Source organism: Xenorhabdus beddingii (assembly GCF_002127545.1).
Lineage (GTDB): Bacteria > Pseudomonadota > Gammaproteobacteria > Enterobacterales > Enterobacteriaceae > Xenorhabdus > Xenorhabdus beddingii.
On record NZ_MUBK01000001.1, the window covers coordinates 173,015 to 230,685 of the forward strand.

Sequence of the window (57,671 nt, forward strand, 5' to 3'; positions counted from 1 at the left end):
TCATTTATCTCATACCGCTATTACGAGTTGAAGAAACTCATCGTCCTCAGTGGGGTCAGTATTATTGAACCGTTATCCATCGCCAGCGAAGTTGGCATCAATTTGGATAATCGCCAGCGAGTCAAGTCGTTGATAAACAGTCTGCATCGCCGGAACTCTGACATCGTCAGGGCGATCGCGGTTTTTGATAAGAACCATAAGTTATTCGATATTTCCAATAACCGATGTGATGTCAATCGCTTGAAACTCGCCCCCGATGCCCCGATTCCAACGACGTTATCCATGACGGATTACGGCAATAGTATCATCCTGAAGATGCCGATTATTGCAGAAACGCCGACTTCACATCAGTGGCAAAATTCGGCCAACGAGGCGATGATCATTGGCTACATTGCCATTGATCTGGATTTACGCGCAGCCCATTTTCAACAATGCAAGGAAATTGCGACTTCAATCATCCTGTTGATTTTGTGTCTGGGGGGAACGGCCTTGTTTGCCCATGTTCTGGTACGTAAAGTCACACAGCCGCTGGACTGCATGGTCAAAGCCGTGAACCGCATCCGGCAGGGACAACTGAACAGCCGTGTCACCGGCGCCATGCCGGGAGAACTGGCGGCTCTCCAGAACGGCATCAATACCGTGGCGGAATCGCTCTCAAAGTACAAGGATGAAATGCAGCTCCATATTGATCAGGCTACGTCTGATCTACAAATTACCATGGAACAGTTGGAAATCCAGAATGTTGAACTGACCATCGCCAAGAAACGGGCGCAGGAAGCGGTCAGGATCAAAACGGAATTTCTGGCCAATATGTCCCATGAATTGCGCACTCCGCTTAACGGGGTCATTGGTTTTACCCGCCAGATGTTGAAAACCCCCATTACCGCCCAACAAACGGAGTATCTTCATGTCATTGATCGCTCTGCCAATAATCTACTGAAAATCATCAATGACATTCTGGACTTCTCACGGCTGGAATCCAACAAGCTGGTGCTGGATCAAGTGCCGTTCCTGTTGCGGGATACTGTCAATGACGTTATTGAGCTGCTCACTCCCGCTGCCAGTGTCAAAAACCTGCCTCTCCATCATCATATTGATGAAAATTTGCCTAACCTGATGATTGGTGATCCCATTCGCTTGCAGCAAATACTCACCAATCTCATTGGCAATGCGATTAAATTCACGGACAAAGGCAGTGTGACACTGGATATTCAATTACGCCAACAGCAACACCATCTCGTACAACTTGACTTTACCGTGACCGATACCGGTATTGGCATCAGACCTGAATATCGTCCGATTCTGTTCCAAGCCTTCAATCAGGCCGATGCCAGTATTACCCGTCATTACGGAGGAACCGGATTGGGGCTGAGCATCACCAAAAGGCTGGTCAATGAAATGAAAGGAGACATTGATTTCACCAGTGAGCTTGCCAAAGGTACGGTGTTTTATTTCGATATCTGGCTGGAGAAAGACGAATTTTTATCCGGTTCATCCCCCGCGCTTTTGCCCGTTTCTCCGGGAGTACCGCGTTTAGCCATGACGGTGATGGCCGTGGATGATAATCCCGCTAACTTAAAGTTGATTGGTGCCCTGTTAAGTGAATTGGTTGAAAATACTTTGCTGTGCAGCAATGGCATGGAAGCGCTGGAGATGGCGGAAAAACAGGCGCTGGATCTTATTCTGATGGATATCCAGATGGCAGATATGGACGGTATCCAAACGTCTGAACGCATCCATCAAATCCCCCTGCATAAAGAGACGCCGATTGTCGCTGTTACCGCTTATGCTTGCCATGAAGCCAACAAAACCCCGTTTACGGGCTATCTTTCCAAACCTTTGGATGAAAATCGGCTAAAAGCATTGCTGAATCAGTACAGCCTACAGAAACAACCACAGGCTATTGATTGGAATATGGCCTTAAAGCAAACCGCCGGCAAAGAATCACTGGCACGGGAGATGCTGGAAATGCTGGTGCAATCGTTGCCAGCAATGCAGAACATGATCGAACACGCCTTAAGCGCAGAGGGTGAGGCAACCCGCAAACACTTTCAGCATCATGTCCACCAATTACACGGGAGTTGCTGCTATAACGGTGTACCCAAGCTGAAAGCCATTTGCGAATTCGTCGAAAAACAACTCCAACAAGGGACTGCACTTGCCGATCTGGAACCGGAGCTACTGGAGTTTATGGATGAGATCAACCACGTCATCTCAACCGCTCCCGATGTACTTAGCATGGCTTGTACTTAAGTAAAAAAAGAATTCGGTTTAAACCGTCACTAAGCACTCTTCTTCCAAATAGCAAACATTCAGTGACGGTTTCTTCCATTTAAGACAGTAATCAATGAGCCTACCTCAATCTGTCAACAAAAATCCTTTACGCCCGTCATTCTGCACCTAATTTCCCATTTAAAAAGACGTGCTCTTCATCCTGTTTTTAGCACTTGTTTCATTGATGAGATTGACGGTGGCCGCAAGTTTTGATCTATTACTTCTATTTACCGAAAAATCAACATACCTACGCCTGACCTCGTCATCAAACTCCTTGATCACCTTGGCCTTATTGCGGCTTTTTGCCATGAAATCGAGTTACCCCGTATTATTGATGCCATGATACCCAAATATTTCAACCATGCCGTCTCCCATGGTGAGGATTTCATAGCCGAACGCTTCGCATGTTTTCTTTTTTTCAAGCACAAACTGCTTGACCGTTTAATCGGCTCGGGCGTCGAAGCTGAACACCTGAATGATAATGCCCTTGGCCGTACACTGGATGCTTTGTATGATGCCGGGGGTTTCTGAGGTTTATTAGGCTCTGGCAGAGCAAGTGATTGATAAGTTCAGCATAAAATCCGATTCCGTTCATTTGGATATCACTAGTTTCCATATCAATGGTGATGACTTGCTGTTTAATGGTGTATGCCGCGTTGGAGCATAAGGTGCGTACCGGACTGAAGTAAAGTCACTCCTTTATTCCCTGATATGAAGAATAAACCGACACAATCGCCCACCACCCGTTAGGTCTTTCTAACCTTTGAAGGCATCAATACTTTGTAATTTCAATAGCATGGAATGGTTACCAGAATACAATCATACCACCATGAACTGCTGGATATATTGGGAGCATTATATAAGACGGCTTATTCCTGAATGAAGTGTGGCATGACGGGTAAGACGTTGAACGACTGACTTTCATCACGCGACATAACTGGCTAATGGAAAATTAGTTGCGCAAAAATCAATACCCTATCTCCACTTATACTTTCTTTGTTAATACGACAGAACCCGTTTTGGCGTCACGAAACGATATATTACACATAATGAAAAAACCCCATTGTTTTCAACAGGGTTTGTCAACAGTTGCAATAAATTTCAACCTAATTCAAGTGAAGCCTGCGCATTATTTCCTTGTTCATAATCTATCCGTGGTGTTCCACGATACATCTTGCAGGTATGAAAAAGAGTCTGGAATCCAAATGAATCTAAGAGATTAATAGTTGTTTGTGCATATTCAGGAACATCTAGTGTCACAAGAGCGTCTTCCGGTATTTCCCTAATAGCCGTCAGAAAAAGAGCCTTTATATGCTCCTTATCCTTTGCGTAAAACGGTCCGATCCTATACCCATCATTAGATTGACGCAATCCGATCAGCCCCTTTATATTCTGATTCTCTGAGAAGATAAAGCCTTTGCGATTATTACCAAAAAACCAAGAAGTGAGTAACCTGTCGCGAGGATATCCAATAATACTTGTATCAAACTCTATCACTGATTGGATGGAGCTTTGGTCAACAATATTAATATTTGGTGTGTTTACTTTGTTAATTGAGTTACTTGATGCTCGTCCTTGAATCCTAAGTGTATGATAATGAGTTTTAAATCCCCATTTAGAATAGTTTTTTTCCTGTTCTGGCACAGCATCTAAAGCAATGATGCGTTCTCCAGCATGTTTAATGGCAAACTTCCAGAGGGCAAGACCGATACCTTTACCGCGAAATTCAGGTTTAACAATATAATATCCGATACTCGCATAATTTTCATTAAAATTCACGACAGCCATAGAAGCAATTGGCTGTCCTTGCAAATAACTGATAAAAAAACCTTTATTATCAATGTTAAAAAAGAGATATTCATCTCCAAATCCCGGATTCCATTTTTCCTGACGGGCCATCTCGACTACATCCAACCATTCAGTCAGTGTGGCAGTTTTTATCTGAATTTCTTCCTTAGATCTTTCTGCAACAGCATTCATAAAGTATCTCCGATACAAAGTCTATATTTTATAGCCTCATCATAGAGAGAATCTTTAGCTATAACCGTTTATTTTAGATAAAAATCTTCATTTATAATCAAATAATCATTTCAAAAAACCATCAAAAACAATGTCACCTTTTATTATTAGGTATATTCATGCATTCAACATATTGATTGATTTCAAATAATAATAAAAAAGTTATATGAACACCAATCCAATGCATATAAATAAAATTTACCAATAGAGTAATGGAATACAGCCATATATCGTAGAGCCATAGGATCTGTGGAGACCCACTAAGGGTCTTCACATAGTATTTTAGATTTTACGCTGCAATGAATTATTCATAGCGAAGACCGTGCTTAACAAAGAGATAATGAGGAGAACAATCACTACCCATGCAAAGGATATTACACCTGCCCGATCAAGCAAAATACCACCTATGATACCGCCACCAGCAACTGCGGTATTCCAACCTGTCGTATAAATGGATTGTGCAACATCAACTGAATTACCCGCGAAACGAGCCAATGCCGTCTGAGTAATAGTGGCAAATCCACCGAAAGCAAGACCCCAGATAGCCATACACAGATAGACTATCTGGGGAATGTCACCCCAAAGACCGAGCAACAGGGCAGTAAAAGCAAAGATCGCGATACTCGCTACGGCAAGGAATTGCAATCGTCGATCGACCATCATACCGACAAACCATAGACCAACTATCGAGCCAAGCCCAAAGATGAGCAGAATAATATCCACATTCTTGGATAAACCTGAAGACTCAAGGAAAGGTTCGATATAAATATAGAGAATGTTATGGGCGATAACGAAAGTAAAGACAACAAATAATACGGCACGAATACCTATTTTCATAAATACGCTAACAAGAGACTGTCGCTGTTCCTTAACTTGGCCAGGAAAATCTGGAACGATGGCGATCACCCACACAATGAGCAACAGTGCTAAGACAGACATCAGTCCAAAAGCGCCTTGCCAACCGATGAATTGGCCGAGTAACGAACCGAGCGGTACACCGAGTACCAAAGCGATGGTCGCGCCTGTACCAGATATTGCAATCGCTCTCCCGCTGAGATGAGAGGGGGACATACGCACCGCATAACCAGCCAACAGTGACCAGACGATGCCACCAAAAACACCGGCGAAAAAACGTGCTACCAGTGAAACATTATAGTCACTGGAAAGCGCAGTGATAAAATTAACAACAGCAAAACCGAAGATCGCTATCAATAGTAAAGGACGTCGCCGCATACCTTGTGTAAGAGCTGTCACGGGAATGGCAGCAACCAACGCTCCTATAGCATAAGCAGTGATAAACTGACCTGCTAGGCTTTCTGATACCTTTAAGCCTTCTGCAATAGAAGAAAGCAATCCGGCTGGCATGATTTCGGTCAGCAGCGTGATAAAGGCTGCCATCGCCAAAGCAAGCAGTGCTGCTATAGGCAAACGTTCAATTTCCTTGTATTGAGCAGACACAGTCGTTTTATTCATCAATTAGATTCCTCAAGTCAAGTAGCTCCAGCCCCAACAGAGCATAACTTTGATATGGTGCACACTCACATAAAGAAGAAAAATAGGCTATAATGAACAACATATATGACATATTCGTCATATATGTTATTGAAAAAAAGAAGCCTTAACGGTTCTGTCGCATTAACAAAAAGTACAAGTTAAGAAACACTGCTGGTGAAATCGGACATTCTTCCTTTTGCAGGTATTGTCCTTTGATTTTGATATAGGTTTCATCCATTCGCCACCGACGCCCAATGGAGGCCTTGCTCCGCCAATGACGTTTGACAACCATCATTTCCTCCAGATTACACAGGCTCAGAACGTAAGCCAGAATACCAGCGGACACACTGAGCGAAATGCAGACGTTTGAACGCATTTCGGATAAGGGACATCATCAAGGCTCTTTATCAAAATAACGACATCATATCCGATGAGGATTTAATGCGACTGAATCTAAATAAGAAACCAAGAACCTTCAATGACGACGAGTATAATATAAATTCAAAAAGGAACTTCTTTAATCACGCATTGTAAGACTCCTATTTTTCACAGAGAAGGAACATGCTTAGCAATGAGCGACACAAGATTATTAACGCCAGGTTCCATCAAGAAGTCAAAATGAGCGACATTGAGTTTTATAATTTCCCGTCCTCCCCGGAAACAATCTATATTCTTCTCAAAAACAGAAAATTCATCGTTAAGTGCACTAAAAATGTATGTCGGGGTAGTTATAGATTTTTGTGTTTCACGATTGCGTTCGCGTGAAATTCGCCGCGACTCGATTACCACTTTAGAGATTCGCTTAACTAGCTCAGGATTGGAGATTGAATATTTCTGGCAAACGAACTTAACAAAACTGGTTTCATCACAGGATGTTTCCAAACACTCGTGCAAATCAGGATCATCCACATTACGTGAAAAAACCGTAAAGAGTAACGTAATTAACTCCTTATTATCATATTCGTCAGATAGATTCGTTGTGGGTAATCCTTTCAGCATACCGGGGGCAAGCAAAACAATTTGCTTAACTTTCTCTCCCATTTCCTCGAGTTGAAATGCTGCTTCAAAAGCTAAATTGCATCCAAATGAATACCCCAAAAAATAGTATGGCCCCTCTTTCTGAATCTTACGTATTTCTGCAATATCGGCAGAAACCATTTCTTCGAGTGAACTATAAGGTATCTCATCTTCATTGATTCCGAATGCCTGAATTCCATAAAATGGCCGTTCGCTTGTCATTTTTTCGGCCAACACTTTTAAGTTGATGGGGTATCCTCCCAACCCTGGCCAGCAAAATATCGGAGGCTTCGTTCCTGAAGGTTGCAAACAAACCAATCGAGAGGATTTTTCGGTAAGTCCTCTGTCAATAATCCCTGCAATTTTCTCAATTTTTGGGGCAGTAAAAATAATATGAAGTGGCAACTTAGTATTGAAACGCGCATTGATTGATAAGATCATATCAACAGCACTCAACGAATCACCACCTAGATTGAAGAAATCATCTGTAACAGAAATTGCTTCAATCCCTAAAGCGCTCTCCCATATTTCAAGAATGGCTTCCTCGGTTGAGTTCCTGGGGGCGATCAACTCTTCGACATTACGTTCATCTATGAGCGTTTTTATTTTTCGCATGTCAATTTTTCCATTAACTGTATGCGGCATTGAATCAACAAAAACGAAAACACTTGGAACCATATAGTCTGGAATCAGCTCGCTCAGTTTTTGCTTAAAAAATGAAACTAGTTCGTCTCTATTGATTTTTTCCTGAAATATATTCTTATTGGGGTTAATTTGTATGCAAACCGCCAAAGACTTACGCCCGTATCGCCCTTCATTAACCAAAACTGCTGCGCTTTCTACCACATCGAGACTTTCCAGAACAACTTTGATTTCTTCAAGCTCGACCCTCATTCCTTTGATTTTTACTTGGGTATCACTCCTTCCAGCAAAATGATAGACACCTTCACTGCCTAAATATGCAAGATCACCCGTTCTATATACCCTGATAGGTTCAAAATTATCTCCAATCGGATACTCGATAAAATGCTCACTAGTTAAGTCCCCCTGATTAAGGTATCCGCGAGCGATCTGCACGCCTGAGACGCATATTTCCCCAATGTTTCCGTCAGAAACAGGTAAGCCAGAATCATCTAAGATGTAAAACTTGGTATTATCAACCGGGATGCCAATAGGTACTCCGACATTTTCACCAACGTGCAAGTTTGCTTGAGTAACTTCATAAAAAGAAGCATTGCATGTACATTCTGCTGGCCCATATAAGTTAACCAGCATACAATTTGTCAATATATCGAGACACTGCTGTACAAGTTTCTTGGTTAAGCTTTCCGCACCACATAGAATATGGGTCAAAGAGGTACATTCGGAAAATTGCTGCTTATTGACAAGCGCCTGCAAAAGAGTTGGCACACATTGTAGTAATGTCACTTTATTGGAGACAATTTTATTGATCAAATCGAATACGTTTTTATCAACCCCAAAGTTACTTACAACCAGTTTTGTGCCACTGCTAATTGACAACATTTCCCATTGCGCAGCATCAAAACCAATAGGTGTTTTATGAATTATTGTCTTATCTTCCCCCAAATATCCCGAGCTCATCAGCCAGAGAATTTGATTCACAACACTACGATGCTCAATCAGTACACCTTTGGGCTTTCCTGTGCTGCCAGAAGTATAAACAATATAGGCTAAATTTTCGGACTTAAGCTTAATTACTGTAGGTGTTGATGTCGTGTGATTTTGGGATATCGAAAAATCATACACATCCTCAAGTGTAATTATCTTGGTTTCTTCCGAAATTAGTTTTGCGAGTCCATTTTTTAACTTTTCTTGAGTGAAAACGGTTACTTCATATATTAAGTGCATTTGCTATATATTTGTCATTATTTAATAATAATCAACATTTCCATCTTGCCTGGAAGGTTAATTTATTTAAAAATAAAAACCTGGATTATTCTACCTTTTTTTCTGATGTTGTTCCCTTTGAGTTTCACGTTAACCTTGATGGCACTGCATTTGACTTATATGATTCTATATCAGTTGAGTATACCACAGTAAATAAAAACAAGACATTCACTAAAGATATAATATCCCGTTATCCTAACTTGAGATTGTCGGAATTTTTAAATCCTAAATTCATTTTTTGGATTGATGTTATTAATTATAAAAGTATTGAAAATAATCCAATAAACTTTGAAGCACACAAAGAAATAAATCCTTTTTTGACAATGCAAATAGAACCAACTAAAAGGGCTTTTCGTTGGGTATCTAATTCATCACTTTTTAGTAGTCTTGAATTGAAAGAAATGGCAGATGAAATAATCAATATAGATAAAATTCTTTTATCTCACCCCACGACCTCTTTGAGAAAATTATTTTACGGTGGATTCGACTAGATGGTGTCGTCATAAAATACTTAACCAAAGAGCGAGACAGCGGATCCGAACGGCAGCAAGAAATGAGGCACTCGTTTTAGCATAACGGGTTGCTATACCACGCCAACGTTTAAGATGGAGAAAAGCATTTTCAACTAAGTGCCTGAGCCGATAGCGTTCTCGGTCATATTCTCGTTTCACTTTGCGATTTTTGCGACTGGGAATTTGCGCTTTCATGCCTTGTTTTTCTGCTTGTTCAACAAGGGTATTGCTATCATAACCCCGATCCGCCAATAAATGTTCCGCATCGATTCCTTCAATCAAGACCTCAGCTTGTGAACAATCTGCTGTGGTACCGCTTGTAATAAGTGCTCTGACCGGTATACCATGCGCATCCACGGCCAGGTGTATCTTGGTATTGAGCCCCCTTTTGTACGCCCCATATCCTGATTACCACCTTCCGCTCCTGCTGCATGGGGGTGAACCTTAATGTGACTGGCATCAATCATTAGCCATTCGAAATCGGGTTCAGAGATGAGTTCTTCAAGCAATCCTTCCCATACGCCTTTGTCACGCCACCGACAAAAACGGCGATGTGTATTTTTCCAATCGCCATAATCGGGGGGTAAATCTCACCAGGGGACACCTGTCCGTAAAATCCAGAAGACCGCATTAATAAATAATCGATTATCATAAGCGACACGTCCCCAGGCTCCCTTACTTCCTGGTAGGTGTGGCTCAAGTAAATGCCAAACACGATCAGAGATATCATGGCGGCGGTGTGTGGGGGTACTTATGATTAAAGTCAGCCATTCATGACGACACTATCTAGGCAATATATTTTTCCGCCGGGTTAATAATATAGATGATATTTAATCATTCATGTAGTTGCCTTGCAAAATTGTTCCTATTGAGTAATAAAAGCCCAATAAAAATCATCGACATCGTAGAAAATTTCAACTAATTTATCTATCGCTTGTTCCGTCGAAAATTATTTTTTTCATTATTCTAAGACTCTAATCTTGGAATTGGCACTTAGTTTAATCTCTTATATATAATTCTGATTATTTAGTATAAAGTTATATATTACAGCGTATTATAACTAATAACAAATGTGACAATTATGTCATTGATAGGGAGAATAGTGGTGGATAACCTTAGCGTTCTCGAAATTTTTGTTCGTATAAGTGAGGCACGCAATTTTACTACAGTAGGTAACCAATTAGGTATATCATCTTCAGCTATCAGCAAAGCAATAGCTCGTCTTGAAGAAAAGTTACGGGTAAGACTTTTTCATCGTTCCACCCGTATAGTGACTTTAACACCGGAAGGTACTCTTTTTCTTAAACGTTGTCGTCGCATTCTTGACGAAATAGAGGCAGCGAAAAATGAACTTTCCGAATCACAATTATTGCCATATGGAAAATTAAAAGTAAGTATACCATCAATTGGGGTGTTATTTATGCCTCAATTCGTAAAATTCAGTCAACAGTATCCTGATATTGAATTAGAAATAGATAGCACTGATGGTTTGGTTGATTTAATTGAAGAAGGATTTGATGCTGTAATACGTATAGGAGAATTAACTGATTCACGATTAATGGCTCGTGTACTTGGATCTTACAAAAGGATCCTAGTTGCTTCCCCTGATTATTTATTGAAAGCTGGAACTCCTGAAAAACCAGAAGACCTTATTAAACATAGCTGTATAATGTATCGTTATAAGAGTACAGGAAAACTGGATATTTGGCCAACCAGTCAATACAGTCAAGTTTTACAGACGGAATGGCCTACTAGAATGGTGATTAACACACTTGAGCCACTAATTTCTTGTGCAGAAAATGGTCTTGGTATTGCATGTATTCCTGATTTAGCTGTTTATACTCGGCTAAACACAGGAAAACTTATCACTGTCTTAGATGACTTTAATCATGATGTAACAACATGTAGAGTACTGTGGCCTTCAGGAAAATACTTATCGCCCAAGCTAAGAGTATTTATCGATTTTATGGTTGAAAATTTATTTAAAAATTAGTGGAAGCTGCCGTACCGTTTCCGTAAAAATCCGGGTTCTGTCGCATTAAATCCTCATCGGATATGATGCTGTTATTTTGATAGAGATCTTTCATATACAGGATTTTAAGAATTAAATTTTTCAAAATACGCATTCAATATTTTGTTTTTACATGATTTTCTTTATGGTGTTTTGAAAGCGTGTTGGCATAAATACGCCTGAGTTTTTTCCAGCCAGAAACTGGTTTCCGACCATGCCCTTTGGAGAAATTTTTCGATTATTGGCCATAGCCAGATCTCGGTATTTTGAGCGGCCTTTGAGCAACGAAATCGCCGGAAATAATCTTCTTACCAGCGAGCGCCTGAGTAGCAGGGCCAATAAACTGAGCCAGATAAACCCCGTGGTTAACATAATACCACTCGCTTAAGCAAACCGAGATAAGTCATAATCGGCCTCAGATGATTGTCTGAGGCCGATTTTTACGTCTGAATTTTCTCGTGAACTCCAAGCCACTGCAGAATTGAATTACCCTGAATCCATGGATGCTTTCAGTAAAAATATTCCCATGGCATGGGTGACTAAAGCAGTCAAGGAAACAGGACGAGACACCGAATGGGAAAAAGAAGATACGACGTATTCTACGTGTGGCCTGAAAATATTATGTATGGATGTGAGATTAGCTACGCTCAACAACGGGTGGACTCAGCCCCCGAAAACACCCTGACGTTGTTTGACCTGCTGTTTAATGGTGTATGCCGCGTTGGAACATAAAATGCGTACCGGACTGAAGCAAAGGCACCCTTTTCCCCGGACATGAAGAATAAGCCGACACAATCGCCCAACCAAGATCATGGACACGGTAATTCAACAAAGCGAACCCACTTTGAAAAAAAAAGCGGCTGTTATTGCGTCATCTTACATCAATTGTGTACTTCTTCAGGGACGTGAAATACCCAGTATTATTGCTTCCTTAACAGGCTCACCTGAGCTCGAAAAAATCAAACTCGAATATGCAAGAATTTTTGTAGAAAAGTGTCGGGTAATATTAGCGTCCCACACCAAAAGCGGAAAAATCACAACCGCCAGCCTCTGGGCAATGCTGGGAGCCGCAGAAACTTTATCCTATGCGGCAGCTAACGGCGATATCACTGCAACCCAAGCGGAAACCGAACTTTACGCAATCATTATTGCGATGGTCGAAAGAAGTCTTTGATTGCCAAACTGACCACGCAGCTTATGCGGCTTGTCTGCCGACAATGGAATACAAAACAAAAACTGTTTTGTATTCCATCGTGCAGCGTCATGCACTATAAGTAACCAGAATGCTGGATAAGAGATTCAGGTTGGAATAACCGCGACTCAGGGCGACTCCGCCCTTATTTCGTGACCATAAACTTACGGTATTCTTCGTAAGCATAATGATCTGTCATGCCACTGATGTAATCCTGAATCAGACGCGCCCGATAATAAAATTCGAGGACATCTTTTTCTGCTTCATCAGTGGCAACAATGCCTTCCACCGCTTCACCATAAGCCAGACGATGCTTGGTGGAAAGTTTGTGCAGCAGGCGGGTTTCAATAAAGTATTTTTTGTGGAAATTATTCTGGTTCAGTTCCATGAAATCCTGTCGGGACAACACCAGCAGGGGGTTATAAACATCCAGTAATCCGGTAATGATTCGATACCCCTGCAACTCCAGTTCTTCCACTTCAGGGTGATTGAAAACGCGCTTTCGGGTGACATTTTTCAGGGTTTTCAATAAACGGTGTTCATCCCCATCGCCTTCCAGCAAGGCGTGGTTAAATGTCCCGGCATAAATTTCCGGCAGATGTTCGATAAACAGTTTGGCGGTATAAGGAACCAATTTCCCCGTGATAAACACGCGCAAATACATGAAAAATTGTTCGTGGATATTGCGACGGGCTTCATTATTGGCCGTTTTCTTATAGGCTTGTATCACCGTAGATTCAAACAAATCGCCTTTTCTGTGCCCGCCATTTTCTTCCCACTCTTTTTTCAGGTATTCCACCAACTGATCGACATTAAAAATGTCCTTTTCAACGGCATCGTCCAGATCCGCAATGCAATACGAAATATCATCGGCGGCCTCCATAATATAGGTCAGCGGAAACCGGCAGAAATCCCCCATTTGCAGCTCTTTCTTCAACTCACGGATAAAGTTGTCTTCTGACCAGTAATAGCCTTTTTTCTTCATCAGGTAACTGAATTCAGGGGGAGATTCTTCCAGACGATAAGCCGGACAGGTATATTTCAGGATGCAGCCAATTTGGGCATAAGTCAGATTCAGCCGAAGCAGGTTATGTGCCAGACGAATAGCCTGGGCATTGCCTTCAAACTGACATAAGTCTTTACGCAATTGCTGACGAAACAGATCCTTTTTCTCTTCACCGCTCAAACGCAGTGCCGCAACTTTACAGTTATCCTGCCGATCCTTCCTGTTTGGCAAATAGTCAGGGTCCAATCGACGGGAGAACCAATCCTTAATCGCTGCCTCACCAAAATGCCCGAACGGCGGATTTCCAATATCGTGCATCAGGCAGGCCATTTCAACCAGGCTTTCAAAAGCAAGTAAGCGGTCACTTAGCCCATATTTTTTGAGTAAGTCTTGCTTTGTCAGCTCCGCGATAATGGTTTTTGAGATATAGCGCCCGATTTGCTGTACTTCCAGTGAATGAGTCAATCGACTGCGCACCGCCGCATTGCGCTCAAGCGGGAATACCTGCGTTTTTTGCTGCAATCGCCGAATCGCGGCTGAGTTGATGATGCGCCCCCGATCACTCTCAAATTGGCGGGTGACGTGATCTTCATCATCGGGATCGATGGAAGATTTACTGAACTTACGTTGGTAATTCAACTTCTGTTTGAAATCAATTTTAGACATCAATCCTCCCATACCGAATGAAACGATTATTTAGAATTGGAATCTCCGGTAGATGGTGATTCAATGATACACTTGCCGACCAAATCAGCCTGTTAATATAGGCTCCAATCCATTAATGACTTAAGAGAGTATGACACAATGAAAGTAGGTGTAATAGGTGCAATGGAACAAGAAGTGACGTTATTGCGCGACCAGATCGAAGGCTTGCAAACATTGTCACGGGGCGGATGTGAAATCTATACCGGTAAGCTGAATGGCGTTGACATCGCCTTGCTGAAATCCGGTATTGGTAAAGTTGCTGCTGCCCTTGGCACCACCTTATTGATTGAACATTGCCAGCCGGATATCGTGATTAACACCGGTTCTGCGGGTGGCCTTGATGCCAAATTAAACGTAGGGGATATCGTCGTTTCCGAAGAAGTCCGTTATCACGATGCCGATGTCACTGCCTTTGGCTATGAACCCGGTCAAATGGCGCAATGTCCGCCGGCTTTTGTTGCTGATGAGCAATTAATCATCCTGGCTGAAAAATGTATTCAATCCCTCGATCTGAATGCCGTGCGCGGTCTGGTTTGCAGTGGTGATGCGTTTATCAATGGCTCAGAGCCACTGGCACGCATTCGCGCCACCTTCCCGAACGTGGCGGCGGTTGAGATGGAAGCGGCGGCGATTGGTCATGTTTGCCATCAATACCACCTACCGTTTGTGGTTGTTCGCGCCATTTCCGACGTTGCTGATCAAGAGTCCCATATCAGCTTTGACGAATTTTTAGTGGTCGCGGCACGTGAATCCACCCAGATGGTCAACGCCATGCTGACCGAACTCAGCAAACCGTAATCCATCCTGTAACGTGGAGCATCCGTAATGAAAGCATTTTCTAAAATTGCCCCTTATCGATCTGGCTGGATGGCATTTTCATTTCTTCTGTCTGGTTTTCTATCCGGCTTTCTATATAGTTTTTTAGGTGTTTTCAGTGCTCCACTTTATGCGGCCGCCTCCCGTGTGATTAGTCTTTCCCCATCAACCACCGAACTCGCCTATGCTGCCGGACTCGGTGACCAACTTGTCGCAGTGAGCGCTTACTCTGATTATCCTGAGGCCGCCAAAAAGCGGGAGCACGTCGCTGACTGGCAGGGCATCAATGTGGAACGCATCCTCGCCCTGAAACCTGACCTGATTCTGGCATGGCGTAGCGGTAATCCCCAACGCCCTCTGGAACAACTCGCCGCCTTAGGCATACCGATTTTTTATTCTGATGTGAAAAAAGTCGAAGATGTTGCGACAGAGCTGGAACGACTGGCGACCCACAGTCCACACCCTGATATAGCCAAAAAAGCAGCGGCGGATATTCGCCGGAAGTTCAACCAATTAAAACAGAATTATGCCAATCCACATCCCAAACCCGTATTCTTACAGTTTGGCATGAACCCGATTTTTACCGCCTCCCGTGACACCCTCCAAAGCGAAATTGTCTCCGTATGCGGCGGGAGAAATATTTTTGCCGATAGTCCCGTTCCGTGGCCACAAGTTAATCGTGAGCAAGTACTTACCCGCAAACCAGAAGTGATTGTCATGGGCGGCACGGAAGGGCAAAAACAGCGGGTGGCGGATTTTTGGCGGCCACAACTGGATAGCAGAATTATCAGCCTAAATGATGACTGGTTTAGCCGGGCAGGGCCGAGGATTATTTTGGCAACAGAGCAATTGTGTAAGCAGTTAAACGATTCCGGCAATCAAGCAGAACTCGCAAAATAGCCTCCTGAGAGGAGGCTAACGATTGCCATCATTCTGGATACATTCATTAAACACTAAAAGAAGAACCACAACCGCAGGTCGTTTTTGCATTCGGGTTGGTCACGATAAAACGGGAACCTTCCAGCCCTTCCGTATAATCCACACAACCCCCTACCAGATATTGCAGACTCATTGGGTCAATAACCAGCTCAACCCCTTGTTTCTGAATTGTCAGATCACCTTCATTCATTTGGTCATCGAAAGTGAAACCATACTGGAAACCGCTACAACCACCCCCTGTAATATAGACCCGCAGACGCAGGTTCGGGTTATCTTCATCAGCAACCAGCACTTTCACTTTATTGGCTGCGGCATCAGTAAACTGCAAAGGCAGTGCAGCATCATCGCTCATATTTTTACTCCGGTCGGTTTCCGGTAAAAGTGCCCGGAAAGTCGTTTTATGCGGTTTATCCCCATGCTACGGGGAGCACATTTTATATTTGTCTCATCAGTTAACGGCGATTATCCAATACCTGACTGATTCGTTCAAGTTTTGCCACACAAACGCAACAATTCAAATAATGCTTCCCTGCATGATGATAATTTGGCTTCCCCATTGGGGTGCTTTAGAATGGCATTCCCATATCTATACCGTTATCTTTCAGGAGCTTTTATTCATGAGCCAGTCCGAAACGCTTTACTCCCAGGCAAAACAGGTGATCCCCGGCGGTGTCAATTCACCGGTACGTGCTTTTAACGGTGTTGGCGGTACGCCTGTTTTTATCCAACGTGCTGATGGTGCCTATCTTTATGATGTCGATGACAATGCCTATATCGATTATGTCGGTTCATGGGGACCCATGGTTCTTGGGCATAACCATCCGGCCATCCGTCATGCCGTCATTGAAGCGGCTGAGTGTGGCCTGAGTTTCGGAGCGCCAACGGCTGCCGAAGTGGAAATGGCAAAACGGGTCACAAAACTGGTGCCTTCCATGGATATGGTTCGGATGGTGAACTCAGGTACAGAAGCCACCATGAGCGCCATCCGTCTGGCTCGCGGTTATACCCAACGCGATAAAATCATTAAATTCGAAGGCTGCTATCACGGCCACGCGGATTGTCTGTTGGTAAAAGCCGGTTCTGGCGCCCTGACGATGGGTCAACCAAATTCGCCGGGGGTTCCTGCTGACTTTGCCAAACACACCCTGACTTGCATTTACAATGATCTGGATTCCGTCCGCGAAGCCTTCGAAAAATACCCGCAAGATATCGCCTGTATCATTGTTGAACCGGTCGCGGGCAACATGAATTGCATTCCTCCACAACCAGAATTCCTGCCGGGTCTGCGTAAGCTGTGTGATGAATTTGGTGCCTTGCTGATCATTGATGAAGTAATGACGGGCTTCCGTGTCGCTCTGGGGGGGGCGCAGGAATATTACGATGTTAAGCCGGATTTGACCTCCCTTGGCAAAATCATCGGTGGCGGTATGCCTGTCGGCGCGTTTGGTGGCCGTCGGGAAATCATGGAAAAACTGGCCCCCACTGGCCCGGTTTATCAGGCGGGCACCCTTTCAGGCAACCCCATCGCGATGGCTGCGGGTCTGGCTTGTCTGAACGAAGTTGCCCAAGCGGGTGTTCATCAACGTCTGAGCGAATTGACCGACAAACTGGCGGTTGGCCTGAAAAATGCCGCATCAGCAGCGGGTATTCCTCTGGTTGTCAATCACGTCGGCGGCATGTTTGGTATTTTCTTTACCGAGGCGGAAAAGGTCACCTGCTATCAGGATGTGATGAAGTGTGATATAGAACGCTTCAAGCAGTTCTTCCACCTGATGCTGGATGAAGGCGTTTATCTGGCACCTTCTGCGTTTGAAGCGGGTTTTATGTCCATTGCCCATTCAGATGAAGATATCCAGCGCACCATTGACGCGGCAGCACGTTGTTTTGCTAAGTTAAAATAAGAGTGTGAATCCCCGGTCACATAGATAACGATGTGCTATGTGACCGGGGGTGAGTAACACCGATCTATTACATTCCATCTGCAATTTTCAACATTTCTATTGCACTCGCCATGGTCATGAATAATTTACTCTTTTCCCGGGGAAATTCCTGAAATCCCATATTCGTGTATAATTTTTTTGCTATATCGTTCTTAGCATTGACGATGATCATCGGGGTGGGTATAGATCTTGATGACTCGGTGGCTCTTCGGATTGCATCTATCAGCAAAATTTCCCCAAGTCCTTGGCGTTGCAGTGATTTACTTATAGCCAGACGACCAATCAGTGCACAATGTAGTGCCACAGGGTACTTTTTTGCTATTTTTTCTGGTAGTTCGTTGAGTTCTACCGTGCATAGCGCCAGAGAATAATAACCCTTTATTTGACATTCATTTTGGCTACTGGTGAGAACGAATGTCCGTGACAGATCTTTTTTATCGTGCTGTCCCGATACTGTTTTCAGATAGTTGTTTAACTCGGGTTCACCACAATCAAAATTATTTCTATCGTGCTTATTTTTATTTAGATTTTCTATCTGCACTTATTGTTTCCTTATGTCTACGAGCAGCACGCAGGAAACGCTCATTATTGATTGGTTCTTCATTTTCCAATGCATGAACAAACGCCAATGCATCTTCCTGACACAATCGAATACGCATGTCTTGCTCAATCAATCGTTTTGCTTCTGTAATAGCAGCATTTGCAATAAAACTATTCAAACTGGCATATCCCGATAATGAAAGTGCTTTTTCGAGCAGTTCTTTGGTTTCTGAACTCACTCTAGTCGTGATCCGTTCATTAACTAATGTGGCCATACACCTAACTCCTCCGCATTCTGCGGCGATTAATTCACTATAACTACCCGCCGCTCAATGACATTATTGAGAGCTAGCGGAGCCTATTTTTTGTTGAAATGCGAATTTCCCTTCGCTGTCTAATTTATCATCATTTTTTAACAAAAGTCAATATAGGTGCCAAAATGACACCATAATCTACCATCGACGATCCTGTGGCACCTGAGTGAAGACTCAAACCAAAGCCGGAATAAGGATAAAAAAACAGGTTTAAGTTATTATTCCTGAGCTCATATCGATATATTACGTTTAACCTAAACCCATTGATGAGATTGGGAGAGAAGATAATGTCGAAGCGGACTATTTTGTTAACCGGTGCCAGTGGGCGTATCGGACGAACTTTTTTTCTGTCCATGCAGGAACGTTATATTTTTACCCTCGTAGACCAAAAACAACCTGATTATCCCATTCCAACTCCGCATCGTTTTATTCTCGCTGATTTATCCGATCCCTCTGTCGCCGAACCATTAATGATAGATATCGAGAATATTGTCCATCTTGCCGGAATTCCCCATGCTGAGGCTGAATTTGAACATTTATTACCAGCCAATATCTTAACCACGACTTACCTTCTTCAAGCCGCCGCTCAGTCTAAATGCCGTCGTTTTGTTTTTGCCAGCAGCGCACAAACGATTGAGGGATACCCCGTCGATAAACAAATATCTGATGGAATAGCCGTCTCCCCCGCTAATTTACACGGTGTGACAAAATGTTATGGCGAAGCGCTTTGCGCTTATTTCGCGACTCAGAAAGGCTTGTCTTCCGTCGCACTGCGAATCGGCGCTTTTGAATTTAGGGATAGTCACGCATTGAAGAATGCCCGTGATCTGAGTGCCTGGCTCAGTCCGGAGGATGCAGTTCAGTTGATCACTTGCGCCATTGAAGCTGAAAATATCACGTTCTTTATCGCCCACGGTATTTCCAATAATCGGTTTAAACGTCTCGATCTCACCCAAACCAGAAAAATGTTGGGATATTCTCCTCAAGATGATGCTTTTCAGGCATTTGATCTACGATTATTTCATCGTTGATACCCCGCCATGCCTTAAACTCCCCACCCCGTTTGGATGGGGAGCCGCATTTTCTGACGGATCCAATGATTACTGACCAAACATCTCTCGCAACCAGCCCGGGGCTTCTTCTTCGCCCTCCTCTATCGGCTGTGGCGGCGACTGCTGGCATAAACCCTCCGGATTATCAGTCCAGGTCGGTAACACCCTGACGCCGTTACCCGCACAGTTGAAGCTGCCATCTTCATTGACTGACATCTCCACAATGCCTTCCGGCTGACGGTTATTCAGCGCCAGTGGCGTTTCGTTTTCCAGATAACGGCGGTAAATCGTTAATGCTCCCGTCGCACCAGTTAAATTAGTGGGACCATTGTTATCACGCCCTGTCCAGACGATGGTGACTTCCTTGCCGTCAATCCCCGTAAACCAACTGTCACGCAGATCATTGGTGGTTCCGGTTTTCCCGGCCAAATTGTATTTGCCATATTTGCCAACCAATGAACGGCCTGTGCCTCGCGCGACGACCTGTTGCATACCATAGAGGGTCAGATAAGCGGCCTGTGGAGGCACGACGCGCTCTGCCTGCGGGTAGCTCTGGTAAACGACGGTTCCATCTTCGGCAATGATCGAACGTAATGCAGAAAGTTTTGCGCGATTACCGCCACTGGCAATAGTCTGGAATTCCTGCGCCATTTCCATTGGAGTCAGGTTAATCGCACCCAATAACATCGAAGGAACCTGTTGGATCTCTTTTGCCGGGATACCCAGTGAAATCAATGTATTGGTAATCCGATCCAACCCCACATCCAGCCCCAGATTGACGGTCGGAACGTTCATTGAACGCGCCAGCGCATCCACTAACATCACGCGCCCGCTAAAATTACGGCTAAAGTTCTTCGGCTCCCACGGTTTTCCGCCCGCCTGAGGAATGGAGATAGGCTCATCGGCCAACCAGGTATTCAGGCGATATTTATCCGGCTGGCTCAATGCCGTCAGATAAGTCGCGGGCTTGGCGAGGGAGCCGATCAAACGGCGGGCATTCAGTGCCCGGTTAAATCCGGCGTATTGTGGCTGGGAACCCCCAACCAACGCACGAACCTCACCACTGAAACGGTCAACCACCACCATTGCGCCTTCCAGATCAGTCACTTTACGGTCTTTCCGCAGGGCAGCCACGCCCTCTTCCACTGATTTTTCCGCCGCATCCTGTGAAACCGGATCTAAGGTGGTAAAGATTTTCACCCCCGATAGTTCATTGATTTTATCGCCCAGCTTTTCCTGCAATTCCTGACGCACCAACTGCATAAACGCGGGTTGAGGTGTAATTGACTCGCTTTTGGGTTTAACGCCAAGTGGACGGGCGCTCAACAAGTCATACAGTTCCTGATCGATAATATTTCGGTTCTGGAGAATTTTTAATACCACGTTGCGCCGTTCCAGCGCGACTTTCGGATTGCGCCAGGGATTATACAAGGATGCTCCCTTGACCATCCCCACCAGCAACGCCTGCTGATCCAAACTCAGTTCATCAATCGGACGCCCAAAATAATACAGGCTCGCCAGCGGGAAGCCACGGATTTGCTCATCACCACTTTGCCCCAAATAGACTTCGTTGAGGTACAGTTCAAGGATGCGATCCTTGCTGTAACGCGCATCCATCAACAGAGCCATGTAGGCTTCATTCGCTTTACGGCTCAAGGTCCGTTCATTGGAAAGGAACAGGTTTTTCACCAGTTGCTGCGTCAGGGTACTGCCCCCCTGAACCGCACGCCCCGCCGTCAGGTTAGCCAATACGGCACGGGCAATCGAAAGCGGCCTGACCCCGCCATGTTCATAGAAATAACGATCTTCCGTTTCCAGCAATGTCTGCACCAGTAAATCCGGAAAGCCCGAACGCGGAACAAACAGGCGCTGCTCACCATTCGGTGACTGCATCATTGTGATTAATTTCGGATCGAGGCGGAAGAAACCAAACTGACGTTGATTCTCCATGTTCTCAATGCTGGAAAGATGATTGCTATCAAAAGTCAAGCGCGCCTGAATTTGCCCTTCCTGACCATCAGGAAAATCAAACGGACGACGCAGCATTTCAATGCTGTTCCCCCTGACCACAAACTCACCGGCACGGGTAATTTTGGTCACTTTCCGATACTGCATTCCCTCCAGTAAACGGATCATTTCATCTTTGCTGTAATTCATGCCCGGTTCGAGGTTAACCATCCGGCCATACACGGCGGCGGGTAAATCCCAAACTTTACCGTCAATACGCTGGCGAATTTTGTTATCCAGATAGAAACCATAGATAACAAAGAGTACCGCCAACACAATTAAGATTTTTAACAGCAGCCACAAAAACCCGTTCCCTGTTTTCCCCGGTGGGCGGGCCTTGGATGGGCGGGAAGGCTTCCCTTTTTTAGTCATGACTTCATCCTCATCGTCGTCGTCAAAATCATTATCTTCATAATCATCATAGTCATCCCGCCGATTGCGTTTTTTTGATGTCCGCCCACGACGAAGTCCTGATTTTTTGCCCTTGCGTCCGATTGGCTGACGGTTATCATCAGACATACCGAATTCTCCAAATATTTGTTAAATGCCGCCATATGAATTAAAAGCAATTACATCTGTTTCTTCACGCGCCTAGTTGGTGCCGTATTAGCAGGATCATCGGGCCATAAGTGTTTGGGATAACGCCCTTTCATCTCTTTTTGTACTTCACGGTAAGCTCCCCGCCAAAATGCAGCGAGATCCTGTGTGATCTGCAATGGCCGATGGGCAGGAGACAACAGCTCAATGACAAGCGGAATTCTTCCTTTTGCCAAGACTGGGTTTTGCTGCTCCCCATACATTTCCTGCATTCTAACTGACAGCACAGGCGGCTTATCGTTGAAATACCGGACGGTGATCCGGCTGCCAGTCGGAACAGTGTAATTAGTAGGCAACTCATTATCCAGTATTTGCCGTTGCTGCCAGTTAAGTAAACCCAGCAGGCAAGATGAGAGTTCAATCTGGCGCAGCCCTTTCAAATCACCAATGCCTCCCAAAACAGGAAGCAGCCATTGCTCAAGGGAATCCAACAACGATTGATCGTCAACGGCCGGCCACGCCTCTTCCGGTAGCCATTCTGTTGCCCTTTGCAGACGAATGCGTAATTGCAGCGCGTCTTGTGACCAATTCAACGCGGACAAACCTTCCTGCCGAACCCAGTTCAGCAAGGCTTCCTGTAGCTCCGATTCCGAAGGCTTTGCCAAAGGCTGGGCTTTGACCACTAAGCGCCCACATTGCAAGCGCTTCCATGCCCGCAATGACCCTTTGTTATCATCCCATTCCACGGCTGTCTGTTCAGTAAACAGAAGCGGGGATTGTCGCAGGGTCTGTTCGATATCCAAAGGGCAGGCAAGCGAAACCCTGGCATCAGGAGTATTGAACTGCTGCAATGAAGGAATAACCAACCAGCTCTCTCCCGAAAGGGGTTCTTCACGCTCCAGTGCCACGCCCAAGCCATTGGCCAACTGAAAACGCCCAAGATTATCACGGTTCTTGGCAATCCGATCAGGGAATCCCTGCACCAATAATTCAGGTACAATATCAAGGTCAATGTGTTCAGCATTGTTCCCAATGACATTGTTTCCAACAACATTGTTTCCAACAACATTGTTCCCAACAACATTGTTCCCAAGATTTCTGACCAACTGATTGGCCCGTTGCTGCCAATGACGCGGGTTTAAACTCATCCAATGCATAATATCAGGCTGTCCACGGCGAGGTGGTTCTTCCAGAATAGCGACCAGTTTTGCTGCCGTTACCAATGCCGCACGTTCTTTACCTGCGCCGCGTTCTTTACCCGCACGTTCTTTACCTGCGCATAATATCGCCGCCAAACGCGGCTCACTCCCGGATTCTGCCATTTGCCAGCCACGAGCGGTCAGCCGCTGATGACTATCCAATGCCCCTAATCGCACTAACAGTGACTCCGCCACCGCCAATGCAGGCGGTGGCGGATTATCTAACCAATGGAGCCGGCTGCTGTCACGACATCCCCACTGCAATAGGGAGAGCAATAGACTGCTTAAATCTGCATGCAGAATTTCCGGCTCGCTGTGTTCAGCCGCTCTCTCTGCCTGCTCCTGACCAAACAGATGCCAACAGACGCCCGCCTCTAACCGTCCGGCACGCCCTGCCCGCTGCACCATGGATGCCTGACTGATGCGCTGGGTCATTAAACGGGTCAGCCCGCTCTTCGGTTCGAATCGGCTGGTGCGTTCAAGACCGCTGTCCACCACCAGCCGGATACCTTCAATGGTCAGACTGGTTTCGGCAATATTGGTCGCCAGCACGACCTTGCGCATCCCCGTGGGAGCGGGGGCGATCGCCTTGCGTTGATCTGAGAGTGACAAGGCTCCATACAGTGGGCACAATAACGTCTCGTCACTGACCTTACCTTCCAACTGAGAAAATACGCGCTGGATTTCACCGACCCCGGGCAGGAACAGCAATAGCGATCCCGCCTCCTGCTGCAATAAACGCAATACCGCCGAGGCGACGGCCTGTTCGAAAGGTTGATGAGAGGGCAAGGGCTGGTAAGATCTCACCACCGGATAACTACGCCCTTCTGACACAATCACGGGCGCATCCAGCAATAAAGCGGAAAGACGCTGATTATCCAGCGTTGCGGACATCACCAGAATCCGCAAATCGTCGCGCAATCCTTCCTGTACATCCAGCAACAGTGCCAACGCCAAATCAGCCTGTAAACTGCGTTCATGGAATTCATCAAGAATAACGAGAGAAACCTCACTCAGTTCCGGATCTTGCTGGAGCATGCGGGCCAGAACGCCTTCCGTCACCACTTCAAGGCGTGTCGAAGCACTGACTTTGGTTTCAGAACGCATCCGATAACCCACGGTTAGGCCAACGGCTTCACCCAATTGTTCAGCAAGGCGTTCTGCGACACTGCGCGCAGCAATGCGCCGGGGTTCCAGCATAATAATGCGACCCGCCAAGGGTGCCTGATGCAAAATCGCCAATGGCAACCCGGTCGATTTTCCGGCGCCAGTGGGCGCATGCAGCAACACCTGTTTCGATGTTTGCAACGCAGCGATCACGGGTTCTACAATGTCATAAATAGGTAATAACAAAGAATCACCATAGGAATTAACTTTCAACAGATGCCATTGTAGCATTGGCACCTTTGATTTCATTTCATCGAATCTCAAGTTATTGAGACTCTCGATCACGGGTCATGAAGGAATGTTTATGGAGTTTTCACCTACCCTAAAGCCTGCTACGTTAATCCGCCGTTATAAGCGCTTTCTTGCGGATGTTCTCACGCCAGAAGGCGAAACACTCACCCTGCACTGTGCCAATACGGGCGCCATGACAGGTTGTGCTACGCCGGGGGATACTGTCTGGTATTCCACATCCGACAACCCCAAACGCAAATACCCGAATAGTTGGGAACTGACGCAGACGCAAAACGGGCACTGGATATGTGTCAATACACTCAGGGCCAATGACTTGGTTTATGAGGCCATTGAAAAAAACGTCATTTCGGAATTATCTGATTATGACCAAATTCGCCGTGAGGTGGGCTATGGAAAAGAGAAAAGTCGAATAGATTTATTGTTACAGTCAAAACAAAAAGTTAATTGCTATATTGAAGTCAAGTCCGTGACATTGTTACAGGAAGATTGTGGCTATTTTCCTGATGCCGTGACAATTCGCGGGCAAAAACATTTACGTGAGCTATCATTGATAGCACAACAAGGCCAGCGTGCTGTCCTGTTATTTGCTGTTTTACATTCTGGGGTCAATCAGGTTGCGGCAGCAAAACATATTGACCCTGATTATGCTTCTCTTTTGGAACAAGCATATCATTCAGGGGTCGAAGTAATCTGTTACCAGGCCGATATGGCAGAAAACAGGATGGTGATAAGTAACAAATTACCTTTTTTATCAATGGGATAATTTGTAAACAGATCATGCTGACGAGGTCAGTTTTGCAATATATTTAAGCAGGAAACATGTTTGCCTTCACACCATTGCAAAACTAATGGCAGGAACAATTGCCAACCTCGCACTCATCTGCTATTTATAGCGGCCTATTTTTTTCCCCCTGCTGTTAGGGGGGTCGTTTGATAGTGCGTGTGTAAGGAGAAGCATTATGCAAGAAGGGCAAAAACGTAAAACCTCGTCCTTGAGCATTCTCGCCATCGCTGGGGTAGAACCTTACCAAGAAAAGCCAGGCGAAGAATACATGAACGATGCCCAGTTAGAGCATTTCAAGCTGATTCTGGAAGCATGGCGCAATCAACTCAGGGATGAAGTAGACCGTACTGTATCTCATATGCAAGATGAGGCAGCAAACTTCCCTGATCCAGTTGACCGTGCGGCGCAAGAAGAAGAGTTCAGTCTTGAATTACGCAATCGGGATCGTGAGCGTAAATTGATCAAAAAGATCGAGAAAACGCTGAAAAAAGTCGAAGAGGACGATTTCGGCTATTGTGAATCCTGTGGGGTTGAAATCGGCATTCGCCGTTTAGAAGCTCGCCCAACAGCCGATTTATGCATTGACTGTAAGACGTTAGCCGAAATTCGCGAAAAGCAAATGGCTGGCTAACCGATGGGGTTAAGTACGGCGCTGAATGGCGCCGTATGCCCCCTATATTATTGATTTATTAAATATTAACTTCTGAAATGATTGATCCTGACATGATTCAATCTGATCATTCCTCGTTATATATTGGGCGTTTCGCCCCGTCTCCTTCTGGCGATCTGCATTTCGGCTCCCTGGTGACTGCACTGGGCAGTTATCTGCAAGCGCGTGCCTGTCAGGGAAAATGGCTGATGCGCATTGATGACATCGATCCGCCACGGGAAGTCCCTGGCGCAGCCGACCGGATATTGAAAGCCCTTGAGCATTATGGCCTTTACTGGGATGACGACGTTCTCTATCAATCCCAACGCCATGAAGCCTATCGGGCCATCCTCGATCAGTTAAAACAGCAGGGGAAGAGCTATTGCTGTACCTGTACCCGCCAACGCATTCAACAACTGGACGGTTTTTATGATGATCACTGTCGTCATTTACACTTACCCAACCATAACGCGGCGATCCGTCTGAAACAGCATCATCCGGTTTATCGTTTTTGCGATAAACTGCAGGGACACATTACGGTGTCTACGGCAATGGCGGAAGAAGATTTCATTATTCATCGCAAAGACGGGTTATTCGCCTATAATCTTGTCGTTGTTATTGATGATAATTATCAGGGCGTCACTGAAATTGTCAGGGGAGCCGATTTAATTGAACCCACGGTTCGTCAGCTATCTCTGTATCAGCATTTGAATTTTACAACGCCAGATTATGTGCATTTACCTCTCGTGCTAAACGCGAAAGGAAATAAACTTTCTAAGCAAAATCACGCCCAACCGATCCCGTTGAGTGATCCCAGGCCATTGCTTATTGATGCATTATCATTTTTGAATCAACCGATTATCGCAGGCTGGCAGGATCTCACCACAGATATGCTGCTACAGCAGGCTATCAACGGTTGGAATATAAACGCGATTCCACCAAAAAACATCACCAATCGCCAATTTAAATAAAGTGTTTCGATTGGCACCATAAGCATTCTCAAAAAATGTCCAGTAAGTTATGATTGGCGGCTGTTTTTTGTTTTAATTGATTAGTCACTATCGAGGTGTACCATTTTTAACCGAGTAGCAACTTTCTGCCGTAATTTGCTGATCCGCGATAACAGGGTAAAACGCGACACACAGGCAGTCAGTGAAAGGCCAGTCACCGTATCTGACCATTCTGCTCAAACAGAGAGCAGTTCCCTGCGTAAACGTCGCAGAGGAAGTCATTCATCTTCATCACATGCCGACAACCATAAAATGAGGAAAAAATCCGCAAAGGCAAAGCCTTCGGACTCCCCGATCACCGTGATCCCACGGGAGCAGCATCCAATTTCACGCAAAGACATTAGTGATAATGCCCTGAAGGTTCTGTATCGCCTGAATAAATCAGGTTTTGAAGCCTATCTGGTCGGTGGTGGCGTTCGTGATCTCTTGCTGCACCAAAAGCCCAAAGATTTCGATATAGCAACCAATGCCACGCCAGAACAGGTGCGTAAATTGTTCCGCAATTGCCGTCTTGTGGGCCGTCGCTTTCGCCTTGCCCATATCATGTTTGGACCGGATGTCATTGAAGTCGCGACCTTCCGTGGGCCACATGAGCAAATTGAAAGCAATGATCAGAACCAGTCGCATAAAGCCCAGAGCGGCATGTTACTGCGTGATAATATCTTTGGTTCAGTTGAAGAAGACGCAGCCCGTCGCGATTTCACCATCAATAGCCTCTACTATGGCATTGACGATTTCGCACTGCGGGATTACGTTGGCGGCATGGCAGACCTTAATGCCGGTATCATCCGCCTGATTGGTGATCCAGAAGTCCGCTATCGGGAAGATCCCGTTCGTATGCTGCGTGCAGTTCGTTTCGCCAGTAAACTGGACATGACCATTGAACCCGCTACGGCCGAACCGATCCCACGCCTTGCGTTTCTATTGAAAGATATTCCATCAGCACGCCTGTTCGAAGAATCACTGAAACTGTTACAAGCAGGATTTGGTTATAACACTTATAAACTGCTGCGCGAATATCACCTGTTCCAGCCATTATTCCCAATGATCCAACGTAGTTTCACCCAAGATTCTGATTCTCCGATGGAAAAAATGCTGGCGCTGGTTCTGAAAAATACCGATGACCGCTTACAGAATGACATGCGAGTTAACCCCGCTTTCTTATTCGCTGCCATGCTTTGGTATCCACTGATTGAACATGCGGAAAAACTGTCACAGGAAGGCGGTTTACAGTACTACGACGCCTTTGCGCTGGCCATGAATGACATTCTTGATGAACAGTGCCGCTCCATTGCCATTCCGAAGCGCCATACCACAACCATGCGAGATATCTGGTTACTCCAGCTTCGTCTGCCGCGTCGTCAGGGAAAACGCGCGAATAAGCTGATGGAGCATCCGAAGTTCCGCGCTGCCTATGATTTATTGGAGTTACGAGCCAATATTGAACCACGCCATGAACTGAAAGAACTGGTACAGTGGTGGGCTGGATTCCAACAGTCAACGCCTTCGCAACAGCGCGGGATGATATCAGAACTGGGTAATGACCTCATTCGTCGTCGAACGCGCCCCCGTCGTGGCGGACACATTCGCCAGAACAGGAACAATGGCTAATATGACTCTGGTTTATATCGCTATTGGCAGTAATCTGGCTGATCCTTTGCAGCAAGTCGATAATGCACTTGCTGCCCTGAAAAATATCCCGGAGACCACATTTGTTGTTCGATCCTCTTTTTATCGAACCAAGCCGATGGGTCCGCAGGATCAGCCTGATTACCTCAATCTTGCCGTCGCGTTGGAAACTCAATTGTCAGCAGAGACATTGCTTGATCACACTCAGGCAATCGAACTGGCGCAAGGCCGTGTCCGTAAAGATGAGCGCTGGGGACCGAGAACACTCGATCTGGATATCATGCTGTTTGGTGATCACATGATTAATACTGAGCGCCTGACGGTTCCTCACTATGGTCTAAAACAGCGTGAATTTATGCTTTACCCACTTGCAGAAATTGCACCAAATCTGGTATTTCCCGATGGAGAAACACTGACAGAACGATTAAAAAAAGTTCCAGAAAATGGCCTGACGCTTTGGTTATAGCACTGACAGCCGGTTTGATCGTTATAACGCAGCCGTTTTATGAAGGAAAAGTAACTCAACATCTCATACAACCGTGGCCGATTTCTGGATAATCAGAGCCTATCCCATTGAGTCATGCAAAAATGCCCAACAGGATAGGCCCTATACCCAATAGAGTTCAAATGACAACCATCGCAACAGCAATTTGAAAGATGAAGGGTATAACTATTCAGGAGAATATAATGAAACCAACAACCCTGGCTGACCTGCGTCAGTTAAAAAAAGAAAAACGTAAGTTTGCAACCATCACCGCTTACGATGCCAGTTTCGCCCACCTTTTCGCCGAACAAGGCATCAATGTCATGCTCATTGGTGATTCACTGGGGATGACTGTACAGGGATTCGATTCTACCTTACCCGTAACCATTGAAGACATGTCGTACCACACCCGCAGCGTGCGCGCCGGTGCTCCGCATTCTTTTCTCATCGCAGATATGCCTTTCATGAGCTATGCCACCGCAGAACAAAGTTTTGACAATGCGGCAACACTGATGCGCTCCGGTGCCAATATGGTCAAAATTGAAGGCGGGGATTGGTTGTGCGACACCGTAACCCTGTTGGCTGAACGCGCGGTTCCAGTCTGCGGTCACTTGGGCCTGACACCACAATCCGTCAATTTACTCAGTGGCTATAAAGTTCAAGGGCGTGATGCACCCGGCGCCCAAAAATTACTCAATGATGCCATTGCCTTAGAAAAAGCGGGAATGCAGTTACTGGTGCTGGAATGCGTGCCAACCGAATTGGCACAACGTGTCACTGAAGCGCTGGAAATTCCGGTGATTGGCATTGGTGCCGGCAATATGACTGACGGACAAATTTTGGTTATGCACGATGCCTTGGGCATCACCGCAAGAGCGCCTAAATTTGCCAAAAACTTCCTCAAAGAAACAGGCAATATTCGGGATGCCATCCGCCTGTACATTGAGCAAGTAGAAAGTGGTGCCTATCCCGATCAAGCACACTCATTCAACTAATGATTCCCCCAGCATCACTGCTAATTAAAGGAGTACAGCAATGCTGATTATAGAAACGATCCCCATTTTACGCCGTGAGATCCGCCGCTGGCGCCAGGCTGGCAAACGTATTGCTTTTGTCCCGACGATGGGAAACCTGCATGATGGCCACATGGCATTAGTTGATACCGCCAAAGCGCAGGCTGATGTCGTGATTGTCAGTATTTTTGTCAATCCCATGCAATTTGACCGGGAAGATGATCTGGTCAACTACCCACGAACGTTGCAAGAAGATTGCGAGAAATTAAGCCGTCACAATGTTGAATTGGTTTTCGCCCCCAATGCCAACGAGATGTACCCAAATGGCTTAAACGGTAACCAGACTTTTGTCGAAGAACCTGAGCTTTCTCATAAACTTGAAGGAGCCAGTCGTCCGGGGCATTTCCGGGGCGTCACGACCGTTGTCAGCAAATTGTTTAATTTAATCCAACCAGATCTGGTTTATTTCGGCGAAAAAGATTTCCAGCAATTGCAGATCATCCGCAAAATGATTACAGATATGGCTTACGATATTACATTGGTGTCCGTGCCGATTGTTCGCGATAAAAATGGATTGGCGCTGAGTTCACGTAATAATCTTCTGTCCGTTGAACAGAAAAAAATGGCGCCTTTGCTGAATCAAGTAATGCAATGTATGGCAGAAAGGCTGAAAAATGGCGAACGGGATACCGAACAGCTCATTAAACTGTCCTCTGCACATTTGCGTGAAGAAGGTTTTATGCCGGAGGAGTTATTTATCCGTGATGCAGAAAATCTGACGCCCCTCACAGCACAAAGTAAAAAAGCCGTGATCCTCATGGCGGCGTGGCTGGGTAAAACGCGACTGATTGATAATCAGCAGGTTGATTTGGCTGGCTGATTTTAATTGTGGGATATCCTCCGCCATTGATAATGGCGGAGAATAATATTTTGATGGTTAAGTTCTTAATCCTCGGCCTGACTCAATTAAGTACCAAGCCAGAAAGTAGAATATAACAATAAAGATACTCAACATACCTAATGTCATCGCCAGAGAAACATCCGCAATGCCAAGAAAACCATAGCGGAAACCACTTACCATATAGACGATCGGGTTAAGTTTTGACACGATTTGCCAGAAAGTAGGCAACAGGGTAAGTGAATAGAAAACGCCCCCCAGATAAGTCAAAGGCGTCAAAACAAATGTCGGGATAATGCTAATGTCATCGAAAGTTTTCGCAAAAATGGCATTCAACAGCCCCGCCAGCGAAAATAAAATAGACGTTGCCAATAAAGTAATGACGACCATTCCCCATGAATGTATCTGTAACGGCACGAATAATAGGGAAACCAATGTCACCAAAATACCGACAAATACACCACGCGCGACTCCTCCGCCAATGAAACCGGCAATAATAATATGGGTTGGAACCGGAGCAACCAGTATTTCTTCGATACTACGCTGAAATTTAGCGCCAAAGAAAGATGAAGAGACATTCGAGTAGGAGTTGGTGATCACTGACATCATGATCAGCCCCGGCACAATAAATTGCATATACTCAACCCCACCCATTTCACCAATGCGGGAACCCACCAGATTACCGAATATCACAAAATAAAGGGACATGGTGATCACAGGCGGCAGCAACGTTTGTACCCAAATACGACCAAAACGGGTGATTTCTTTAATCCAAATGGTTTTCAGAGCCACCCAGTACAGTTGGATCATTATCTATCTCCTTGATTATTATTGGTCAACCCAACAAACAACTCTTCCAGGCGATTCGCTTTATTGCGCATACTGCTGATTTGGATACCCTGCGTACTTAGCTGGGAGAAAATATCATTCAACCCCTGCCCACGTTTTACCTCTATTTCCAACGTTGTTGCGTCAAGCAGACGATAATCGTAGCCTTTAACGCTAGGCACGGTTCCTTTGGGGGCTAAATCGAGCAAGAATGTTTCACTTTCAAGCTGGCTGAGTAGATCTTTCATACTGGTGTTTTCTACCAGTTCACCATGCTGGATAATACCAATATTGCGGCACAGCATTTCAGCCTCTTCCAGATAATGAGTCGTCAGGATGATGGTTGTTCCCTGCACATTCAATTCCCGCAAAAACTCCCACATCGATCGACGCAGTTCGATATCCACCCCCGCAGTCGGTTCATCAAGGATCAGTAAATTCGGCTGATGCATCAAAGCACGCGCAATCATCAAACGGCGCTTCATACCGCCAGACAAACGAATGGCGCGTTCGTTACGTTTTTCCCAGAGATCCAGTTGGGTAAGATAGATTTCAGCCCTGTCCTGTGCGACATTGCGCGGGACACCATAATATCCTGCCTGATTCAGTACGATCTGAATCACCGTTTCGAACGGATTGAAATTGAATTCCTGTGGAACAAGCCCAAGGTGCCGTTTGGCATTGACGAGAGCCGTATCAATATCGTAGCCAAAGACCTTAACCTTGCCGCCACTTTTATTAACCAACGAACTAATAATACCAATCGTAGTGGATTTTCCCGCACCATTTGGCCCCAAAAGCGCGTAGAAATCGCCAGCTTCTACACGCAAATCAATCCCCCGCAGCGCCTTCACTCCACTTTCATAAGTTTTCGTGAGCTGCATCAACTCTAATGCGTAAGCCATAAGTCAAAAATACCTTTAATTCTTTGCTATTTTTAAGTGCAAGATAGAAATTATGCCATTATTTTTCCTGCCTTTCTTAGCAATGACAGGGATCAAATAAAAAACATTCTTCAATTAAATATTAATTTCTCAATTGATGTTGTATATGATTCTATCTCAAAAACGTTGTCAGGCTATTAGTTATGATGAGAAAGATTGAAGAGCTGTTTGCCAGGAACAAACAGTGGTCAAATTCCGTGAATGAAGAAAACCCACTTTTTTTCAAAGAATTATCAAAAGCGCAAAAACCCCATTTCCTGTGGATAGGCTGTTCCGATAGCCGGGTACCTGCTGAAAAACTGATTGATGCTGCACCGGGCGATCTTTTTGTTCACCGAAACGTGGCTAACCTTGTTATCCACACCGATTTAAACTGTTTATCCGTTGTACAGTATGCGGTTGATGTCTTACAGGTAGAACACATCATTATCTGCGGTCACTACGGCTGTGGTGGTATTGAAGCGGCTGTGGACGGTACTGAATTGGGCTTGATCAATAACTGGCTGCTCCATATCCGTGATTTGTGGTACAAGCACAGCTCTATGCTGGGTGAATTGCCGCCTAACGATCGACTGAACCGCTTATGTGAATTAAATGTCATTGAACAGGTTTATAACCTCGGCCACTCTACCATTATGCAATCCGCATGGAAACGCGGCCAGAAGGTGATGATCCACGGTTGGGTATATGGTTTGAAAGATGGTGAATTACATGATCTCGATATTACGGCTGACAGCCGCGAAAAGCTGGAACTGAATTATCGACAGGCTATTTCCAAACTGTCTCAAATCAAATAACTGATTGATCTAAAAAAATGGCAGCCTTTCGCTGCCATTTTCCCACTACCCGACTGATAACTTAAAATGACCGCAGCAATCAATCTTCCAGCAAAGTGACATGCCCAATATAAGGCAGGTGGCGATAATGCTGCGCATAATCAATGCCATAACCAACGACAAACTTATCTTCAATCGAATAACCAATCCATTCAACCGGGACATCAACTTCACGGCGGGATGGTTTGTTCAGCAAAGTACAAATCGCCAGTGAATTCGGTTCACGCAGCCCCAGGATCTCACGGATTTTGTTCAGTGTATTGCCTGAATCGATAATATCTTCAACGATCAACACATCTTTGCCACGAATATCTTCATCCAAATCCTTGAGGATTTTCACATCGCGGGTAGAACTCATCTCATTGCCATAGCTGGATGCAGTCATAAAATCCACTTCGTGAGGAACCTGCACTTCACGACATAAATCTGCCATAAAGATAAACGACCCTCTCAACAGGCCAACCAGCACAAGTTCACAATCGCTATTACGATAATGCTCTGTAATTTGTTGCCCCAGCTCAGCAATACGCTGCTTAACCTCCTGTTCGGAGATCATCACTTCTACAATATGTTTCAATTTCCACATACCTATTTGTTTTAAAACAATAAACTCACATTTAATTATGTGATACATCATCAATATTGATACACCGGATGATATACCGTTAATCGCACAAAGACGGACACACAAGAAAACATGAGAACAAAATATTGGCAGAGTATATCAGAACCCATCATTTGCAGTAAAAGAAGAAGCCGGGCTTAGACTCATGTCTATCGACAAAGATCATCATTAGTGATTTGTGCTACAGCCGTAGCCCACACTGTGTCATGGACGGCGAGTCCCGTTGGAAATAGCCCTTTCTGCTGAAGCCAATCAAAATACAGAGCAAAGGCATCGACACTCATTCTGGTACTCACGAAAAAAGAGTATAAGATAGGAGTCAGCCACTCTAATCAGAGTGGCTGATAATTTACACTGTAATGACATAATCAAAACTAAATATTATTGAATCTATACCAGGCTTTTTTTGGATACACAACATTAAGATATCAGCCTCAGTTTCAACTGAAACATTATAGACCCGATTTATCGATCACATTATCTAGTTGTTTAGCTCCAGCATGGATAACTTTTTCAGCACCATTATAAACATCATCAGATATAATATGGGCATTATGAAGACCTGTGGCTACACTCTCAAGTATACTCTCAACACCACTAACAAGTCCCTTACATAAATCCCCCCAAAAACCAGCACCAGAGATTTGTTCTAACTCAACTTGATTTAACTCTTTCATATATGACCTCATTTATTTATCATTGACATAATGTTCCAGAATAGAGTAAAGAACCATAGTATTAATCAGATAATCCATTAAATTATGATTCCAGAAAAATTAAAACCTCCGATAATATTTTGTTAATAAATAGGTTTATATCTTTCTGCAACAATATCTTATTTATTTTTCATGCATCATCATAGTTTACTTAATATTAACATTAGGTAAACGGTGGTTATTTAATATCAAATCAAGCTAATTATTTGTTAATGTTAATATTATTTTATAATGTACTTTTTTGTACATAAATTTATCTCAAATTATCCGCTATTCCGCATCTCATTCATAATTTATTGTTTTATAAAGAATCAACATACATAAAAAACACAATCATTTAAAGATCAATTCATTACATATATAGATGTGAAATGTCGTATTATTCTTAATATTTATGATATTGCAATGACGCGTTTAGCCGATGCAATTGTTGATGGCCGATGAGCAATAATAATTCTGGTTATATTTAATGCTGCTATTGATTCATTGATATACTTTTCATTAGCTAAATCGAGATGACTGGTAGCCTCATCCATAAATAAAATGCTTGGTCGGCGATAAAGGGCTCTGGCTATCAATAGTCTTTGTATTTGCCCACCAGACATTCCGCTACCTAATTCACCAATGAGTGTTTCATACCCCATAGGCATCAATAAAATATCGTTATGAATATTACAACGTTTAGCACATTCTTGTATGTATTCAAGATCAGGAGAGAGAGCAAATCCAGATATATTTTCAGCGATAGAACCAGAAAGTAATTTATCATCTTGTAATACACAAGAAATATATCTACGGTAATTATTAAGACCAAGGACATTGATATCTAGTCCATTAATTAAAATAGTGCCCTTACTAGGCAACAACAGGCCACACATTAATTTAATTAATGTTGTTTTTCCTGCACCAGATGGGCCAACAATAGCTACACTTTCTCCCGCTTTGATACCAAGATTAAAATTAGAAATAACGGGTTTTGATAAATTATCGTATTGATAAGCCAAGTTGAAAATAGTGAGTTCTGCAGGTAACCCTGAAATGTCAAGATCCCGGTTTGGTGCTTCCCTTTCTGGTTCAGAAAGTACTATATCGGAGATTCGTTCATTATGTAAATTTAACATGCGCAATCTGAGTGCCATATCGATCAAATTACTTGCTCTATCAGCAAATTGCCCACGATAGGCGTTAAAAGCGATAAACATTCCCAGCGTCATTTGATTATCTATAACGAGTGATGAACCTAACCACAGAATAGTAACTTGTTCACAAGCAATAATTAAAGTATTAACGATATCAAAAATTGTACTTATTTTGACAAGTTTGGTATTTGAGTTAATAGTATCGATACTCAAATTTAACCAGGATTTTGCCCGACTTTCACATAACCCCAATGCTTTTAATGTATTAATGCTATATAAGGTTTCCATAAAATGGGAATTTGCTCTGGCATCCTTAACTATTTGCTCTTCGGAAAGTTGTCGATAATATTGATAAGTAAGCAACCTTAGGGTGACATAAGTAATAGTGAACCCTGATACCACCCAAACGAGCCAGTTACCGTAGAGTAACATCATAATGAAAACACTGATCAACATAATCGTGTCGATAATACTATTAACAATATTTTTGGTAAAAGTAGTACGTATGATATTTAATGAACCAAATCGTGACTGAATATCACCTAACTTACGTTTTTCAAAGTAAGCTAAAGGTAATTTCATTAGATGATCGAACACCCCTGATTTCCATTGAGCATCAACAAATATTTCCATCGTAATGGATGTCCAGCTACGCAAAGTAGAGACGCTCACTTTAAATAGAATGAAGACAAACAAACCAAAACAAATAATAGTTAATAAGTTATTATCCTTAGCAATAACGACGTGATCCATAATTAGCTGCGTTCCTACAGGGATCAGTATATTAATGGCTTCTACAACAAGGGATAAAAAGAAAATTTTCCCCAGTGTCGACTTAAGTCCCTGAATATTATTTAGCAGTGATATAATACGTAATCTGTTTTGTTTTTTGACAGGAACAAAATCATTACTTGGCCATAATTCTAATGCAATGCCAGTAAAATGTTTGGAAAACTCTTGTGTACTCAAGACCCGATGTCCGAATGCTGGATCATGAATGGTGATTTTATTTTTATTAACTCTAACTAAAACAACAAAATGATTCATATCCCAGTGCAGAATACAGGGTAATTTTAATGCATAAAGTTCATCAAGATCCAGTGAGACGGCTCTGGTTTTGAATTTAAGGGTGCCGGCAATACTAACCAATGTAGTTAGTGCAACTCCACGTGTAGAAATTCCAAACTGACTACGTAAACTGGATAAATCAATTTGTAACCCATGATAATGAAAAACCATTGCTAAACTTGCTAAACCACACTCTGTTGCCTCGGTTTGTAAAATTTGGGGGATTTTTCTTTTAAATCCAAGATTCAATTTACTGGTAATAGTTTCAAAATATTTTTTATCCATTTTGTGGCCCCACCAATGTTTTTTTCATGTCATAGAATGGTGAGAACATCCATTGATAGAGAGGACGTTTCTCAAGAAAAAAAGTAGATTGAGCTTTCATACCATTAGATAAATTTAATTTTCTTCCATTATAATTAAACTGATTTTTATCTAAGGTAACTAAAACCTTATAATAGGATTCATTTTTTTCCCCGGATTTGTTTATAGGAGAGCTTCTATAATAAGACATTTCCTGGGCAGAAGCAGGAATATATGAAATATTATTGATATATCCTGGGAACTGCCCAAATTTTTCAAATGGAAATGCATCATAGCGTATATTAATTGCATCTCCTTTCGAGATATACGGCAAACTGCTATTAGGAACCCATAGAATTAAATAGTAATTAGATTTTATATTACTCGGAATAACTTGAGCCAGAATATCGTTTAAGGTTATCGCCTGACCGACGGTAAAACCAAGTGATTCAATACGTCCATTAATCGGAGAAGTTATTAATAGAGATCCATTGGCAGCCATTTCAGTTAATTTTCGTTGTAAATCGTCACGTTGAATTTTATATTCAGATATTTGTTTATCAAAATCAGCCTGTTTAAGAATAATTTCACTATTCAGGTTAGTAATTTTCAATGCATCACTGATATACTGGCTGTATAGATTCTGATACATATTTTGTTGTTGATAATAGGAATAGCCATAACCATTAAATTGATCTTTTGTAATCAGCCCACGTTTCCGATAGAGATTGTAACTATCCATATTTTTCTTCGCAAATTCAACCCCTTGACGGGCATCATCAACAATAATTTTAGACTCTTTCAATGAAGTTTCATACTGCTCTTTTTGTTCTTTCAAACTTTCTAAGGTGATGTGCTCATTATTTTGTAATTTTTGAATAATATTATTAATCTGTACTAATTGGTTTTTTAATGAGTTTTTTGTATTAGTACTAATTTTTCCTGACTCTGTAATTTGACTGAATTCTACCTGATAAATTTTTTGCCCCTGTTTTACAAAATCTCCCACATTGACAAAGTCCTGAGAAATAAATCCCTGCTGAGAAGAAAAAATATTTATTGGATGAGGATTGGTTATCACTTCACCATAGGCGTTAATACGTCTTGTATAACTGCCAAAAGTAATAAATAGAAATAAAACAACCAAAAAAACCGATGAAAATATACAAATAACCCAACTTGGAATTCTTGCTATTAATAGTGCTTCTCCAGCCCATCTGGATTTTTTATTTTCTATAGCTTCTTTCCTAAACAAATTATTCATAATGGCCATGTGTAATTAATATTCCTGTTTTGTTTAGTCATTGCAATTTAAATTAAAAATTAAATTATTATTTATCAATAAATTGGAGATATTATCAATTTACTTTATCAGCTATAATTTAATATATTTAATATTAACATAGTGTAAACCATTAGTAAGATGCTGGATTAATACAAGTGCAATAGATTCATAATTGAAAAATAAGTCAACTATCAGTACATTTTACCGTTCCCATACCGAAAATAAATGCCTGAAATTCATTCAAAAGACAGACACTACCGACAGTTGACTCTGGGTCAAAAATGCCGGATAGAAGCACTTTATGACAAAGGTTTTCCACAACGTGACATTACGAAAAGTATTGGGTTGGGCGTTTTCATTATAGTGATAGTGCCAGAAGCGCATACGCGGGCCATTATACAGCCCGAGCAGACCGAGGTTAATCGGGAAACGGCTTTGCAACAGATCATCGCCCAACCCAACGCAACAGATGAAAACCATACTGACGCGCTGCGCTCTTGCGAGTGCTTCATCAGCTTTTTTATTGACGGAAAAATGGCAAATCCCCAACGTTAAGTAAATAAAGTTTGGCTAACATAGATATTAATATGTTAATTTAGGTAAAATGGTAGAAAATCAGTATAATAGAAATTATGCAAAAAATTGCCTTATTGACTTACATCCTGATTCTATTCGGTTTTGCGCAACCCGCAAAAGCCCTATCTGAAAGTGAAGCTGAAGATCTTGCTGATCTGACAGCAGTCTATATCTACTTGAAATATGATTGTGGCTATAGCCAGATCCCAGATCGTGAAATCAGGCGCACAATTATCTATTTCGCCCAACGTCAAAAGTGGGATCTCAGTAACTATGATGGTCAGTTAATGGAGGAACTGAATCAGTTGAGCTACAACGATTTGAAAGGAATTAACTTACCCTACGAGGTTAAATGTCGTTCTCTTGCACGACGCTCCCTCAGCTTACTTGCTTATGTAAAATAGTCCCCTGATAAAGTACCTCCATGAGGTCAATTTCGCAGTGCAACTACGTTAATAGTTGGCTATTATGTGCGCACAATGCCTGTGAACATCACAATGGAGGAATATCGGGACATGTCGCAAAAAGAAATTTGGTATGAAACATTGCATCCCAATTTCGGTCAATATTTCGCAGTTGAAAATGTGCTTTATCATGATAAAACCGAGCACCAAGACCTGATTATTTTCGAAAATGCAGAGCTTGGTCGTATTATGGCGCTTGATGGTGTAGTCCAAACTACAGAGCGCGATGAGTTCATCTATCATGAAGTAATGGCTCATGTACCCCTATTTGCCCACGGACAAGCCAAGAAAGTGTTAATCATTGGCGGTGGTGATGGTGGAATGCTACGTGAAGTCTGCCGCCATCATTATCTCGACAGTATCACAATGGTAGAAATAGATGCCGGTGTCGTCGAATTCTGTGGCCAATATTTGCCAAATCATAATGCAGGGGCTTATGCCGATCCCCGTTTTAAACTGGTTATTGATGACGGTGTTAATTTTGTCAAAACCACGTCTGAAAAATTTGATGTCATCATTTCTGACTGTACTGATCCTGCCGGGCCAGGTGAAAGTTTATTTACCTCTGAATTTTATGAGGGCTGCGCCCGTTGTCTGAGCGAAGGCGGAATTTTTGTCGCCCAAAATGGCGTCTGCTTCCTGCAACAAGACGAAGCCGTCAATAGCCATAAAAAATTGGGTCACTATTTTGCTGACAGCAGTTTCTATCAAGCCGCCGTGCCAACCTATTACGGTGGGATCATGACGTTTGCATGGGCAAGCCAAAATTCTGTCTTGCGTCAGGTTCCCTTGGCTACCCTGCAACAGCGCTTTGAAAAAGCAGCCATAGTCTGCCGTTATTACACGCCAGCGATACACGCAGGAAGTTTTGCATTACCGCAGTACTTACTGAATGCACTGTCTGGAAATCAATAATCACCCATTAGCCGGGAGGTGAATTAAATTGCGCAAACTGAAATTGCACGGCTTTAATAATCTAACAAAAAACTTGAGTTTCTGTATCTATGACATCTGTTATGCAAAAACGAAAGCCGATCGCGACAGTTATATCGCGTACATTGATGAACAGTATAATGCAACTCGTCTGACTGAAATTCTCAGCGAAACCTGTTCAATCATTGGTGCAAATATTCTTAATATTGCTCGCCAGGATTATGATCCACAAGGAGCGAGCGTTACCATCCTGATTAGTGAAGAACCCATTGATCCCAAATTGGTGGATAATACAGAAAACCCAGGCCCACTCCCTGATTCTGTCGTCGCCCACCTGGATAAAAGCCATATTTGTGTGCACACTTACCCAGAAAGCCACCCGGATGGCGGTATATGTACCTTCAGGGCAGATATTGAAGTGTCAACTTGTGGTGTAATATCTCCTCTTAAGGCATTGAATTATCTGATCTATGAATTGGAGTCCGATATTGTGACGATGGATTATCGTGTTCGTGGTTTTACCCGGGATGTCAGTGGTGTAAAACTCTACATAGACCATGAAATTACTTCCATTCAAAATTACGTAACAGAAGAAATCCAATCTCAGTATCACATGATTGATGTAAATATTTTTCAGGAAAACCTTTTTCACACCAAAATGATGTTGAAAACATTTGACCTGAATGAGTATTTGTTCAATACCACAGCAGATGAATTAAGCGAAACAGAAAAGAAAGAGATCACCCGCTTACTTAAAAAAGAGACACAGGAAATTTATTACGGCAAAAATTTTCCTGATTTATAAATATTCATTCTCTATTTAACCTGAGTTACCGGCAGAGTATTACTCTGCCGGTAACTCGTTTTCGTTTTATTAAACCTATTGATTAAACCTATCACTGTCATTTTTCAAGTTGTAACTTGGTTTGACCATATTTTATTATTACATTGAATCTATTTAATGTGATTTATTGTTTTTAGAATAGCTCACAATACCCTTTGACCTTTAAATCGATAACCCCCATAACTTGGTGAAAACACCCATAAATTACTTTCAGATGGTTGCAGAAACATATCGGCATCGGCATCTTCATCGGCTAACGTTAAAAATCCCATACGAGAATAAACGACATTATAAAGTATTTCATTTCCATTTTTCACTGAAAGTTTTAAGTTCCCAAGATATCCCAATTCATAAGACTTATTAACTGCTTTTTCTATCAATAAATGTGAACAATTTCTGATTCCGGGATGGGTACATAATAAAGCCACCTCAGGATAAATGGGTTCATTTATCTGGAAATGCTCAGTGTTATCGTAAAAAAAATGGATAAATAACAGTATACCAATCGGTACATTTTCCATATAACAAACAAAATAGCTATAATTATTAGGATCTTTTTTAATATATGGGGATAACTCTAGCACTTTTTCTATACCTTCAACCATATTTCTCGCAGTACGAGAGCGTTTTTTCCATAATTTTTGTTCATCCAACTCTTCGTTGCGATTTGTTCTTTGCTCATTTCTTTTTCCTTGTTTTACCCTTCGGGGTGTTTGACAAAGCCACCCTTCTGATATGAGAGAATCAGAAATCTGCCTAACTGACTGTAACACTTGACTTTTATTAACCTCTCTAACGATAGGAATATATCCCTTGATCAATCCCGGATTGTTATAAGCTACCTCTGTATTTAATATTTCTATTGGAGGGAAAATACTGAACGATCTTCGACGGGGTAACGCATTGTCTGAAGATAGGGGCATGTGACTATTGAAAGAATGATTTCGCCTTAACATAACTCCTCCGACAAAAGAATTATGGTTAAAAATTAACTCTACCAGATGCTATAAAATAGCATACAAAATTTAATTTTGAAAACACTTAACAATATGGTGTAATTTGTTTTTTTAATTTATCAGCTATACGATATAAAGCAAAAAAAACCAATTAATATGATTGACATATGCGATCATCATCAAAACGACCAGACAAAGAAAAATTAATGACTGTGCTATAGAGCATATAGAAACAACCATTGAAGATAATAAAAAAACAATCAAAGGTAATATAATTTAGTTGTTCCACAATGAAATTTGTTATCTAATTAACAAATTTCATTTAATTATTTGCATGAATCTTATTTTATGAACATGATGAGATATAAATAAATTTATAATAAATACCCTACAATATTCCATAAAAATGAAGATAAAAATTGCCCTCATTGATGACCATGTTGTTGTCCGTTCAGGTTTCGCTCAGTTATTGACACTTGAAGACGATATTATAATCGTAGGTCAGTACAGCAGTGCCAGTGAAGCATGGTCGGACTTACTCAAAAAGACGATTGACATCGTGATCATGGATATTTCCATGCCCAATGAAAGCGGGTTACAACTTCTTGCGCGGTTACGCCCGACATGCCCCAATTTCCGCACTATTATGCTCAGTATTTATGACACTGCAGCTCTGGTACAGAGTGCTCTGGATTCAGGTGCACGCGGTTATCTGACAAAATTCTGTGGGCCAGAAGAATTGATCCAAGCAGTGCGGGCAGTTCACAAAGGCGAAATTTATCTCTGCGCTGACGCATTGAAAGCTCTGCGCCAAAGACCTCACGAAGCGACCGCATTGCAAGTTCTAACTTCACGAGAAAAGGAAATATTTAAATTGTTGATCAATGGAATTAGTGTAAAAGACATCGCTGAACAACTTGAGCTAAGCCCCAAAACCGTACATGTTCATCGTGCTAATATTCTTAGTAAATTGCAGTGCGACTCCACTATTGAACTTGTTCATTACGCTTTACAGCATCAAATCATTACGGGTTAGTCAATGAATTGGAAAGCGCGTTTCGGTTTACAGTCCCTATTTATATTCATTTTTTACTCAATTACCTGGATTTCACTTTGGATTATCAGTTTTTATTTACATGAGGACGGACAACAAGCTGTACTTTTACTGCCACAAGGATTGAGGCTGGTACTTATGATTCTGTTATGGCGGCGTTACTTACCGTTCCTTATTATCAGTGAGATCAGCATATTGGCCTGGTTGAATAACGAACAGCTCATTACGGATTCAACTATCCTACTTTCCCCTGTGATCAGTTTAATCACAGTTTTAATGATTCAACAAATATGGAAACGCTATTCCCTTTATTGGCAGCAACTTTGCATCCTGTTAGTTGGAGTTATTACCAATAGCCTGTTACAAACTCTTTACCTGAGTTTTTCAATATCATCTAAAGCAAATCTTCTTTTTCTCGCCTCAATCACTGGAGGAGTCCTGTTATCCCCATTTATTTATCTAATTTATATCTATCTATACGAGCAAAGTTTAAAAAACAACCGTATTACAGACGATTCATTCTATCCACAACTGCGCTCATCTTTTTTGATGTGGTGCTTTTTATTCAGCTTATTAGGGATCAGTGGACACTTCTTTTTATCACCTAAAATTGAAGGACTTTTGTCAATTTTAGTCTTTATTCCTAATGTTTTTATGGCTTACCGTTATGGCTGGCAAGGCGGTGTATTTTCTGCATTATTGGGAAGTTTGATCGTCACCTTTGCCCGTCAATCCAGTGGCTCATTTAGCGAACTTCAAGAATTGGAGATCTTTTTGACTACCCAAGCCTTATTAGGAATCGGACTGGGTATTGCTATCAGTCGTCAACAACAATTAGCAAGTAACCTAAGTCATTATCGTACGCGATTGGAAAAAGAATTAGTCGTACGTTATACCTTGATGCAAAACCTCATACATATTGAAGAGGATATCCGTAAAGATATTGCCAGGGAATTACATGATGAGATTGGGCAAAATATCACTGCGATTCAAATCCAGTCTACCTTGATAAAACGTACAGCAAACTCACCACTGGTAATAAAAGCATCGGAACAGATTAAATATCTTTCTCAGCAAATTCATCAGGCTACTCGCCAATTGCTGCGTGAGCTACGCCCACCAGCCTTAGACGAAATGTCATTTGAACAGGCCATTCGTCATCTAGTCAATGAATTTGCTTTCGAGGAGCAAAATATTACTTGCCAATTTGACTATCAGCTTCCATTGGAACCGAAAAATAGTACGATTACTTTAACTCTTTATCGACTTATTCAAGAACTGCTGAACAATATCAGCAAACATGCTAACGCGGATACCATTACGATCATATTAAATCAAAAAGAAAATTTCATTCAGCTCCAAGTCAGTGATAATGGAATTGGTATCATAGATGACAAGAAAAATGCAGGATTTGGTCTGAAAGGTATTGAAGAGCGAGTTCGTGTCCTTGGTGGTAATTGGAGCTTAAATACTCAACAAGGAACTCATGTTGTTGTTAATTTACCCATAAATTCAGATGAGTATATTAAATCATCAAAAATTATTTCTAACGTATTAAAACTATAACATAAGATTTTTATTGTCATTTATTCACTTTTATGGAGATTTATTATGCAAGCCAATAGCAATGAACAGATTTCACAAAATTATCGCTATTGGAGAAGCCATCTGTTGATGTCAATGATTGTTGGTTATGCCGCATTCCAGTTAACACGTAAGAGCTTGAATATTGCCATGCCTGAAATGCAGGTAGAGTTAACATTAAATAAGGATGATATTGGCTGGATAGCCAGCTTATTCTACATTACCTATGGCTGTTCAAAATTTATATCGGGAATTTTCCATGATCATACTGGCTATCGCTGGTTTATGGGAGCTGGATTATTAGTAACCGGAATACTTAATATCATTTTCACATTTTGCTCATCACTAACAGCCTTATTAATTGTCTGGACACTTAATGGTTTTTTTCAAGGGTGGGGATGGCCGCCCTGCGCACGGCTATTAACTCACTGGTATTCCCGCAATGAACGAGGCTTTTGGTGGGGATGCTGGAATATTTCTATAAATATAAGTGGAATTCTGCTAGCACTTCTATCTGCACTACTAACGACAATCTATAGCTGGCGCGCTGCTCTACTGCTTCCTGGGATTATTAGCATTATATTGGGAATCTGGTTATTCCAAAAACTGCCGGGAACTCCACAACAGCATGGTTTACCTAGTATTGGAAACTGGCGACAAGATGCAATGGAGCTAAAGCAAGAACATTCATCTCTCCCCATGCCAATGATGAAGATCCTAAAAGAAACCATTTTGTTCAACCGTACTATTTGGATCCTTGGATGCTCCTATATATTGGTCTATTTCATCAGGACAGCAATACATGACTGGGGGAACCTCTGGCTATCAGAAAAACATGGAGCCAACTTATTCAGTACTAATGTCACTCTTTCATTATTTGAATTAGGTGGCCTATTAGGAGCACTTTGCTCAGGATGGGGTTCTGACCTATTCTTTCGTAGCCAGCGAGCTCCCATGATTTTACTATTTTCTATTGGACTGTTTTTTTCAGTAACAGCACTTTGGTTAATTCCCATGCAAGATTATGTCTTATTGTCCACTTGTATTTTCAGTATTGGCTTTTTTGTTTTCGGCCCACAAATGTTAATTGGATTAGCAGCAACAGAATATTGCCATAAGAGAGCCGCTGGTACAGTCACAGGATATTTAGGTCTATACGCCTACCTTAGTGCTGCGATTGCAGGCTGGCCATTAAGTCAAATCATTAACCGCTATGATTGGTCTGGAATGTTTGCTTTGCTTACTTTAGCCGCTGCGTTAATGGGATTATTACTGATGCCTCTATTGATAGCAGACATTAATAAACACGGAAGAAAATATGAACAAAATCAGCATGATGATGAATTCCAAAAGATCTAAATACTCCCCCGATTGACTCACCAAATCCATCACATGAGAGTGTAAGTAGCCCGATTTTGCGTACATTATGGCTACTTCCGCTCTGGAAAAATTTCTACTTCACGAACTGTTATCCGTATTCGTCTGCTCTCATTGATAAATGAGATGTCATTTCATTCTTATTAACATATCAATATTAATAACACTTTATAGTCATGATAAACAAAAATGTTTTATATTTTCATTCAATATGATTATATGTATTGTATGATTTACAATCCACTTATAACTCTGAAAGATAATGCGCTATTTTTTTACTATATAGAAACAAAGAATTTAGAATATATTTTATACTACAAAGACAGTATTTGTCTATTAAATAACCTAACGTTGATTTTCATACTAGATGTCAATTGTTATAAAAATAAATGGGATTGATGCTACTATGACGTAAATGATGTAGGGATCTTAGGAAGATGATAAGACATTATATAATCTTGCAGATATATAATAGATTAAATAATTATTCTTTTTTACATTAAAAATCAAATTAAAAATTTTTAAACACAAGAGTTAATATTGTAAAAATTTAAATACACTTATTTTACATTAAACGTCCAACAAAAAATAAAATAATAGAACTAAAAATTTACCTTATGAGTAAAATAAAATCAACAAATTCAAATTATTATTTGACATAGCCCAACATTCTGTAAAATGAAATTCATTCAATAGAAAATATTAAATTTGTTATCTGGTTTGCAAATTTACTCTCTTAATTTGCATAAGTATATTAATCTCATCATGATGTCTCAAGAATGAACTGGCAGGACTCTATTTTTAAATTAATAATAAGAGTTTCGTTTATTAATATTCATACTAACCCACCCGAAGTAGAAATTTTGAATGTAAGGACGTCATTAATGAAACTCAATTATCTCGCCGTATTAATCACCATCGGACTCACAGCAGCTACCATAACCAGCAATGTTCAAGCAAAGGGTCGGCTGATTGTTTACTGTAGTGGCACGAATGCTCTATGTGAAACAGAAACACGTGCCTTTGGCGAAAAATACAATGTCAAAACCACATTTATTCGCAATAGCACAGGCAGTACATTAGCCAAAATCGAAGCAGAAAAACGCAATCCACAAGCAGATGTATGGTATGGAGGTTCACTCGATCCCCATTCCCAAGCTGGTGAGTTAGACCTCCTACAACTTTATCAATCACCAAACTTATCCCAAATTTTTCCTCAGTTTCGCGATCCGGCAAAACGTAAAGGTAATTACACTTCTGCGGTTTATATGGGTATCCTTGGTTTTGGCGTGAATACAGAACGTCTGAAAGAGAAAAATCTCCCCATCCCTACCTGTTGGAAAGATCTGACTAAACCAGAATATAAAGGTGAAATTCAGATGGCTGATCCACAAAGCTCCGGTACTTCCTATACCGCACTGGCAACCTTTATCCAATTGTGGGATGAAAACAAGGCTTTTGATTATTTGAAAAAACTAAATAGTAATATTTCTCAATACACCAAATCTGGTATTGCTCCCGCACGTAATACCGCACGCGGTGAAACTGCCATTGGGATCGGTTTTCTACATGATTACTCGCTGGAAATTGAGAATGGGGCGCCTATGAAACTGATTTCCCCTTGCGAAGGTACTGGCTATGAGATTGGTGGTGTCAGCATTATAAAAAATGCCCGTAACCTAGATAACGCCAAATTATTCGTTGATTGGGTGCTGACCAAAGAAGCTCAAGAGTTGAGTTGGAAAAAAGGCCAGTCTTACCAGATCCTAACGAATACTACGGCAGAATCTTCTCCCATAACACTGAATCCTGCTGAACTGAATCTTATCAGTTATGACATGGATAAATATGGTTCCAATGAAGTACGTAAGAAACTGATCAATAAGTGGCTCACGGAAGTCAAAATGGGAAAATGATTCCTTAAATCATTAGAGATAACCATTCAGGCAACGAACTATGAACATCTGTTCGCTGCCTGATCATGCGATCTACATACTCTCTTCGTGAAATGTTATTGGGGAAATTATGTCTCATACCCTTATCTTGCAGAAAAAGCAGGGTCAGGATTCTGTTTTCTGGTGGATTATACTGGCATGGCTGTCATTTGCCCTGCTACCATCATGGAGTCTGGATTACGGCCTTTTTGATTCAACACCAGAAGAAATTCTGGCGGCTTACGGCTGGCACGGTATTAACATCAGCATGTTATGGTTTATGCTGCCATCGGTCTTGCTATTACGTCCGCAGTTTCCGGCCGATCGTAGCTCTCGCCAACGTCACTATTTTGATGTGGGGTATTCCCTGTTCTGTGTGCTATTTATTATCACCAGTGCAGCGCTGACTGGACGCGGGTTAGGTTACTCTACTCTTGCCCTGTTTATCACATTGGGAGCGATCATAACTCTGGCGCTTGCCCGTCTGGAATGGCTTGGCGGTGACAATTTCGTCATTGGTTCGCTGATAACAATCATTGCGTTGATTAGCGTGTTTATTCTTTTTCCCAGCATCGCCATCTTTATTCCCATGTTTACGGATGAGTCCGGCCATTTCGCACCATTCGCGTTTCTGTCAATACTCGGCCAATCCCATGTCCTGAAAATTATTGCCAATTCCGTACTCCTTTCTGTTTCAGTTGGCCTGGGCTGTACATTTTTTGGATTAGTATTGGCAATTTACACCGCTAGAATCGCCACATATTCCGCCGTCATCGGCCGGATATTTTCTATCTTGCCAATTGTAACACCACCGTTTGTTGTGGGATTAGGTGTTACTCTAATGATGGGACGCTCCGGTTATATCACAGAGTTTCTGTCTACATGGTTAGGCTTAACTAACACAAACTGGTTATATGGTTTTGCAGGGATTTGGATCGCCCAAGTGCTGGCATTTACACCGATGGCGTTCATCATTTTGGATGGAGCCATCAAAACAGTTCACCCTTCCTTAGAAGAAGCCGCCTATACCCTGAGAGCTAATCGCTATCAAACTTTCTTCCATATCTTTATACCGTTATTGAAACCTGCTCTCGCTAACGCTTTCCTGATTGTAATTGTTCAATCTTTGGCTGATTTTAGTAATCCGCTGGTATTAGGAGGTAACTTTGACGTATTGGCGACTCAGATTTATTTCTATATCGCAGGTTCACAACTTGACTATCAAGCCGCCAGCACTCTGGGCGCATCGTTGCTGGTCTTCTCGCTCCTGATTTTCTGTGTCCAATATCTCTGGATTGGCAAACGTTCTTATGTCACGGTTTCCGGTAAGTCCAACCGTGGTGATGTGCAGCCTTTGCCTGTTTCCCTCGTATGGGGTGTTTGCACCCTGTTGTTTATTTGGGTGATATTCAATATCCTGCTCTATGGCAGCATTTTCTATGGTAGCTTCACCGTCAACTGGGGCGTGGACTATACTCTGACTCTGAACAATTTCATTATGCTGTTTGGCCAAGGAATGAGTGATGGTGCATGGCCTTCGCTATTGGATACATTGTTGTATGCCGGCATTGCCGCCCCGATTACTGCCCTTTTCGGACTATTAATTGCTTATATCGTGGTTCGGCAACAATTCCGGGGCAAGAAAGTCATCGAATTCACAACCATGCTCTGTTTTGCTGTTCCCGGTACAGTAGCAGGAATATCTTACCTTCTGGCTTTCAATAGCGCACCATTCTATATCACGGGTACAGCATTCATTATCATCATCTCCATGGTTATGCGAAACGTACCTGTCGGTATTCGAGCGGGTATCGCAGGACTTGGACAGATTGATAAATCGCTGGATGAAGCCTCTCTCAGCCTTCGGGCGAGTTCGATGAGAACAATATTGCATATCCTGCTGCCACTCCTGCGCCCAGCTATCTTATCAGCATTGATTTACAGCTTTGTACGCGCCATAACCACCGTCAGTGCCATTGTATTTTTGGTGACACCAGATACACGTGTGGCAACAGCTTATATCCTGAATCGCATTGAAGATGGTGAATATGGCCTGGCTATCGCGTATGGCTCCATTCTGATCGTGGTTATGCTGGCAGTAATTTTCCTATTTGACTATTTAGTTGGCGAAACACGTGTTTCCCGCTCTAAAGCTAAAAATATCCAGTAATCATGGAGTGACGATATGGCACAGCAACATTTTGTCGAGTTAAAAAATGTAACCAAGCGGTTCGGTAACAATACCGTGATCAATTCGCTGAATTTATCCATCCCACAAGGACATATGGTCACTTTATTAGGTCCATCCGGATGCGGTAAAACGACGGTGCTAAGGCTGGTGGCTGGATTGGAAAAGCCGACTGAAGGTAATATTTTCATCGATGGAGAAAATGTTACCGATCGCTCCATTCAGTATCGGGATATTTGCATGGTATTTCAGTCTTATGCCCTTTTCCCACATATGTCATTAGGGGAAAATATCGGTTATGGATTGAAAATGCTGGGGCGCCCAAAAACAGAGATCCGTGAACACGTCAGAGAAGCCTTGGAACTGGTAGACTTGAGTGGTTTTGAAGATCGCTATGTTGATCAAATATCGGGTGGGCAGCAACAGCGAGTTGCCTTAGCACGCGCACTCATCCTCAAACCCAAAGTTCTGCTATTCGACGAACCGTTAAGTAACCTTGATGCCAACCTGCGACGGAGTATGCGTGAAAAAATTCGTGAATTGCAGCAACAGTTCAATATCACCTCACTTTATGTCACGCATGATCAAAGTGAAGCCTTTGCGGTTTCTGATACGGTATTAGTCATGGACAAGGGCAAAATTATGCAAATGGGTTCACCGCAGACACTCTATCGTCAACCTGCATCGAAATTTATGGCAAGCTTTATGGGGGATGCCAATATTTTCCCTGCCACACAAGGGCCGGATTATGTGGAAATCTTTCAATATCGTCTGCCTCGACCGGCCAACTTCATAACAACACAGCCATCAATTACCGTTGGCATACGCCCTGAAGCCATTACCTTGAGTCTGCAAGGAAGTGAAAGCCAACGTTGCAAGGTCAATCATGTCGCCTATATGGGAGCACAATATGAAGTCACTGTTGACTGGCATGGACAAACTCTCTTGTTGCAAATCAATGCGTCCCAATTGCAACCCAAAGTGGGTGAAAATTATTATCTAGAAATTCATCCAATAGGAATCTTTGTTCTAGAAGAGTAAATACGAGCGAAGTAATTAGCAATAACCAAAATCCAATCTCCTGCGGTGATTACCGCAGGAAACTTTTCATCCAAAAATATTCTTTATAAAACCATAAACATAAATCATTTATTCTGTCTATCAACTCATCAATAAACCCTGTAAAATCACCTACACTTTCTGGGTATGTCACACCGCAAAAAGACCACTTATTCCACTTCTAATAAATAGGGTTTATAATGCATCAGTCTGATGTGGTTGATCGCTCGCTTTTCTCATTAAGCTGGCCGATCTTCATTGATATCTTTCTGCATATGGCGACGTTATTAATCAATACGTACATGGTCAGCCATATCTCTTCTGCTTATCTCGCCGCAATGGGAGTGGGCAATCATGTGTTCGATCTCTTTATTACGATTTTCAATTTCATTAGCGTGGGTTGCAGTGTTGTCATTGCGCAATATCTGGGATCAGGAAAACGGGATAAAGCCAGTCAAGCCATTCATATTTCCATTGCATTTAATTTTGTGCTGGGTTTCAGTTGTGCTCTGATCACGGTTTTCTTCGGCTATAAGATCTTGTCTATCATGAACCTGCCCGAAAATCTGATGGATGACGGGTTCGCTTATCTGCATGTTCTGGGTATCTGTCTGGTTCCTGAAGCGATTTCGATTATTCTGGCCGCCTGTTTACGGGTTTATGGCAAGTCGAAATCAGCTATGTATGTCACGCTGATTGCCAACCTGCTCACTATTGTCGGCAATATGATCGTTTTGTATGGGTTCTTCGGATTGCCTCAATATGGACTGGAAGGTGTAGCCTGGTCTACGGTATTTGGCCGTACTGTTGCCGTTATTTTACTCTGCGGATTACTGTTCTGTGGTCTGAAAATCAAATTCGAATTTAAATTGCTCGTGCACTGGTCCAGGAATATGCTGAGTAAAATCTTGCATATCGGCTTACCCGCCGCCGGTGAAAATTTGGTCTGGATTTTGCAGTATATGACTGCACAGGCGTTTATTGGTCTGATGGGTGAAATTCCTCTGGCTGCACAGACGCTTTACTTCCAACTGTCCCTGTTCATTATGTTGTTTGGTATTTCCACCAGCATTGGTAATGAAATTATGGTGGGTCACCTTGTTGGGGCAAAACGCTTTGAGGATGCCTATATTCGAGGTTTCAAAAGCCTGCGGATCGGCGTGATCGTTACGGTAGGTGTTGTCCTGGCGTTCTGGGTTTTCAGGGAGCCGCTGCTCGCCATCATGACGGAAGATCAGAAGATTATTGAACTTCTGCTGCCACTGTTCCTGCTTTCTGTCTTTTTGGAACCCGGTCGTACCTTCAACATTGTGATGGTCAATTCCCTGCGCGCTTCCGGAGATGCCCGTTTCCCACTCTATACCGCACTGATTTGCATGTGGGGTATTTCCATCCCCGTCGGTTATTATCTGGGAATTACTATGGGCATGGGGATCTTGGGAATTTGGATCGGGTTCTTCTGTGATGAATGGGTTCGTGGGTTAATTAATGCATGGCGCTGGAAGTCCAAAAAATGGCAAACCAAGCGACTGGATATTTAATTAAAGTATAAATACAAACATGCCGCAGATAGAATCGCGGCATGTTCAATTTAATCAACACTTATCATTCAAATTTTTCTTTGCCATAGAATTCAGAACGTGGGCCATACAGCAAGCGACCGTATCCGCCCGCACTTAACAGGCGATTGCTGGTAATACCCGCAATGTCATGGCTTCTGTCCGTAATGGTATTTGCAATCTGGGAAATGGCTGCCGCTACCAACATGCCTACCAGACCACCGCTGGAAGAATTATCATTTTCTGTGGAAGAGGCTGTCGCGACACCATTCCACAATTGTTTACCCGTGCGCAAATCGACCAATCGAGCTATCGCACTGACACGGGTATCACTGTTAATAATTTGGTATTGCGTGCCGTACTGCGTGATATTCAGGTAGAGCGCGGAATCAGCCCCAAAAATGTCATGCAGTCTTTTGTAGCTGAGATTATGGATATCCTGCGCTTCGGTTACCCCATTTTGGCGGAATGTTTCTTCAACCACCGCCACCGGATAAACATAATAGCCGGATTCTGCCAGTGGATAAGTCACCTGAGACAGTAAACTGCCGGAAGCCTGTACTTCCACGGATTTATTGACGGCGGGCAAGACCAGAATGGATTTAGGTTTACTTTCCCTCAATGCCGAATAATCATACGGCTGATGTTTGGCGCATCCTGCCAGTACCAGCAATAATAAGGCACCGATAGCCCCCAGAAAACGGTTCATTATTTCACTCCCTTATTCTTGCTTAACAGAAAATCCATGTAAGGCGCCGATTCAGGAAATAAGTTTTTCTCTATTTCAAACTGCTGGAAAGCATCCTCGATCTGACCGATTTTGCTGTAAAGCAGCCCCATTTGGGCATGCAAACCCGGAGGAACCAGTTTATCTTTGGCCTTGGCTTGTTCAACCACTTTTTGCAATGCCTGAAGCTGTTCCTGTGGCCCCGTTTTATCCTGCTGGTAATATTGATAAAGGGTTGGCTGATAATCTCCCCACACATACAGGGTGTCAGGTGCTTTTACACATCCCACCAATCCACATCCCATCAATAATAGTGTGCCAAACAACATCCCGGTTTTTTTCATCAAAAACATACGGCTTTTTTCCCTGTTTAATTAGTTGGTTGGCTTCCATGAACCATTTTCAATACCGCCGACCAGATCATTGATAGCTTCACGGATCGCCAGATCCAATACCTTGCCATTCAAGGTAGAGTCGTAGCTGGAAGTACCGCCAAACCCAATAATTTCACGACTGGAAAGTTGGTATTCTCCTGCCCCGGCGGAAGAGAAAACCACTTCGGAAGTTTCAACATTAACCACATTCAGCATCACTTTTGCATAGGCAACCTGTGATTTACCACGACCTAAAATGCCCCATAATTGATGATCGCCGACTTCTTTGCGGCCAAATTCGGTCACGGAACCCGTAATAATATAGTTAGCCCCTTTCAATTTCTGGGCCTTGCCCTGTAAACCCGCTTCTGCTTGCAATTCAGCCATATTGGTGCGTTCCAGTACGTTAAAACGTCCCGTTTGTTGTAAATGAGTCACAAGGATGGTTTTTGACTGGTTGCCTAAACGGTCAATGCCGTCAGAGAAAATGCCGTTCTGGTAGCTTGAACGGTTTTCGAATTTACCCACAGCGATTGGGCTGCGAATACCGGTATAAGTGGTCTTATAAGAAGTGACTTTTTGTACCGAAAGTGTTGACGAAGATTCTGTCGCACAACCGGCCAACATAAGAGAAGCCAGGCAAAGCGAGGCTAACGTGAGTTTACTTTTCATTATTATGTCTTCCTTAATGAGTGATCAAATACGCCCGTCGTCTTTCCAGTTGCCGTTTTGTTGGCGGCATCCTGAAATCCATTGGGCCTAAGCGTGCCCGATTTTTTGTACAGGCGGCTATTGTGAGCATAAAAACCGTGGAATAATAAATATTGTTATAGTAAATGTCTATTCAAATACGTTTTCATAATAGTGACGCACTGAAATTCCGAGGCTTCCTTATTCCCCGCACGGCGGGAAATAAGGGAGTACCCTACCATTTTAAATAAGTTTTCATAATAGTGATACACTGAAATTCCGAAGATTCCTTACTCCCCGCGCAGCGGGGAGTAAGGAAGTGTTCTACAATTTTGAAATGTCATTTAATTAAAAAATGGGTACATTGATTCACTTACATTGTGAATGGATTAATGCTAACTGCGGTTATTACATAAAATACACTACGTGGAAAAATCAGCATGATCTTTCCACTTCGTTATTGGTGATTTGAATTATGGGTGATTGGGAAAAATTAAGCTAAAAATATTATTTCAAACAGTAAAAAACAAAATCAACCTACTTCATTGACCATATTAATAGAAATTACAATTTAAATGACATGGCAGAAAAAACCATGCCACCGCTGCCTGCCCAGCCCATACAGAGTTTATCTCTTTCCACCTGCCCATGTTGCAAAGCGTCCGCAATGCCAAATGGAATAGACGCCGTAACAATGTTCCCCGTCTTTTGACCGATATGATGAATTTTATCCGCAATCTGGATCTCGTTGCCAAATCGATCCCACATCGTCGGCGAACTGGTATGGGCAAAAACTTTATGGAGATCACGGCGGTCAATATTATGCTGTCTGAATACATTGGGGGCTTCATAGCCGGCATGTTCATGCAAGGCTGCCCCATAAGAGTTAAATTGGTAGTTTCCCTTAAATGACAAAATACGCTCAACGTCACTGTCATTGCAGAACAATTTCCAATTTGGCAAAGTAATATTGCATAAATCACTTAAGTCAGGCCGACTGATATAATCAAATTTAAAATTATCAATTGATTTATTATTCAGTATGGTGACAGAAGCGGCTTCACCAATGGTATAGCTAGGAAATTTATACGCTAACTCATCGGAAGAGTTCAGGGCGAAATTTTTAATTATGGGGCCATCTTCAGACATGCCAAATTCCATATTGACAATCGCTGCATGGCGTATTTCACCTGCCTTCATTTTGCTGTTGATCACATCCATTGCCGTTATCCAGCCATTACAGGCATCAACGACATCATAGTTACGACAGTTCAAACCCAATGCCTTGGCAACAAAAGTACTGTTTGCCGGTTCAATGAAACCCCGGAGCACGTTGGGATAAATTAACAGGTCGATGTCTGATTTGCTGATATTTGCCTGTTTCAACGCCTGATCAAAAGCCTGCTCCATAAGGTGCATGGGTTTTTCACCCTCCCCTAGCCAATATCGACTTTCAATACCCGTTTTATCCAATAATTTTTCAATCGTTTTTAGCGTCTTTGTAAGATTACCTTGAAAAATTCTTTTAGATTTTTTTTCGATTAATGCAATAATATCCTGATTAGTCATACATCTTGATGGCAATACACCAGAAACTCCAGCAATTCTCATGAAAACATCCTTAAAATAGCGATTAAATATCATTAATATTCATGCAAATATTTCATCCATGCATACATGTTCTTCCATTACATCATTTCTGTTGTTATCACTGTAGATCTATATCCGAAACTTACCTTAAAAATATTCATCTCTATAAATAACATTCACATCATGAAGTAATTTTATATTGCAATATTTTTAGCACATTTTTATTTTTTATAAAGCATGACAAACCATCTTTATATATTTGTAATGTTACAAAACTTAATGGTTAATTATTTTATTTTATCAAAACTCTTTTTTGTTAACAAAAACCACAATAATAAAGCGTTTATTATGTGTATTATCCTCTTCCTCAACGGGAGTACTGATAAGCAAGACAGGTCTCATGACATTTCACCGGTAAAAAAATCTAGATTAATATGCTGAACTGCATCATAATATTAACAATAAAAAGGATTTAATACTGACAGGGTGTTTTGAACTCATACACGCGTGATAAAGCACACAACTTTTCTTTCTGGTTGTTTCAATTATTAATATCACAAATACTCATCATAACCTTCTCATAAATATTAAATTTTCATATTTATCAATACGATATAAGAAAATCCGTTTTCTTTTTTGCACAGCATCCC

The 57,671-nt window shown here is 42.5% G+C and carries 48 protein-coding genes and 3 pseudogenes (1 of these 51 cut by a window edge); 28 read left to right on the forward strand and 23 right to left on the reverse strand.

Annotated features, from left to right (window positions below):
* Nucleotides 1-2,253 carry the 3' portion of an ATP-binding protein gene (locus Xbed_RS00765; protein ID WP_086111046.1) on the forward strand. Its footprint begins 81 nt before the window's first position, so 2,253 of the gene's 2,334 nt are visible here — the last part of the coding sequence; its start codon lies off the left edge, out of view; it ends in the stop codon at nucleotides 2,251-2,253.
* 18 nt (nucleotides 2,254-2,271) lie between these two features.
* Here the strand turns inward: Xbed_RS00765 and Xbed_RS20635 are convergent.
* Nucleotides 2,272-2,382, reverse strand: a pseudogene (locus Xbed_RS20635) (IS982 family transposase); the annotation flags it as partial.
* A gap of 204 nt (nucleotides 2,383-2,586) precedes the next feature.
* Here Xbed_RS20635 and Xbed_RS20085 point away from each other — a divergent pair.
* A complete protein-coding gene (locus Xbed_RS20085; protein ID WP_244182381.1) occupies nucleotides 2,587-2,805 on the forward strand; it encodes a DUF4277 domain-containing protein in 219 nt (72 codons plus the stop codon).
* Nucleotides 2,806-3,375: 570 nt separating this feature from the next.
* Here Xbed_RS20085 and Xbed_RS00775 read toward each other — a convergent pair.
* From Xbed_RS00775 to Xbed_RS00790, 4 genes and pseudogenes are all read right to left on the reverse strand, one after another.
* Nucleotides 3,376-4,254, reverse strand: coding sequence for a GNAT family N-acetyltransferase (locus tag Xbed_RS00775; RefSeq protein WP_086111048.1), 879 nt, complete (start codon nucleotides 4,252-4,254; stop codon nucleotides 3,376-3,378).
* A gap of 321 nt (nucleotides 4,255-4,575) precedes the next feature.
* Complete coding sequence (locus tag Xbed_RS00780; RefSeq protein ID WP_208612164.1) at nucleotides 4,576-5,766, reverse strand: MFS transporter; 1,191 nt, start codon at nucleotides 5,764-5,766, stop codon at nucleotides 4,576-4,578.
* 310 nt (nucleotides 5,767-6,076) lie between these two features.
* Nucleotides 6,077-6,179: pseudogene (locus tag Xbed_RS20640) on the reverse strand (IS6 family transposase); the annotation flags it as partial.
* Between the two features lie 154 nt (nucleotides 6,180-6,333).
* Nucleotides 6,334-8,673: a non-ribosomal peptide synthetase family protein gene (locus tag Xbed_RS00790; RefSeq protein ID WP_086111049.1), complete on the reverse strand. Its 2,340-nt coding sequence runs from the start codon at nucleotides 8,671-8,673 to the stop codon at nucleotides 6,334-6,336.
* 11 nt (nucleotides 8,674-8,684) lie between these two features.
* On the opposite strand from Xbed_RS00790, the gene Xbed_RS00795 reads away from it, so the two are divergent.
* On the forward strand, nucleotides 8,685-9,203 hold the full coding sequence (locus Xbed_RS00795) for a hypothetical protein (protein ID WP_086111050.1): 519 nt from the start codon (nucleotides 8,685-8,687) through the stop codon (nucleotides 9,201-9,203).
* A 9-nt stretch (nucleotides 9,204-9,212) separates the two neighbouring features.
* On the opposite strand, the pseudogene Xbed_RS00800 reads toward Xbed_RS00795, so the two are convergent.
* Nucleotides 9,213-9,979 (reverse strand): annotated as a pseudogene (locus tag Xbed_RS00800) (IS5 family transposase).
* 350 nt (nucleotides 9,980-10,329) lie between these two features.
* On the opposite strand from Xbed_RS00800, the gene Xbed_RS00805 reads away from it, so the two are divergent.
* Together Xbed_RS00805 and Xbed_RS00815 are read left to right on the forward strand one after the other, a co-directional pair.
* Nucleotides 10,330-11,217, forward strand: a complete 888-nt coding sequence (locus tag Xbed_RS00805) for a LysR family transcriptional regulator (RefSeq protein ID WP_086111122.1) — start codon at nucleotides 10,330-10,332, stop codon at nucleotides 11,215-11,217.
* A gap of 829 nt (nucleotides 11,218-12,046) precedes the next feature.
* Nucleotides 12,047-12,409, forward strand: coding sequence for a hypothetical protein (locus tag Xbed_RS00815; RefSeq protein ID WP_208612169.1), 363 nt, complete (start codon nucleotides 12,047-12,049; stop codon nucleotides 12,407-12,409).
* A 163-nt stretch (nucleotides 12,410-12,572) separates the two neighbouring features.
* On the opposite strand, the gene dgt is transcribed toward Xbed_RS00815, so the two are convergent.
* On the reverse strand, nucleotides 12,573-14,099 hold the full coding sequence (gene dgt / locus Xbed_RS00820) for a dGTPase (protein WP_086111051.1): 1,527 nt from the start codon (nucleotides 14,097-14,099) through the stop codon (nucleotides 12,573-12,575).
* 138 nt (nucleotides 14,100-14,237) lie between these two features.
* Between dgt and mtnN the strand changes: the two genes are divergently transcribed.
* Nucleotides 14,238-14,936: a 5'-methylthioadenosine/S-adenosylhomocysteine nucleosidase gene (mtnN, locus tag Xbed_RS00825; protein WP_086111052.1), complete on the forward strand. Its 699-nt coding sequence runs from the start codon at nucleotides 14,238-14,240 to the stop codon at nucleotides 14,934-14,936.
* Nucleotides 14,937-14,963: 27 nt separating this feature from the next.
* Nucleotides 14,964-15,854, forward strand: a complete 891-nt coding sequence (gene btuF / locus Xbed_RS00830) for a vitamin B12 ABC transporter substrate-binding protein BtuF (RefSeq protein WP_086111053.1) — start codon at nucleotides 14,964-14,966, stop codon at nucleotides 15,852-15,854.
* Nucleotides 15,855-15,900: 46 nt separating this feature from the next.
* Here the strand turns inward: btuF and erpA are convergent, their stop codons facing one another.
* Entirely contained in the window at nucleotides 15,901-16,245 is a 345-nt protein-coding gene (gene erpA, locus Xbed_RS00835; protein WP_010845125.1) for an iron-sulfur cluster insertion protein ErpA, read from the reverse strand.
* A gap of 265 nt (nucleotides 16,246-16,510) precedes the next feature.
* Here erpA and hemL point away from each other — a divergent pair, with 265 nt between their 5' ends.
* Nucleotides 16,511-17,794, forward strand: coding sequence for a glutamate-1-semialdehyde 2,1-aminomutase (gene hemL, locus Xbed_RS00840; RefSeq protein WP_086111054.1), 1,284 nt, complete (start codon nucleotides 16,511-16,513; stop codon nucleotides 17,792-17,794).
* Between the two features lie 67 nt (nucleotides 17,795-17,861).
* Here hemL and Xbed_RS00845 read toward each other — a convergent pair whose 3' ends face one another.
* Entirely contained in the window at nucleotides 17,862-18,374 is a 513-nt protein-coding gene (locus Xbed_RS00845; protein ID WP_086111055.1) for a GNAT family N-acetyltransferase, read from the reverse strand.
* On the reverse strand, nucleotides 18,352-18,648 hold the full coding sequence (locus Xbed_RS00850) for a type II toxin-antitoxin system TacA family antitoxin (RefSeq protein ID WP_086111056.1): 297 nt from the start codon (nucleotides 18,646-18,648) through the stop codon (nucleotides 18,352-18,354). The genes Xbed_RS00845 and Xbed_RS00850 overlap by 23 nt, the downstream gene beginning before the upstream one ends.
* 326 nt (nucleotides 18,649-18,974) lie before the next feature.
* On the opposite strand from Xbed_RS00850, the gene Xbed_RS00855 reads away from it, so the two are divergent.
* Nucleotides 18,975-19,718 (forward strand): NAD-dependent epimerase/dehydratase family protein, encoded by a 744-nt coding sequence (locus Xbed_RS00855; protein ID WP_086111057.1) that lies wholly within the window; start codon nucleotides 18,975-18,977, stop codon nucleotides 19,716-19,718.
* A 69-nt stretch (nucleotides 19,719-19,787) separates the two neighbouring features.
* On the opposite strand, the gene mrcB is transcribed toward Xbed_RS00855, so the two are convergent.
* Both mrcB and hrpB read right to left on the reverse strand, forming a co-directional pair.
* Complete coding sequence (gene mrcB / locus Xbed_RS00860) at nucleotides 19,788-22,265, reverse strand: bifunctional glycosyl transferase/transpeptidase (RefSeq protein ID WP_086111058.1); 2,478 nt, start codon at nucleotides 22,263-22,265, stop codon at nucleotides 19,788-19,790.
* 50 nt (nucleotides 22,266-22,315) lie between these two features.
* Nucleotides 22,316-24,880, reverse strand: coding sequence for an ATP-dependent helicase HrpB (gene hrpB / locus Xbed_RS00865; RefSeq protein WP_086111123.1), 2,565 nt, complete (start codon nucleotides 24,878-24,880; stop codon nucleotides 22,316-22,318).
* Nucleotides 24,881-24,953: 73 nt separating this feature from the next.
* Here hrpB and sfsA point away from each other — a divergent pair, with 73 nt between their 5' ends.
* The 7 genes from sfsA to panC all read left to right on the forward strand — a co-directional run bounded on the left by sfsA (nucleotide 24,954) and on the right by panC (nucleotide 31,350).
* Nucleotides 24,954-25,664, forward strand: coding sequence for a DNA/RNA nuclease SfsA (gene sfsA, locus Xbed_RS00870; protein WP_086111059.1), 711 nt, complete (start codon nucleotides 24,954-24,956; stop codon nucleotides 25,662-25,664).
* A gap of 196 nt (nucleotides 25,665-25,860) precedes the next feature.
* Nucleotides 25,861-26,316: an RNA polymerase-binding protein DksA gene (gene dksA, locus Xbed_RS00875; RefSeq protein WP_047963537.1), complete on the forward strand. Its 456-nt coding sequence runs from the start codon at nucleotides 25,861-25,863 to the stop codon at nucleotides 26,314-26,316.
* A gap of 92 nt (nucleotides 26,317-26,408) precedes the next feature.
* Nucleotides 26,409-27,305, forward strand: a complete 897-nt coding sequence (gene gluQRS, locus Xbed_RS00880) for a tRNA glutamyl-Q(34) synthetase GluQRS (protein ID WP_086111060.1) — start codon at nucleotides 26,409-26,411, stop codon at nucleotides 27,303-27,305.
* A 291-nt stretch (nucleotides 27,306-27,596) separates the two neighbouring features.
* A complete protein-coding gene (pcnB, locus tag Xbed_RS00885; protein ID WP_244182382.1) occupies nucleotides 27,597-28,955 on the forward strand; it encodes a polynucleotide adenylyltransferase PcnB in 1,359 nt (452 codons plus the stop codon).
* A gap of 1 nt (nucleotide 28,956) precedes the next feature.
* Nucleotides 28,957-29,439, forward strand: coding sequence for a 2-amino-4-hydroxy-6-hydroxymethyldihydropteridine diphosphokinase (folK, locus tag Xbed_RS00890; protein WP_086111062.1), 483 nt, complete (start codon nucleotides 28,957-28,959; stop codon nucleotides 29,437-29,439).
* A gap of 221 nt (nucleotides 29,440-29,660) precedes the next feature.
* Nucleotides 29,661-30,452 (forward strand): 3-methyl-2-oxobutanoate hydroxymethyltransferase, encoded by a 792-nt coding sequence (panB, locus tag Xbed_RS00895; RefSeq protein ID WP_167371845.1) that lies wholly within the window; start codon nucleotides 29,661-29,663, stop codon nucleotides 30,450-30,452.
* A 40-nt stretch (nucleotides 30,453-30,492) separates the two neighbouring features.
* Nucleotides 30,493-31,350 (forward strand): pantoate--beta-alanine ligase, encoded by an 858-nt coding sequence (gene panC / locus Xbed_RS00900; RefSeq protein ID WP_086111063.1) that lies wholly within the window; start codon nucleotides 30,493-30,495, stop codon nucleotides 31,348-31,350.
* Between the two features lie 57 nt (nucleotides 31,351-31,407).
* Here the strand turns inward: panC and Xbed_RS00905 are convergent, their stop codons facing one another.
* Both Xbed_RS00905 and Xbed_RS00910 read right to left on the reverse strand, forming a co-directional pair.
* Nucleotides 31,408-32,178 (reverse strand): ABC transporter permease, encoded by a 771-nt coding sequence (locus tag Xbed_RS00905; RefSeq protein ID WP_086111064.1) that lies wholly within the window; start codon nucleotides 32,176-32,178, stop codon nucleotides 31,408-31,410.
* Nucleotides 32,178-33,101: an ABC transporter ATP-binding protein gene (locus Xbed_RS00910; RefSeq protein WP_086111065.1), complete on the reverse strand. Its 924-nt coding sequence runs from the start codon at nucleotides 33,099-33,101 to the stop codon at nucleotides 32,178-32,180. Before Xbed_RS00910 ends, Xbed_RS00905 begins: the two co-directional genes overlap by 1 nt.
* 182 nt (nucleotides 33,102-33,283) lie before the next feature.
* On the opposite strand from Xbed_RS00910, the gene can reads away from it, so the two are divergent.
* Complete coding sequence (gene can / locus Xbed_RS00915) at nucleotides 33,284-33,937, forward strand: carbonate dehydratase (RefSeq protein WP_086111066.1); 654 nt, start codon at nucleotides 33,284-33,286, stop codon at nucleotides 33,935-33,937.
* A 79-nt stretch (nucleotides 33,938-34,016) separates the two neighbouring features.
* On the opposite strand, the gene hpt is transcribed toward can, so the two are convergent.
* The 4 genes from hpt to Xbed_RS00935 all read right to left on the reverse strand — a co-directional run bounded on the left by hpt (nucleotide 34,017) and on the right by Xbed_RS00935 (nucleotide 39,100).
* On the reverse strand, nucleotides 34,017-34,553 hold the full coding sequence (hpt, locus tag Xbed_RS00920) for a hypoxanthine phosphoribosyltransferase (RefSeq protein ID WP_086111125.1): 537 nt from the start codon (nucleotides 34,551-34,553) through the stop codon (nucleotides 34,017-34,019).
* 500 nt (nucleotides 34,554-35,053) lie between these two features.
* Nucleotides 35,054-35,278, reverse strand: a complete 225-nt coding sequence (locus Xbed_RS00925) for a hypothetical protein (protein WP_086111067.1) — start codon at nucleotides 35,276-35,278, stop codon at nucleotides 35,054-35,056.
* 431 nt (nucleotides 35,279-35,709) lie between these two features.
* Complete coding sequence (locus Xbed_RS00930) at nucleotides 35,710-37,809, reverse strand: peptidase domain-containing ABC transporter (RefSeq protein WP_086111068.1); 2,100 nt, start codon at nucleotides 37,807-37,809, stop codon at nucleotides 35,710-35,712.
* A complete protein-coding gene (locus Xbed_RS00935) occupies nucleotides 37,802-39,100 on the reverse strand; it encodes an HlyD family secretion protein (RefSeq protein ID WP_244182374.1) in 1,299 nt (432 codons plus the stop codon). The genes Xbed_RS00930 and Xbed_RS00935 overlap by 8 nt, the downstream gene beginning before the upstream one ends.
* Before the next feature lie 237 nt (nucleotides 39,101-39,337).
* Here Xbed_RS00935 and Xbed_RS00940 point away from each other — a divergent pair, with 237 nt between their 5' ends.
* The 4 genes from Xbed_RS00940 to speD all read left to right on the forward strand — a co-directional run bounded on the left by Xbed_RS00940 (nucleotide 39,338) and on the right by speD (nucleotide 41,890).
* Nucleotides 39,338-39,667 carry a helix-turn-helix domain-containing protein gene (locus tag Xbed_RS00940; protein WP_086111069.1) on the forward strand — a complete coding sequence of 110 codons (330 nt, stop codon included), beginning with the start codon at nucleotides 39,338-39,340 and terminating at the stop codon, nucleotides 39,665-39,667.
* Between the two features lie 77 nt (nucleotides 39,668-39,744).
* Entirely contained in the window at nucleotides 39,745-40,092 is a 348-nt protein-coding gene (locus Xbed_RS00945; RefSeq protein ID WP_086111070.1) for a YacC family pilotin-like protein, read from the forward strand.
* Between the two features lie 111 nt (nucleotides 40,093-40,203).
* The gene (gene speE / locus Xbed_RS00950; protein ID WP_086111071.1) at nucleotides 40,204-41,067 is read left to right on the forward strand and encodes a polyamine aminopropyltransferase; all 864 of its coding nucleotides are present in this window, start codon (nucleotides 40,204-40,206) and stop codon (nucleotides 41,065-41,067) included.
* A 28-nt stretch (nucleotides 41,068-41,095) separates the two neighbouring features.
* Nucleotides 41,096-41,890 (forward strand): adenosylmethionine decarboxylase, encoded by a 795-nt coding sequence (gene speD, locus Xbed_RS00955; RefSeq protein WP_086111072.1) that lies wholly within the window; start codon nucleotides 41,096-41,098, stop codon nucleotides 41,888-41,890.
* Nucleotides 41,891-42,072: 182 nt separating this feature from the next.
* Here the strand turns inward: speD and Xbed_RS19300 are convergent, their stop codons facing one another.
* On the reverse strand, nucleotides 42,073-42,885 hold the full coding sequence (locus tag Xbed_RS19300; protein WP_139837438.1) for a hypothetical protein: 813 nt from the start codon (nucleotides 42,883-42,885) through the stop codon (nucleotides 42,073-42,075).
* 406 nt (nucleotides 42,886-43,291) lie between these two features.
* Between Xbed_RS19300 and Xbed_RS00965 the strand changes: the two genes are divergently transcribed.
* From Xbed_RS00965 to Xbed_RS01000, 7 genes are all read left to right on the forward strand, one after another.
* Entirely contained in the window at nucleotides 43,292-43,921 is a 630-nt protein-coding gene (locus Xbed_RS00965; protein WP_086111074.1) for a response regulator transcription factor, read from the forward strand.
* Nucleotides 43,922-43,924: 3 nt separating this feature from the next.
* Nucleotides 43,925-45,505, forward strand: coding sequence for an MASE1 domain-containing sensor histidine kinase (locus Xbed_RS00970; protein ID WP_086111075.1), 1,581 nt, complete (start codon nucleotides 43,925-43,927; stop codon nucleotides 45,503-45,505).
* A 45-nt stretch (nucleotides 45,506-45,550) separates the two neighbouring features.
* On the forward strand, nucleotides 45,551-46,882 hold the full coding sequence (gene uhpC, locus Xbed_RS00975) for an MFS transporter family glucose-6-phosphate receptor UhpC (protein WP_086111076.1): 1,332 nt from the start codon (nucleotides 45,551-45,553) through the stop codon (nucleotides 46,880-46,882).
* Nucleotides 46,883-47,784: 902 nt separating this feature from the next.
* A complete protein-coding gene (locus Xbed_RS00985) occupies nucleotides 47,785-48,816 on the forward strand; it encodes an ABC transporter substrate-binding protein (protein ID WP_086111078.1) in 1,032 nt (343 codons plus the stop codon).
* A 109-nt stretch (nucleotides 48,817-48,925) separates the two neighbouring features.
* Complete coding sequence (locus Xbed_RS00990) at nucleotides 48,926-51,004, forward strand: ABC transporter permease (RefSeq protein ID WP_086111079.1); 2,079 nt, start codon at nucleotides 48,926-48,928, stop codon at nucleotides 51,002-51,004.
* A gap of 15 nt (nucleotides 51,005-51,019) precedes the next feature.
* Nucleotides 51,020-52,063 (forward strand): ferric ABC transporter ATP-binding protein, encoded by a 1,044-nt coding sequence (gene fbpC / locus Xbed_RS00995; protein ID WP_086111080.1) that lies wholly within the window; start codon nucleotides 51,020-51,022, stop codon nucleotides 52,061-52,063.
* A 218-nt stretch (nucleotides 52,064-52,281) separates the two neighbouring features.
* Nucleotides 52,282-53,622, forward strand: a complete 1,341-nt coding sequence (locus tag Xbed_RS01000) for an MATE family efflux transporter (RefSeq protein WP_086111081.1) — start codon at nucleotides 52,282-52,284, stop codon at nucleotides 53,620-53,622.
* Nucleotides 53,623-53,686: 64 nt separating this feature from the next.
* On the opposite strand, the gene Xbed_RS01005 is transcribed toward Xbed_RS01000, so the two are convergent.
* The 4 genes from Xbed_RS01005 to Xbed_RS01020 all read right to left on the reverse strand — a co-directional run bounded on the left by Xbed_RS01005 (nucleotide 53,687) and on the right by Xbed_RS01020 (nucleotide 57,042).
* On the reverse strand, nucleotides 53,687-54,349 hold the full coding sequence (locus Xbed_RS01005; protein WP_086111082.1) for a DUF799 domain-containing protein: 663 nt from the start codon (nucleotides 54,347-54,349) through the stop codon (nucleotides 53,687-53,689).
* On the reverse strand, nucleotides 54,349-54,720 hold the full coding sequence (locus Xbed_RS01010) for a DUF4810 domain-containing protein (protein WP_086111083.1): 372 nt from the start codon (nucleotides 54,718-54,720) through the stop codon (nucleotides 54,349-54,351). The genes Xbed_RS01005 and Xbed_RS01010 overlap by 1 nt, the downstream gene beginning before the upstream one ends.
* A 21-nt stretch (nucleotides 54,721-54,741) precedes the next feature.
* Complete coding sequence (locus Xbed_RS01015; RefSeq protein ID WP_086111084.1) at nucleotides 54,742-55,413, reverse strand: CsgG/HfaB family protein; 672 nt, start codon at nucleotides 55,411-55,413, stop codon at nucleotides 54,742-54,744.
* Nucleotides 55,414-55,995: 582 nt separating this feature from the next.
* Nucleotides 55,996-57,042 carry a 3-oxoacyl-[acyl-carrier-protein] synthase III C-terminal domain-containing protein gene (locus tag Xbed_RS01020; RefSeq protein WP_086111085.1) on the reverse strand — a complete coding sequence of 349 codons (1,047 nt, stop codon included), beginning with the start codon at nucleotides 57,040-57,042 and terminating at the stop codon, nucleotides 55,996-55,998.
* Nucleotides 57,043-57,671: the final 629 nt, after the last annotated feature.

What these genes read in the sequence shown, in the direction of transcription:
- Xbed_RS01020 (WP_086111085.1), bottom strand. Translation starts at nt 57,042, where the DNA reads ATGAGAATTGCTGGAGTTTCTGGTGTATTGCCATCAAGATGTATGACT.
- Xbed_RS00850 (WP_086111056.1), bottom strand. Translation starts at nt 18,648, where the DNA reads ATGGCCACATTAGTTAATGAACGGATCACGACTAGAGTGAGTTCAGAA.
- gluQRS (WP_086111060.1), top strand. Translation starts at nt 26,409, where the DNA reads ATGATTCAATCTGATCATTCCTCGTTATATATTGGGCGTTTCGCCCCG.
- Xbed_RS19300 (WP_139837438.1), bottom strand. Translation starts at nt 42,885, where the DNA reads ATGTTAAGGCGAAATCATTCTTTCAATAGTCACATGCCCCTATCTTCA.
- Xbed_RS00945 (WP_086111070.1), top strand. Translation starts at nt 39,745, where the DNA reads ATGCAAAAAATTGCCTTATTGACTTACATCCTGATTCTATTCGGTTTT.
- panC (WP_086111063.1), top strand. Translation starts at nt 30,493, where the DNA reads ATGCTGATTATAGAAACGATCCCCATTTTACGCCGTGAGATCCGCCGC.
- can (WP_086111066.1), top strand. Translation starts at nt 33,284, where the DNA reads ATGATGAGAAAGATTGAAGAGCTGTTTGCCAGGAACAAACAGTGGTCA.
- Xbed_RS00940 (WP_086111069.1), top strand. Translation starts at nt 39,338, where the DNA reads ATGCCTGAAATTCATTCAAAAGACAGACACTACCGACAGTTGACTCTG.
- dksA (WP_047963537.1), top strand. Translation starts at nt 25,861, where the DNA reads ATGCAAGAAGGGCAAAAACGTAAAACCTCGTCCTTGAGCATTCTCGCC.
- folK (WP_086111062.1), top strand. Translation starts at nt 28,957, where the DNA reads ATGACTCTGGTTTATATCGCTATTGGCAGTAATCTGGCTGATCCTTTG.
- mtnN (WP_086111052.1), top strand. Translation starts at nt 14,238, where the DNA reads ATGAAAGTAGGTGTAATAGGTGCAATGGAACAAGAAGTGACGTTATTG.
- speE (WP_086111071.1), top strand. Translation starts at nt 40,204, where the DNA reads ATGTCGCAAAAAGAAATTTGGTATGAAACATTGCATCCCAATTTCGGT.
- Xbed_RS00775 (WP_086111048.1), bottom strand. Translation starts at nt 4,254, where the DNA reads ATGAATGCTGTTGCAGAAAGATCTAAGGAAGAAATTCAGATAAAAACT.
- Xbed_RS00910 (WP_086111065.1), bottom strand. Translation starts at nt 33,101, where the DNA reads ATGGCTTACGCATTAGAGTTGATGCAGCTCACGAAAACTTATGAAAGT.
- hrpB (WP_086111123.1), bottom strand. Translation starts at nt 24,880, where the DNA reads ATGCTACAATGGCATCTGTTGAAAGTTAATTCCTATGGTGATTCTTTG.
- dgt (WP_086111051.1), bottom strand. Translation starts at nt 14,099, where the DNA reads ATGTCTAAAATTGATTTCAAACAGAAGTTGAATTACCAACGTAAGTTC.
- Xbed_RS01015 (WP_086111084.1), bottom strand. Translation starts at nt 55,413, where the DNA reads ATGAAAAGTAAACTCACGTTAGCCTCGCTTTGCCTGGCTTCTCTTATG.
- Xbed_RS00790 (WP_086111049.1), bottom strand. Translation starts at nt 8,673, where the DNA reads ATGCACTTAATATATGAAGTAACCGTTTTCACTCAAGAAAAGTTAAAA.
- Xbed_RS00990 (WP_086111079.1), top strand. Translation starts at nt 48,926, where the DNA reads ATGTCTCATACCCTTATCTTGCAGAAAAAGCAGGGTCAGGATTCTGTT.
- uhpC (WP_086111076.1), top strand. Translation starts at nt 45,551, where the DNA reads ATGCAAGCCAATAGCAATGAACAGATTTCACAAAATTATCGCTATTGG.
- Xbed_RS01000 (WP_086111081.1), top strand. Translation starts at nt 52,282, where the DNA reads ATGCATCAGTCTGATGTGGTTGATCGCTCGCTTTTCTCATTAAGCTGG.
- btuF (WP_086111053.1), top strand. Translation starts at nt 14,964, where the DNA reads ATGAAAGCATTTTCTAAAATTGCCCCTTATCGATCTGGCTGGATGGCA.
- pcnB (WP_244182382.1), top strand. Translation starts at nt 27,597, where the DNA reads ATGAGGAAAAAATCCGCAAAGGCAAAGCCTTCGGACTCCCCGATCACC.
- Xbed_RS00935 (WP_244182374.1), bottom strand. Translation starts at nt 39,100, where the DNA reads ATGGCCATTATGAATAATTTGTTTAGGAAAGAAGCTATAGAAAATAAA.
- Xbed_RS00965 (WP_086111074.1), top strand. Translation starts at nt 43,292, where the DNA reads ATGAAGATAAAAATTGCCCTCATTGATGACCATGTTGTTGTCCGTTCA.
- erpA (WP_010845125.1), bottom strand. Translation starts at nt 16,245, where the DNA reads ATGAGCGATGATGCTGCACTGCCTTTGCAGTTTACTGATGCCGCAGCC.
- Xbed_RS00780 (WP_208612164.1), bottom strand. Translation starts at nt 5,766, where the DNA reads ATGAATAAAACGACTGTGTCTGCTCAATACAAGGAAATTGAACGTTTG.
- Xbed_RS00815 (WP_208612169.1), top strand. Translation starts at nt 12,047, where the DNA reads ATGGACACGGTAATTCAACAAAGCGAACCCACTTTGAAAAAAAAAGCG.
- fbpC (WP_086111080.1), top strand. Translation starts at nt 51,020, where the DNA reads ATGGCACAGCAACATTTTGTCGAGTTAAAAAATGTAACCAAGCGGTTC.
- Xbed_RS00985 (WP_086111078.1), top strand. Translation starts at nt 47,785, where the DNA reads ATGAAACTCAATTATCTCGCCGTATTAATCACCATCGGACTCACAGCA.
- Xbed_RS01010 (WP_086111083.1), bottom strand. Translation starts at nt 54,720, where the DNA reads ATGTTTTTGATGAAAAAAACCGGGATGTTGTTTGGCACACTATTATTG.
- mrcB (WP_086111058.1), bottom strand. Translation starts at nt 22,265, where the DNA reads ATGTCTGATGATAACCGTCAGCCAATCGGACGCAAGGGCAAAAAATCA.
- sfsA (WP_086111059.1), top strand. Translation starts at nt 24,954, where the DNA reads ATGGAGTTTTCACCTACCCTAAAGCCTGCTACGTTAATCCGCCGTTAT.
- Xbed_RS00905 (WP_086111064.1), bottom strand. Translation starts at nt 32,178, where the DNA reads ATGATCCAACTGTACTGGGTGGCTCTGAAAACCATTTGGATTAAAGAA.
- panB (WP_167371845.1), top strand. Translation starts at nt 29,661, where the DNA reads ATGAAACCAACAACCCTGGCTGACCTGCGTCAGTTAAAAAAAGAAAAA.
- hemL (WP_086111054.1), top strand. Translation starts at nt 16,511, where the DNA reads ATGAGCCAGTCCGAAACGCTTTACTCCCAGGCAAAACAGGTGATCCCC.
- Xbed_RS00930 (WP_086111068.1), bottom strand. Translation starts at nt 37,809, where the DNA reads ATGGATAAAAAATATTTTGAAACTATTACCAGTAAATTGAATCTTGGA.
- Xbed_RS01005 (WP_086111082.1), bottom strand. Translation starts at nt 54,349, where the DNA reads ATGAACCGTTTTCTGGGGGCTATCGGTGCCTTATTATTGCTGGTACTG.
- Xbed_RS00925 (WP_086111067.1), bottom strand. Translation starts at nt 35,278, where the DNA reads ATGAAAGAGTTAAATCAAGTTGAGTTAGAACAAATCTCTGGTGCTGGT.
- Xbed_RS00855 (WP_086111057.1), top strand. Translation starts at nt 18,975, where the DNA reads ATGTCGAAGCGGACTATTTTGTTAACCGGTGCCAGTGGGCGTATCGGA.
- Xbed_RS00970 (WP_086111075.1), top strand. Translation starts at nt 43,925, where the DNA reads ATGAATTGGAAAGCGCGTTTCGGTTTACAGTCCCTATTTATATTCATT.